The sequence below is a fragment of the Nostoc sp. genome (assembly GCF_036916655.1).
Taxonomy (GTDB): domain Bacteria; phylum Cyanobacteriota; class Cyanobacteriia; order Cyanobacteriales; family Nostocaceae; genus Nostoc.
Genome location: NZ_JBALFY010000079.1, coordinates 1 through 57671, shown reverse-complemented (window position 1 = coordinate 57671; position 57671 = coordinate 1). Strand labels below are relative to the sequence as shown.

Sequence of the window (57671 nt, the reverse complement as noted above, 5' to 3'; positions counted from 1 at the left end):
ATGGGACATGGTATGCAATGCCCCATTAATAAGGGTATGAGCCAGAATAACGCCTTCATACCAGTACCTACGGGGTATCTAGTAAATTAGCTGTTGCTGGTAAGTCGGTACAGGGCATTTCTACTGAGGAGTGGTGGAACAAAGTTTCCAGATAGACACGAGCAGCACGGCGATCGCTATCTCCATTTTGAAGTAAAAACAATGATAGCGCCGCCGTCAGTACTCTGTTTTCATCCCAATCAGGATGGGTTTCTAAGTAGTTTTTTAAGGATTCGTGGAGTGTTTCGGGAATTTCTGTAAAGATGCTAACCGTTGCTTTCATGAGATTTTCCTCCTATGAGGATAATCAAGAGGGACAAGTTGCTTGCGGTAAAGCGGCTTAGGGCTTCACACGCTCTTTCGCTATCCAACAATCTACGCTGATATTCATTGGTAACATATTTTACACATTTGATGCCAACGGTTGAACGGATTACAAAAGCAAGCCGCATCATTGTGCGCCAAGAGGGGGTGGGTTTGTCAATGCTGCGAAATGTTAAAAACGATTGTATAAAAAATAAATGCGAACGAAAGAATAGGACTTTAAGCCAACTTTTCGTTACTTAACTTCATGAAAACTCAGTCCTTAAACTTCTTTGCTACTGATAATTAACAATCCCCAGTCAGACGGTAAGAAGCCTATTAACTCGTATAGCACCTGTGGAAAACTGCTAAAATCCCTGTGGAAACCCTGTGGAATGAGTGAGGAAAATAGTAGCCAATGATAAGAATTACAAAAATGTCATCAACCTATGACATTTAAACTCATGAAATTAGCTTCTCAATCTCAGTTATCATCGTGGTTGCCATCGATACATCCTCAGGTCTGGATTTTCGCAATTGGGAGATTTTTCTCAGAAGTTGGTACTGGCTTCACCCTGTTTTATGCCCCCATCTTTTTTGTCAATCAACTCGGTTTATCTGCAACCAGTGTTGGGGTAGCCTTGGGTAGCGCCTCGATTTCCGGCATCGTCGGGCGGATTGGAGGTGGTTCTTTGGCTGATTCTGGACGATGGGGACGCCGCCGTACTTTGTTGCTAGCCACGGCGATTTCAGCAATTGGTTCTCTAGTTTTAGCGGCCACCAATAATTTCACTACTTTGATAATTGGTAGCTTGATTAGCGGTTTAGGGATAGGTTTCTATTGGCCGGCGGCTGAAGCTGTGGTTGCTGACGCCAGCCAAATTGACAATCGCCGCGAAACTTTTGCGATCGCTCGACTAGCTGATAATCTGGGGTTAGCGATCGGAATTGTGCTTGCTGGGTTTTTAATTGCAATTATTGGGAGTTATCGATGGCTATTTGTGATTGATGCCATCTCGTTTATGGTATTTTTTGGAGTTGTCTATGTGGGAGTTAGTGAAACCGAACAACAGCAGATAGAGAATTCTGAAAAGACAGAACTTTTTGCTGCTTGGATGGCAGTATTAAAAGATAGGCGTTTCCTAGTCTACATAGCAGTTAATATATTTTTCACAATTTATATTTCTCAAATCCACAGCACCCTACCGCTTTACTTCAAAAACTTTGTCTTTGTCGAAAGTACCGCCAAAGGATTTGCTGAAACTACTATTAGCGGATTATTTGCTTGGCATTTAGTATTCGCTATTATTTGTCAGTTACCTGTCACCAGCATCTTAAAAAGCTGCTCTCACACACTGGCGCTGACTGTTTCGGCTATTTTCTGGGCAATTGGTTTTGGACTAATTTGGGTAAGCGGCACTGCCCCATCTCATCAACTAGTTTGGGTAACATTAGCATTGGGAGTATTTGCAGTGGCGATTGTTTCTTATACCCCATCTGCTGCTTCTTTAGTGACTGAGTTAGCCCCAGAAAATCAGCGCGGCGTTTATTTTTCCATCAACGCTTTGTGTTGGGCAGTTGGCTCTTTTATTGGTCATCCCTTGGGTGGATGGGCATTAGATAAACCACAAATTATTACCAATAGTTACTGGCTAGGGTTCATTTTGAGTGTAGCGATCGCCGTAGCAATTTTACAGTACCTCAATCGAATTTTGGCTGAGTAACATACTTCTCAAAGTGTAGACGTTCAATGACTTCCTCTCCGTGGCGCTATCGGTAAAGCTTTAGCTGTTATCGCTGCTCTCGAAAATTGGTAGAGTTGATAAGACTACCCAACGGCTTTTTTTGTATCGTCGGCAATGCCTATCTACAGAAAACGCTACGCAAACAATTAGGATTTATGAGATATTTAGGTCATCTGGTGCTGAGTATGTGTAGTTGCATCGTATTAGTGATGACGACTACAATGCCCTGTTTTGCCGCTGAGAAAATTGTTTTTCGCTATGGTGTGTTTGAAGAATCACTACCTATTGCTGATTTACGTAAGTATGCACAAAGGCAAGAAGTTTCTTCTGATTTGCAATTTTTTCTCAAATTTTTCAGTCGGGAAGAACAAAAAGAGTTTCATCAGGCGCTACAAGTAAAAGCATCTCTTGATATTGTGGCTTTGGATAAGCTGTTAAATACTAAACTAGCTAAAGAAATTCTATCTGCGGTTTCCCAAGGTATCGCCCGTAGTGACCAAGCCGGGGTACAAGCACTAGATGCGGCTGCAATCATCGGGGCGAATTCTCAAGAGGGTTTGGGTATCATCAGCTTTCTGGAAGCATATCCTAGTCAAAGACTAGTTATTAATGTTCCAGCAGTCTTAGAAATAGCAAGTAAGTTAAATCTATCTCCTATTGAAATACCACCTAAAGATAACTTAAGTTCTACACCTTTATGGCAACTTGAAGTTCAATATCAGCAATTTGCTACTCAAGGAAAGCAATTCCAGGCTTGCTTGTTTGGGGATTCTGTAACTGCCGAAATGGGTAATACTCTGGGGAAAGGTACTTTTAATTTCGCCTTAAATGGGATAAGCGGGATTTCACTTGTTGAACAACTAAAACTTCTCATCCCAACTAAAATTAAATGCGAAAAAGCTGTGATTGCTATTGGGGGAAATGATGCCTGGTATGGATTAAGTGATTCCTTATTTGCGAACAAACTCCAAGATTCAATTTCCTTAGTGCGAAGCCTTGGGAGTAATCAAATATTCTTAATTCCCGCTTTTTACTCAACAGTTGCCGCTAGTAAAGATCCAAGTATTTCAGCAACAAACCTTCGGGTAGAGCAAATCAATACTGTGATGAATCAAGTTGCAATTAAAAATAATATACCATTGGAAATACAACAGGTTCAATCATTAAATGAGAATAATGCTTTGAAAGATGATTTCAGTTCAGAAGATGGTGCTCATTTAAATAATGAGGGAATAAATATTTATCGGCAGGCTTTATTAAAGATTCTAGGTATATAACGAGATTTGATTAACATGAAACAACCAAAAATCAATCTCATTAAGAACTAAAAAGATAATCACCATAAATAAATTGAGCGCAAAAAATACCAAGTCCGTTTACAGAGCAACTAAATTTGTTTATGGGGATCAATAATTTTGAATTCGGAGCGTATCTCTTTGGGGATCTTGCTACGCGCAGCGTCTTCAAGAGTTGCGAAGTGACTTGTTTTTTCGCTCTACTGGCGACGCTCTTGTAACTTGCGATACACCGATTTTAAATCAACTTGATGGTGAGCTAAGGCAACCAAAGTATGATATAGCAAATCTGCAACTTCACCTGCGATCGCATCTGCTTCATCATCCTTAAAAGCCATTACTACCTCGGCGGTTTCCTCACCGATCTTTTTCAAAATTTTGTTATCACCACCTGCGAATAGTTTACAGGTGTAAGAACTTTCAGTAGGATTGTCACGGCGATCGCAGATTACTTGAAACAATTGTGACAATGTATCCCCTGGTGGTGCGGCAATTTCTCCTTCTATTTGGTGAAAGCAACTGCGCTCTCCAGTATGGCAGGCAACATCTCCTAATTGCTCCACACCGATAAGCAGCGCATCACTATCACAGTCATAACGGATACTCTGAACTTTTTGGATATGTCCCGAAGTTGCCCCCTTGTGCCATAATTCTTGTCGAGAACGACTCCAAAACCAAGTTTCTTCAGTTTCTAAAGTCTTTTGTAACGATTCCTGATTCATCCATGCCATCATCAGGACAGTACCATCCAGATAATCTTGGACAATTGCAGGCACTAGACCCCGCTCATCATAGCGAATTTGCTCAACCGGGATAGTGTAATGCAGCGATCGCGAATCGTTAGAAGACATACCAGCTAGTTTGCTCTAATGAGAATAACTTATGGATTCACGATACCATTCAGAATAGGGCAAGTAGTATATTTTTTGGAATTGAACTATGTTATCTAGCTGTGACATACTCCTAAACTGATGCAAAGATACAGTTTACGGAAGATCCTGGTATGCCTTAAATCATCAAGTTTGAATATGTAAAGTCAAGTCTTCATTGGACTTGCATAACATATTGTTATTTTTTTGGTTCAGCTAATTCTATACGATAGAAATTCTAAGCAGTGTTTGACCCTATTCTAAGATAGAGCTTTTTATTGCCCACTGTTAGGAGATGAACCTTGGTAAATACCACAATTAAAACAACAAAATCACAAGAAGTCTTTGCCGCTGCTCAAAACCTCATGCCCGGAGGAGTTAGTTCTCCAGTTCGTGCCTTTAAATCTGTGGGCGGACAACCCATCGTTTTTGATCGTGTTAAAGGCGCATATATTTGGGATGTAGATGGCAATCAATACATAGACTATGTAGGCACATGGGGCCCAGCTATTTGTGGTCATGCTCATCCAGAAGTCATTGCAGCGCTGCATGAAGCCTTAGAAAAAGGTACCAGTTTCGGCGCTCCCTCAGTCCTAGAAAATGTTTTGGCAGAAATGGTCATCGATGCCGTTCCTAGTATCGAAATGGTCAGATTTGTCAACTCTGGAACTGAAGCCTGTATGGGAGTTTTGCGACTGATGCGGGCTTTCACCAACCGCGAGAAAATCATCAAGTTTGAAGGTTGCTACCACGGACACGCCGATGCATTTCTAGTAAAGGCGGGTTCTGGTGTTGCTACACTTGGTTTGCCAGACTCACCAGGAGTACCTAAATTAGCAACTAGCACCACTCTAACCGCACCTTTCAACGACCTAGAAGCCGTCAGAGTTTTGTTTGAAGAAAATCGCGACGAAATTGCCGGTGTCATTCTTGAGCCAGTCGTCGGCAATGCTGGATTTATTGCTCCTGATGCTGGCTTCCTAGAAGGGTTACGGGAACTAACTCACGAATATGGAGCATTATTGGTATTTGATGAAGTAATGACAGGCTTCCGCATTGCTTACGGTGGCGCTCAAGAAAAATTTGGCGTCACTCCCGATTTAACAACCTTAGGCAAGGTAATTGGTGGTGGTTTGCCAGTAGGAGCCTATGGTGGTCGTCGAGATATTATGTCAATGGTTGCTCCCGCCGGACCCGTATATCAAGCTGGGACACTTTCAGGTAATCCCCTGGCGATGACTGCTGGCATTAAGACTTTAGAATTGCTGCAAAAGCCAGGTACTTACGAGTATCTTGACCGGATTACTAAAAAACTAGGAGATGGTTTGCTGCAAATTGCTAAAGAAAATGGTCATGCAGTTTGCGGTGGTCAAATCAGCGCCATGTTCGGCTTATTCTTTACTTCTGGCCCAGTTCATAACTACGAAGATGCGAAAAAGTCTGACACAGCCAAATTTGGACGCTTTCATCGCGGTATGTTAGAGCATGGTGTTTATTTAGCACCTTCTCAATTTGAAGCTGGGTTTACCTCTTTTGCTCACACCGAGGAGGATATCGATCGGACTTTAGCAGTTGCATGGGATGTAATATCGAGCTTGTAACCCGTTAAAGGATTTCCAAATAAAAAAGTATCCTGTAACATTTTGTAGGGCAGGCATCTTGCCCATTGGTGTCTACTTTTGCCCGGCGAATGGAATTCCCTGCGGCACACTGCGTGAACGCGGCTACACAGGCAAAGTCCGCCTCCTCGGACTAAAGTCAAATTAAGAGTTTGAAACCCACGGAGGTGAGTTTTGGTTGTGTAGACGCGGTTTCTAACCGCCCGTTTCGCGTTAATTTGATACCAATGCATCTTGCCCGCCCCACAAAATAGATGATTTATTTACAGAATTTTCCACAGCTAATGGTATAAACTCATCTTGGACGGTTAAGGATCAAAGAAATTTTTTAACAGGTCTGCCCTGTGCCTTTATCACTAAGGAAGGTCACATCTTCGTCATAATTTTGCAATGGCTTCGCCAATAGGATATGCAATATTTAACCTACATCAAATATATTCATGTTAAGAAGGCAGGATTAATTGCCTTTTACAGTTCTCGAAATTCCCCTCATCCCTATAGTCTACAAAAATTAACGCTTAAGTTGGCTCTCACCTTCATAGCGAGGATTTTACATTATAGATATTAGATTATCCGTCGGGTAAGGCATTTTTTCAGAGTCAGCGTTGGAGCTAACTTTCAAAAAATACCAATCATACTGTAGCTTGCGTAGCAAAGCTTATCAGAGTATAAAAAAATTGCCAGAATTCTTGTGAAAAAAAGATGGTTCTAGCCTTTAAGGAGCTATGAAGTGGAGGAAAAAAAGTCATTTTTTGGTCTACAAAAAATATTAGTTACGTTGCTGGTCTTAAGTACTGGTTTGGGTGTTGGGGCGATGATGCTTATCAAGTCAAGCTCTTCTGAGGCTCAAAGTACAGACAATATAAATGTCAGCAATCTACCAGCCAAGGTTGGAACTCAGCAGATGATTGAAGACCTAAAAGCGACGATGCTGAGAATTTGGCAGCAACAAGCACAAATAAAGAGTCTCTCATATCCTGTGCCATTACGCTTTCAAGGGGAAATAATTGAGGCGGCAAAACTTACTCCTGACCAGAAAGTAATTGCTCTCACTTTTGATGATGGGCCATGGCCTGAGAGTACCGCGCAAGTACTAGATATTCTTAAACAAAATCAAATCAAAGGGACATTTTTCCTCATTGGGCAAAACGTGAAGAATTATCCAAGCTTAGTCAAGCGGGAGATTGCTGAAGGTCACGTAATTGGCAATCATACTTGGCATCATTGGTATCAATTCTTGAATCCCCAAGCAGCTGCTTATGAAATTGACCACACAGCAGACTTGATTTATAAAGTTACAGGGATTAAAACAAATTTGTTTCGACCGCCAGGGGGAATCATGCACAATGGGGTGGCTGCTTACGCTAGAAATAGCAAATATGCCATCGTTCTCTGGTCGTCTGACTCTGTAGACTACTCGCGTCCGGCTGTACCAAAATTAATTAATAATGTGTTCAGGCAGGCCAAACCAGGTGGGATTGTGCTAATGCATGATGGTGGTGGTAATCGTTCTAAAACAGTACAAGCTTTACCAGAAATTATTGCTAACTTTCGCAAACAGGGCTATAGCTTTGTTACTATCCCTGAACTTTTAGAAATGCAAGATAAAGATATAAAGCGGATTGCAAACAAAAAGTAATTGTTATTGAAACAGAATTCAGGAGTCGTAAGGGTACAGCATTGCTCATTGGTGTCAACTTACAGCAGTTTTCGATCAAACTCACCACAAAAATGAATTCTAAAACAAAGCCCAGCATTGGTTTTAGTATTTTTATATGTAGCGCGTTTGATTGCAATTTGCTGTAAGCTAAAACCCTCTTCAAATCTCGTTTCTAGCCTCTGGCTGGAAATACTGCTTTTGGCGGTAGCTATGCAGCAGGGGAGTTACAAAATCCCCCTAAATTTCTTGAATCTGAAAAAGTGATTGATTTTTTGTGATATCAAGTCTTTTTCATTGCACTTTATTCACCTTTTATCCCAACTCAAGGCATTGATTTATCAAGTTTTTCTGTTTATTCAGCAACCCCTATTTACCTGAAAATAGCTGTAACTCACCATTCTGACAAAAAACCGTCCAAAATTGACATCTGAACGGAGTTTTTATCTATTAATAATTTATACCAACCTAATTATCTTTTCGGTTGTACTGATACCGTCAAACTACAAGTCAGGAGGTAAAATCACCTGATCAATTGCGTGGATTACACCGTTAGTACCTGTGATATCTGCTTGTGTCACTTTCGCATCATTGACAGTCACACCAGTTGCAGGATCAACCTTAACGTTGATTGTGCCACCTTCAAGACTTTTAACTTCACCAGACTTTAAATCAGTAGACAATACCTTACCAGACACTACATGGTAAGTTAGGATTTTGATCAATACTTCTTTATTGTCTGGTTTTAACAATTCTTGTAAAGCATCTGGTGGCAATTTAGCAAAAGCTGCGTCAGTGGGTGCAAAAATAGTTAAGTTATCTTTGCCTTGCAAGGCTCCGGTCAATCCTGCTGCTTTCAAAGCCTTAGTTAAGGTGGTAAAGGAAGCGTTGGACTCTGCTAAGGCTAACAAGTTCTTGCCTTGATTGTCGCTTGCCCCTGGCCCTGGTGGAGTTGTAGAAGGTGTCTTAGTGGATGGTGGGGTAGGTTTAGTTTCCGGGATAGGACGTGGGGTGCGAGGTGTAGGTTCACTAGGTGTAGCGCCACTACCACGGTTATAGGGAGGCTCGTTGAAAATACTTGGTTTGGGATTTAGAGTTCCACCACTATTTTGTGTATTCTGTGCTACAGGTTTGCGTTTGATATTGTTCTTTTCTGTTTCGGAAGCGGCCTCAGCAGGTGTGTATTGAGCATCTGCTTGAAGGCGTTGACCCTTATTATAGGGGGCTTCGTTGAAAATACTGGGGTTAGGATTTAGTGCCTCTTTCGCGTCAGATGGTAAAGTAATGAGGACGCTGAAACTAGTAAATCCCGCTATGCCTGCCAAAGTAGTCAGCAATTTGCTGTAATTTGTCTTCATAAATTTTGTTTGTCTTTTTGTCCACACATTACATAAAGATTTATAACATTTTGCTATGCACAAAATCTAACCGAAGCGAGAAGTTAAAATTTTTTTCGAGAAGATTTTTTGTGCTAGTGAGGTAAAATCTCTAACTTTGACTGACGCTGACAAGTATGAAATATACATAGCACATATTCTAGATAAAAAATTGAAAAAATTTTTTATCTCACATCAAAAAGAGTTAAAAACCCCGCAGATGTAGTATCAGAAACTCTAAGAATGTGTGAAAAGTCGCAAAATATACTAAACACCACACTTCCATTCTTTTTTTGGAAAGGTGGACAGGCTGTGAAACCCTTACTCTCTTATATATGTAGCGGTTCTCACTCAAATGCGGTACAAAAATATGTCGCAAGGTGTAGGGGCAATTCATGTAGATGCGTTGGCGTTGGTGTTGGCGTTGGCGAAGCCTCTCGTAGAGAAGCCTCTCGTAGAGAAGCCTCCCCAAGAATTGCGGCTTCCCGCAGGGTATTGTCCTTACGGGTGTACCTCACGTGAACGAGAACCGCTATATCGAATTCAATGATTTAGTATTTTATTTTTAGTAAAAGAGAAAACAATATTTTAAAATCAATAACTTTACCAAAAATTAGGCATCAATTAAACCCGAATGTCAATTAAATAGAGAACTAAGGGACTAATGCCAATAAAAATTACTTAAACTAAAGATACAATTGTAAAGTTAAGAAGTTGACCAGTTATAAGGTATCCAAAAGATGCTGGAATTATACCAATGGGAACTCTCTCAATACTCAGAGAAAGTACGCCTCATTCTAGATTTTAAAGGACTAGATTACCGCAAAATAGAGGTGACTCCGGGGATTGGACAGGTAGAACTGTTCCGGCTGACTGGTCAAAGACAAGTCCCGGTATTAAAGGATCGTAATAAATATATTGCGGATTCTACGGAGATAGCTAAGTATTTAGACTTAGAGTATCCCGATCGCCCACTCATACCGCAAGATCCTAAAAAACGGGGTTTAACTTTATTAATAGAAGAATGGGCGGATGAGTCCATCGGCATTAAGGGTCGCAAAGCACTATTTGCTGCTATAAGTCAAGATCAAAATTTCCGTAAGTCTTTATTACCCACTTCAACACCAGATATATTTAAAAGTCTGGTTGGAGGAGTACCTAGTGATTTCCTGACACTGTTTGGTTTTGGCGTTGGTTACAGTCCAGATGTGGTACAGTCAGCGATCGCATCTTTAAAACAAGATTTGGAAGCTTTGACGTTATTATTGGCAGATAGTCCCTATTTAACAGGAGATGAGCCGACTCTAGCTGACTTAGCGGTGGCTGGCTTATCGATATTGCTCAAGTTCCCCCCTGGACCCTATCTGGATTTACCTGCTTCTATCAGAGGCAAAGGATTGCCAATCTTTGCCGAAAATATAGATTATGAACCATTCTTCACCTGGCGCGATCGCCTTTACGCCCAATTCCGCAAACCGTTAATCAGTAGCACTTCCGCAACAGGGGGTGCGCCAACTTCAATTCAGATTGATTAGGGATTGGTGACTAATGACCAATGACCAATGACAAATGACTAATAACATGAATTCGGCACAGCCATTAGGTTCGGTCATTCAAGGTTCTTTAACTGAAGGTTTAGAAGTACGATTGCATCCTGACATTTCTGTAGAAGATATGCGGGTGGGTAAATTTCTTGTTGTGCAAGGGATGCGATCGCGTTTTTTTTGTATGCTCACAGATGTAGCATTGGGAGCTGCTAATGCCCGAATTATTGCTAATCCCCCCAGTTGGGAAGACACTTTTTTACGAGATGTTTTAGCCGGAAGTGGTACTTACGGTACTATCAACCTCGCGCCGATGTTGATGTTCACTCCCGAATCTGAAGAATCTTTCTCTCCAACAAATGGTAAATCGGCAAATCCCTTTATCCCGTCGATGACGGGTTTAGCTTCATTTGTGCCACAAACCAGCACAACGATGGAATTGTTACCTGTTAAAACTATTCCTAGCCACTTTAGTCAGGTTTACGACGCCAGTGTTGACGATTTTCGCCGGGTATTTGGTTGGGAAGATGACCCCCAAAGGCGAAATTTTTCCATCGGCAAACCTCTGGATATGGATGTGCCTGTTTGCATCGATTTAAACCGCTTTGTGGAACGGAGTAATGGGGTTTTTGGGAAATCTGGTACTGGTAAATCTTTTCTCACACGGCTACTTTTAGCTGGTGTTATCCGTAAAAATGCGGCAGTAAATTTGATTTTTGATATGCACTCGGAGTATGGCTGGGAAGCCGTTGCAGAAGGTAAGAATGTCAATACAGTTAAAGGCTTAAAGCAACTTTTTCCGAGTAAAGTTGAAGTTTATACCCTCGACCCGGAATCGACAAAGCGTCGGGGTGTACGTGATGCTCAAGAACTTTATTTGAGTTACGAGCAAATTGAAGTTGAAGATATTAAGTTATGTAGCCGAGATTTAGGACTCTCTGACGCAGCCTTAGATAACGCCAATATTTTATACAGCGAGTTTGGCAAGTCTTGGATTGTCCAGCTGTTAAATATGACCAACGAAGAAATCGAGATGTTCTGCGACGAGAAGCGCGGACACAAAGGCTCGATTATGGCATTGCAGCGCAAACTCTTGCGGATGGATAGCTTGAAGTATATGCGAGCAGTTTGCCCCCAGAATTACATTAGTAAAATTGTGCAATGTCTGGAATCTGGGAAGAATGTTGTGATAGAATTTGGTTCCCAGTCTAATATGCTCTCTTATATGTTGGTGACGAATATGATCACCAGGCGGATTCACGAGCATTACGTCAAGAAAGCAGATAAATTTCTGCAAAGCAAAAATCCTAGCGATCGCCCCACGCCATTGATGATTACCATTGAAGAGGCGCATCGTTTTCTAGACCCGGCGATCGTCCAAAGTACCATCTTTGGGACTATTGCCCGCGAACTGCGTAAGTATTTTGTCACACTTTTGGTAGTCGATCAACGTCCATCAGGCATAGATAATGAAGTTATGTCCCAGATTGGGACTCGCATTACCGCTTTGCTGAATGATGAAAAAGACATTGAGGCAATTTTTACAGGTGTATCTGGTGGTAGCGGACTGCGATCGGTATTGGCAAAGCTAGACTCAAAACAACAAGCCTTAATTTTGGGTCACGCCGTTCCTATGCCAGTAGTAGTACGTACTCGACCTTACGACGCAACCTTTTACGAAGAAATTGGTGAGCCAGCCTGGGAAGAAAAACCTGATGCAGAAGTATTCGCCGCCGCTGAACTAGCCAAAGCTGACCTGGGATTTTAGATAGTCATTAGTCATTGGTCTTGGTTAAATGATGAGTCCTAACCAATGCCCAATGCCCCATTCCCCATTCCCCATTCGTAACATCCCTCCATTGTCACAACAAATTCAGTTCGGTTATCCGGCTAGTTTTTGGCAACAGAAGAGGAGTTTTTGGCGTCACTATAGATATAGTAAGTAATTTCAAGGAAATTTAAAATTTTTTCTCTAACTACCGCTTTTGAATTATAATTCAAGGCTTTATCTTAAGATAGTTTACTATCTCCGTGATTTGTCGTAATATAAAGCTAAGTAGAACTCATACCGACTTCGGATTTACCGATTGGTGTTAGTAACAGCCCAAAACAAAAATTCTCAAAAACAACTAGCGTGCTTATAAAAAATTAAAAATTTAGGGAAGTAGGGGAACCTATCATTGGGAGCTTACCGTCATGACAACGGCTGTATCAACTGATTAATTGCTTTTGGTAGCTCCCGATATTTCGTGATAGATGTACTACTTTTTCCAACCAACTTAGTAAGAAAATATACATTATATTTACGAGTAGAGGACATCGCACCAATGCCTACTGTCAATACACAAACGGAAAATGTCAACACCAAATTCACGGCTGATATGGTGCGAACCTATCTGCGAGAAATTGGTCGTGTACCACTGCTAACCCGCGAACAAGAAATTGTCTTTGGGAAGCAGGTACAGCAAATGATGACGCTGATCGACGCTAAAGAAGCTTTGGCGAAGAAACTGCAACGCGAACCGAATATGTCAGAGTGGGCTGAACATGTTCAACAATCGGAAACCGAAGTACAGCAAACGGTCGCGCAAGGTAAGCGGGCAAAGCAAAAAATGATCGAAGCGAATTTACGCTTGGTTGTTGCTATTGCTAAAAAGTATCAAAAGCGGAATATGGAGTTTCTGGATTTAATTCAGGAAGGAACACTAGGGTTAGAGCGGGGTGTAGAGAAATTCGACCCAATGAGGGGTTATAAGTTCTCGACTTATGCTTACTGGTGGATTCGCCAAGCAATTACCCGCGCGATCGCTCAACAAGGTCGGACTATCCGCTTACCGATCCATATTACCGAGAAACTGAACAAAATCAAAAAAGTGCAACGCGAGTTAGCTCAAACCTTGGGGCGATCGCCGACTCCAGCCGAAATTGCCAAAGCACTAGAACTAGAACCTGCTCAGATTCGTGAGTATCTGAATATGGCTCGTCAACCAGTGTCTTTGGACGTGCGAGTTGGTGAAAACCAAGATACTGAGTTGCAAGAAATGCTCGAAGATGATGGCCCATCACCAGAGTATTACACCAACCAGGAATTCTTGCGCCAAGACTTGAACAACTTGCTAGCGGAACTAACCCCGCAACAGCGAGAAGTTGTAGCTTTACGCTTTGGTTTAGAAGATGGTAATGAAATGTCATTGGCGAAAGTCGGTGAGAGATTGAGTCTCAGCCGCGAACGCGTTCGTCAGTTAGAGCATCAAGCTTTGGCTCATCTGCGTCGCCGTCGTGCCAATGTCAAAGAATACGTTGCTAGCTAAAACGAAAGACGTAGCAATGCTACGTCTCTACAAGGTGATGCGCCTCCTGAAAATTCAGGGGGCGATTTTTTTTGCTGAAAACTTAGCGGCGAAAGCGGAGGCCAATAAAAATTAGCACGGCAAAAAATACACCAATGCCTACACTCCACCCAAAAACTTCAGCCCGAAAGCGGAGATGTTGTTGATAATCGTTAGGCTGGGCGAGAATGACGGCGGAGGCTATTTGGCTGGTGGCGAGTCCAACACCTGCGATCGCTATAGTGGTATTGAGAGTGCGATCGCTTTTAGTTTGCTCTAGGTCAATTATACCTTGGATAGTGTTATTGAGATTTTGCAGCAAGGTTAATCCAGGGCTGAGAATCGCATAATCTACTTCTACTTGTCGCTGATATTTTTTGCCATAAAATTCACTTTCACTAAACTCTTGGAGAAATTTTAAGTCGCTACTTGTGTATTTCTTCTGGATATCTGCTAAATGAGATTTATAATTTTCTAAGTTTAATTGAATAGTCTGGCTTTGATTTTCTAGATAATTTAAAGCGATCGTGTAGTCTGATAAGTTGATTAAATTATTTGTCAGACTTTCTTGGAGTTTACTTAATTTTAGACTATTGCTTTGTAGTAGCTTTGGTAACTCGCTTGTCTGCCGAATCGATGGTTGAATTTCGATATATTCTTTTTTGAGAATCTGTTTTTGATAGCGACTTTGATAATATGACCAAACTACTTTATGACGGTATTGCCATAAACGTAATAAATCATAATATACATCTTGTACTTGTTTCCTCATCTCATCTGGTGAAATATTTTCGGGAAACAACCAAATTAAGATGTGATAACTTGATTTTCTAAATTCATCCCAAAAGTCTTTACCATCTACACCCAAATTTTGTGGACAATACCACAATTCAAAAATCGTTCCTGCTTGTAACTTGCCTTTACCAATAAAATCTCGTTGCCATTTGTAATCGCTGACAATTTTGGTGTAACATTCTTTAGCTATCTCTTCAACTTCTGCTTCTGTTTTAGTGTTGGTTAGCTGTCCCCAAAGTAACCAAGTTTGTCCAATTGTGCCTGTTTGCTGAGATAAGCGATTAGTAATTTCTTCTTTGAGTTTTCTAAAAGGTGCGCCGTCAATATCTTGGGAAGCATAATTAGCTTTACTATTAGCATCTAATTCACCAGAATAGTCAACTTGTAGCGCGTAAGTATCACCAATTTGCAGCGGATAATAATAGCCATCTAGAGGTGACGGAAAATCTCTAGTTTGGGCTTTTCCGAGCAATTCAATTACATCTCCACTATTATTTTTATGCTTCAGGAATTGTTGGTGCTTTTCCTGAAAGCTCGTTTTGTCTAAATCGCCATATATTTTTCGACAAAAATCTTGGCAGTTCTCGTTGATTTTTGTCTCATCTTCTCCTAAACCATCTTTTAAATCGTAGAGGAATAAATCAATACTGGGATAAATAATCTTCTCAGTCATTTACTGTTCTGCCATGAATAAAGTCCCGAACCTTTTGCAGAAGATTTGGTTTTACAGCTATCTTTGCAGCAGCTACCGAATTATTGTTACTAAAAGCATTAAATGCTGCATTCGTCAATTCCGCAGTTGGTTCAGTTGGTAAAGGCAGAGGTGGTAAACCTTTAGTACGTTCGCCAGTTTTTTCAATTCTCGCAAGTTCTGTTTGATAAACTTTATTTAAGGGTGGATAACTTTCGGCGATCGCATCTAATTTTCCGATATTATCAGGATCGGCTATTGGGGCTTTGCTGATGTCATTTAGCTGTGTTTGGATATTGTCTGGCAAAGGTTCATCCAATTGTGTGAGAGCCGTGAGGAAGGCTGTTAGAGTAATTATGTTGTTAGGCTTCATAAAGATTTTTTAGAGTCATCTATTAATGTCTCACGCCAAGGCGCAAATAAATAAGAAATTTTATCTACCAGTAATTATAAAAGCTGCCCAATAGTAGGGATGGTGAAAATGCTGCTGTTTCTTCTCTGATAACTCCATTTGACTAATTTGATAAAGTTTTCTTCTGACAAAAGGACGGAGAGTTGTTTCATTTGATGGTAACTTAGCCAAGATTACGCGATAAATTCTTTCGAGTTGACTAAATGTTAAACTACGTAACCATTTTGTTGCTTTATTGAGGGCAACTTCTGGCGATTTACCTTTCTTTATTTGCCGATAAAAGTAAATCATCAAAAAACTACTAGCATCGTCAGTCACAGTCCACAATGTACTAACAACATCGGTAACACCCTGATAGAGAAAGGCACTGACTAAACCAACATATTCAGCAGTTATAGTTTGGTTGCTAGTAATGGCAGTTTCACAAGATGAAAGGCTAACTAGTTGATATCCTCTGAGGTTTTCAATATGAAAAATCTCCTCTAAAGTCAGAAACTCTTTACCGCTAAGAGCCAAAGCAGATTGTTGAGGATTGTGGAAATTATAGGTACTATGTCCTGTAAAGTGAAAAATACTGTAACGATCTTTTAGGGCTGCTTTAAGTGTGGTATTTGTCGCGGCTTCTCCAGAAATTCGCTTTGGCGTAGGGTTTTGGAATAGCTGGGTAATAGCAGCAGATTCGATTTCTGCATGGGGCAAAATAGAAAAACCTTCACTGTCGGGATGTTCTACACTCAATAGGGGCAATTCACCAATTGCTCTGAGATTTGTTTGCTTCAAGCTTTGTAAGGTAATACCTATTTGGGCGCTAGGTAAATAGGTGATGGTGAAGTTATCTGTAAATATTGCATGGAGTGGTAAGCGGTGCAAATCACGATGAGGAATGAGAATTAAGTTTGTGATGCCGTTTAATTCTTCTTGAATAGCAGAAATATAAAGGATATTTTTCAATTCCTCAAGTTTATCTGGCATTAACTGTCGCCAAGGTTGGTTTTTGGGGCTTTGTTCGTCTTTTGCTTTGTCTCGATAATCGGCGTATTGTTGATTCCAATTTTTCACCCAACCTTCAAAATCTTGTAAGCGTTGCGCCTGAGTTAGAAACTCGGTTTCTCTTGGGACGATTGGTGATGAGGCATTGTGTTTTAGGATGAAGGTGTGTAGGGCGTAAGAACTGAGATGCCAATAAACAATAGCAGTTGAGGGATTAAGCAGTTGTTGCATTTCTGAATAACTCAGAGATAAACTCTCATCACTCCATCGATCCAAAAGCCAACGCAAGCAAGTATTTTTGCCTTCTTCTGCTAATTCAATCGCTTGCTGCAAATCTCCAGATTGCACTGCTAAATCAACAGTTAATTGCTGAATCCAGGCAAATTTTAGAGATAGTTGTTTTTTACTTTGATCAGAGCGATTTGGTTCATTTGATAAGCGCCGTAACAAATCAGTACCCTGTCGCTGGAGTTCTATGGCTTCGGCTGTTTCGTCCAAATCTAACTGCACCCGAATTAAGTCTCGCAAAACCTCTAGATGTAACTCAGGAAAATTGATTGCTGTGAGAGTTTGTATTGCTATTTTGTAACTGTTGATGGCTTTGCGCCAATAATAGCGAGCGTGAGAGTTTCCTCGCCCTTGGAAGTAATGAGTATTACCTATCGCCTGATACAACAAACCCCAACCTTCTGGCTGGGTGTCTTGGAGGCAATGCTTCAATCCTTCCTCGTAGCTTGCCAATTGACCTTCATAGCCGCGCTTGTTTAAATCAGGATTGTTAAATTTTAAAGCGAGGTTGGGTGCTGCTGCATTAGGTAAAGTAAATGTGAAAAATAAATCTGTCTTCTCTCTGATTGCGTTCCCCGCCACAATTCCCCGGTTAATCCAAGCTTGGTGAAAGTCGGGTTTGATTTTGAGTGCTTTGTCGTAGGATGCGATCGCTTCTTCAAATCGCCCTAAATTACCTAGCGCCATACCCCGGTTATTCCAAGCTTCGTGGTAGTCGAGTTTGATTTTGAGGGCTTTATCTAAGGATGCGATCGCTTCTTCATATTTCCCTAAATTATTCAGCGCCACACCCCGGTTGTTCCAAACTGAATAGTCGTCGGGTTTTAATTCTAAAGCTTTGTGGAAATATGCGATCGCTTCTTTATATCGCTGCAAGTGATCGCATAGGACAATACCCTTGTAATTCCAAGCATTAGAAAAATCAGGTTTCAATTTTAAGGCTCTGTCATAAGATGCGATCGCTTCTTCAAATTGCACTAATTTAACCAACATCACACCTCGAATGCACCAAGCTTCGTGGAAGTCGGGTTTGATTTTTATGGCTCTGTCATAAGATGCGATTGCTTCTTCAAATCGCTCTAATTTATCCAGCGTAATACCCCGGTTGTACCAAGCTTCGTGATAGTCGGGTTTGATTTTGAGGGCTTTGTCATAGGATGCAATGGCACCTACAAAATCCCATACCCTAAATTGTTCAAAGCCTTGATTAAACCAAACTTCCGCTTCTTCCTCCTTTTTTCCCTCCGCGTCCTCTGTGCCTCTGCGGTTCGTTTCTCCTCCCTTCAACCGCCTCCCAATATCATAAGCAACAACACTAACTTCCCCAATGCTTAACTCACCCAGCTGCACTATCCGCCTTGCTAACTCATCATTTGATGTAGCTGAAGCTAACAATCTTTCGCCAAAGCCCCACAACCACTCCACCAAATGAGCCTCATTGATGCGCTTTGCAGCCAAAAAACCTTTTACTCCTCCTTTACTCAAGCCATCATTGACCTCTGTCAACAACTGGAGAAACAACGATTCATACTCCGCATCTGTTAGCTGTTTCGGTGGTTCTACTTTCTTTTGTTCTCTTAACGGAGGAGTCTGCTTGTTGCCAAATAAGCGCTGAAAAGACCTCTTGAGCCACCGCCAAAGCCGCTTGAGCATTTACCGCAACCATGTATTGCTTTTGTAGTGTATTTTAGCAATTTTACCGAAATCAAAGTGGGGTGCGAAAGTATAGTTTTTTGAATTGGGGGTTGGGAACTGGAAAAATAAGTTAAAAGTAGGGTGAGTTAATTTTTGTAAGCCGATGCGATCGCATTGTTAGTCAAAACAATCGCATTGTTAGGCAAAACAATCACATTGTTAAGCAAAACAATCACATTGTCAGACAAAACAATCGCATTGTCAGACAAAACAATTGCATTGTCAGACGAAACAATTGCATTGTTAGGCAAAACAATTGTATTGTCAGACGAAACAATCATATTGTCAGCCTATAGTGTCGATATAGCATTTCCCGACCTAGTAAGGTATACCCGTAGGGGCACGGCACTGCCCATTGGTGTCAATTTAACGTGAAACCGCACGTCCGCCAGGGATTGTAAATCCCTGTCTTATAACTAAAGTCCTCTGAAGAGGACTAAATAGCGCAAAAATTTTCAGTCTACTTCAGTAGACTTGAGCAATTAGTCAGGGAATTATATTCCCTGGCGGGTGAACTTAAGTTGACACCAATGGGCACTGCCGCGCCCCTACACCTTGCGGTATAATCTTGTACCTCATCTGAATGGGAACCGCTATAAACAAAAATATTTACTGTCATTGCGATTGCTTCGCTTCGCTCGCAATGACATTGTGTAATTAGTTATAGTCTAGCCGCGATTTCTAATTGCCAAGACTACATCCGTTTCAAATCTTGTAAAACTTCGGTGGCTGATTGATAGCGATCGCTAAAATGATAGCAAACCATCTTATCTAAAATTGCCGCTAATCCTTCGCTCACTTGCACCGTTTGCCGCCACATCACATTCCCCGTTTCTGGATCTGGATGAAGTTCTTGCGGTGGTATCCCAGTTATGGCTTGAATAGCAATCATTCCTAAAGCGTAAATGTCACTGCACAAGCGGGGATGACCGGCAAATTGTTCTGGAGGTGCATAACCCCGTGTCCCGATAGCTACTGTGGCTAATTCTGTTTGCTCACTACTTGATGGTTGCATCAATTTCACAGCACCAAAGTCAATCAATACCAGCCGATTATCTTTAGCGCATCTAATAATATTAGTCGGTTTGATATCACGATGAATCACTCGATGCTGATGAACAAATTCTAGAACTTCTAAAACTTCTTTGAGCATCTCCATCACAAATGATTCGTTTTGCACATTCTGCACAGGTGGTAATTCTTCACTGAGGGTATGCCCCTCAATATATTGTTGAATTAAATAGAATTCTTGGTCATCTTCAAAATAAGCAAGTAGTTCGGGAATCTGATGATGTTTACCCAAAGATTCTAAAATTTCAGCTTCACTATTAAACAACCTGCGAGCAACTTGCAAAAATCTTGTATCTTGACGGGCTGGCATTAACTTTTTAACTACACAAATTGGATTACCCGGTCGTTGAGTATCCTGTGCTAAATAAGTGCGGCCAAATCCCCCAGCACCAAGAGTTTGAGAGATTTTGTAGCGTCCACTCAAAAGTAAATCACCCGATTTTGTTTCTCGTGAATCAATTGGGGGAGGAAAGTCAAGATAGGAATCGGGAACTGCTGTTTTGTCTTCTAAGAGGACATTTAATTGGGCGATCGCTTCTTGTTGTTTTTCAACTTGCAGAATAATTACCTGAGTTTGCCGCTGATTTTGGTAGTTAGTATAAGCAATCACGCAGATACTACTAATTACGAAGGCAAGAGCAGAGGGAATTAACGGTATCCATCCGGCTTGCAAAAACAAAGCAACACAGATTACTACTAAGCCCAATAGAGTTATCGTTCCCACTACAAGCAACAGCAGCGGATTTTGCCACCGCCATGCTAAAAAACTACCTAAAAGCGACCAACTCCATACCCAAACAAGTTCCGCCCAGTTTGGCCAATACCAAATTAGCGATCGCCCATCCAACACTGTACTGATGAGTTGACTTGCTATCTGTGCATGAATAAACAGAGCAGGCATTCTGGCTGGTTGGTCTGGTAAAGCGCTGTAAGGTGTATAAAAGCCACCTGGAGGCATATTAGCTGCTGTGCTGCCAATAATTACCAGACGATCTTTAATTAAGCTGGGATTTACTCGACCACTAAGAACATCTTTAAGGGTTACTTGGTTGGCAAGGCTGTTGGGGTGACGGTAATTTAATAATATTTGATAGCCATCTGCATCCAAATGTTGGTAGCCACCAGAATTAGCTCTTAAACGTGGAAACAGAGTTTTACCTAACTGAAAATCTCCTTTCTCAGTGAACTTGTATTTAATACCTTGTTTATCCAGATAATTAATTGCAACTAGCGCACCAAATGCAAATGATGTTGTACATTTTTTGTCTGTAGAGTTAGCAAATAACAAACTGCGGCGGAGAGTTTGGTCATTTTCACTATCAGGAACTACATCGCTAAAACCAACATTATCTATAGGAAAGTTGGGTGGTGGTGGAATTTCATCTCTACCCAAGCTGCTGAACAAACAAGTGCTGACAATGCGATCTTGATTTTGCTCCTTAGCTGCCAAATTATTGTTTTCTGGTTGGAAAAGATATAAACCAACAATTCGCGGTTGATAAGACTCTATTTTATTTAATAGCTGATTGATTGTGCGACTTGATAGAGTCCATTTCTCTCGTTTGAGATCCTCATCAGTGATTTTGACTAGCAAAATCCGGCGATCGGGTGCTTCGGCTGGACGCGATCGCAACATCTGGTCATAAACTCTTAATTCCCAAGGCTGTAACCATTTGAGTTCCCGAACTCCCCAAATAAAGGCGGTAACTCCCACACTGGTAACAAAAATAATTTGCAACCAGCTTTTGCTCTTGGAAGTTTCACGAGAATCTTGAACTTTGACAAGGGGGACACGAAGTTTTTCTAATAGTCCACTAATCACGGCGTTGGGGCGGTAGCCTGAATTGGGTAGATGTTGCAGGCGCAGAAGCTAATTTTCGGAATCTAGGTTAAAAACTAGTTAACCTAAGCTTCTATAAATGTAGCAATTTACTCACTGGTTAGAGAATTTGGTGTATTCCTACTTTTAAAGCAAGCTTACGCGCAGTGTCAACTATAAAATAAAACAAGCGCTAATCATCTGTTTGAGATATTTGAGCATTTTCAACAGAACTAGCAATTGGAAAAGAAATCGGATTAGTAGATGAAGTTAATGAATCGAATTGAGGTTGTTCTAGTGATGCTTCAATGCTTGAATCAGCAAAATATGAGCCGATGATTTTATCATAGTTAGAAGCAACAGCTAAAAAAGCGCCACCCAAAATATAGATAGGTAATGGCAGATTAAATTCTTGCAACCAGTCAAACAGTTCCGCCAAGGCAAACAGCACCAAAAAGCAGGCAAGCCAAACCCTCATATTCTCATCCCTTGGATTGAAACAACTATATTACTAGCTTAAATAGCTTGCATGATAATTGATGTAGTACATAATCAACAACATACACCCTCTATAACCTAGATAGGTGCAGTCACAGTTATAGCATCTGTTATATTGCAATATATCTTAGAAAAATAAAAATATATTTAGCTTAGGAACGTGGATTAAATAAGATGCAAAACCTCATCCTGTCTCTAGCTTCCCTCTCCAATATATCGGAGAGGGATTGAGGGTGAGGTAAGATTTGAGCGAATAGCAAGCGATCGCAAAACAAGCTACCTGATACGTTGAGGTGTGATGGCTTGATATTGTTGAGTCGGAAGGATCGCGTCTCTGATATCTATCTTACGGGGGATGACTTTTTCTTGAAAATAGAAATCAGCAACTTTTTGTTGTTCAGCAATAATCGCAGGTGTGAGTTTTCTCAATCTAAAAGTACGTCGGCGTGCTACCTTTTCTAAAACTGATACATCTAATTTCAGTTCCGGCGCAAAAGCCTTAGCAACATCCGTTGGGTTTTTTTCAGCCCATTCTCCTACCTTATCTGCTTCCTCTAAAAATACTCGCACCAATTCCAGATTTTGAGTGACAAATTGACGCCTACCAAGATAAAAGCCCCCTAGAGTATTAATTCTGGCTGCATTTCTTAAATTACGAATCGGGACAATTTTTTCCACAAGAGCCAAAAAAGGGTCGCTAGCCACCCAAACCTCAACCTTATCTTGAATAAAGGCATCACGGGCTTCAGATGGAGTCAAACCAACAATTTGAACATCGCTAATTTTTAACCCCACCTCTTTCAAAGCTTTTGCTAGTAAATAGTGTGCATTCGATCCCCTCTGAAAAGCAATTTTTTTACCTTTAAGATCGGCTATTTTCTTAATTGGAGAATTAGCTCTCACCACAATTCCTTGATTTTCACCCTTGCTAGGAGTGCGTCCAGCAATATAGATAACTTCGGTTATACCTGCGGCTTGGGAAAATATTGGAGGTGTTTCTCCCACATTACCGATATCCACCTTACCTGCATTCATCGCTTCGATTAATTGCGGCCCAGCGGGGAATGGCCCAACCCAATTTACAGTCACACCCAATGCTTTGAAACGTGGTTCAACAGCTTTTTTAACTTTGACAATATCTCCAGAAGTTTGATATGCCAAATTGATGACTTTAGCAGTAAAACCGGGTTTTGTTTGTGCTTGAGTGTTATTTACCAAGCTACCTACTAAAGGAGTTGATAGAGTAAACAATCCCACTACAGAATATTGGAAAATACGGTTTAAAACTGTGCGGCGTTGTGGTGAAAATGGTATTTTCATGGTTAGGATATTTTAGTAATCTAACTTTTCAATAACTTAGTTAATCCGTTTAGGTATGATAGCTTCAGACACTTGAGAAGTAAGCAAAATGTCTTTAATATTTACCTTCCGAGGAATAATTTTTTCCTCAAAATAGAAATCTGCAACCTTCTGTTGCTCTGCAAGAATTGCAGGTGATAATTTTTTTAGTCGATATGTACGTCGGCGTGCTACGGTTTCTAAAATTGGTGCATCAATTTTCAACTGAGTAGAAAGAACTTTAGCAACTTCACTTGGATTTTTTTCTGCCCATTCTCCTACCTTGTCGGCTTCCTCTAAATACACTCGCACTAATTCTGGATTTTGATTAACAAATGCCCGTCTACCAATATAAAATCCGCTACTAGTGGAAATTCCTGATGCATTTCTCAAAATCCGAATCGGAATAGTTTTTTGTACCAAAGCAAAAAATGGATCAAAAGCTACCCAAACATCAATTTTATTTTGTATAAAAGCATCACGACTTTCAGCTAAAGTCAGATTAACGGCTTGAACATCAGTAATTTTTAACCCCACCTCTTTCAATGCTCTGACTACAAAATAGTGCAAACCTGACCCCCTCTGAAAGGGAATTTTTCTACCTTTCAAATCTGCTATTTTCTTAATAGGAGAATCAGCCCTGACTACAATCGCACTACTTTCACCCTTATTAGGTTTGCCTGTAGCAAGATAGGCTACTTCTGTGACACCTGCGGCTTGGGCGAATATTGGCGGTGATTCTCCCACACTACCAACATCAACTCTACCTGCATTCAACGATTCTATTAATTGCGGCCCGGCCGGAAATGGCCCAACCCAATTAACTTTTATACCCAATGCTTGGAAACGCGGTTCAAGAACTTTTTTGGCTTTTATAAGGTCGCCAAAAGCAAAATAACCCACGTTAATAACTTTGGCACTAAATCCAGGTTTTGATTGGGCTTGAGTAGGTTGCAAAAAACTACCGACAAGTGGAGTTGATAGAGCAAACAATCCCAATACTGAATATTGCACAATGCGTTTTAACACTGTACGCCGTTGCGGAAAAAATGGTATTTTCATGGCTGAAATATTTGGGGAATATTTTAGTTACAACTAATTGTCCATCCAAAACTACATCTGTATGTCCTTACAGATGTAATTAGTGTCAATATTGAATATATAATTCGTAATTGAGGGACTAAAAACCTATTTACAAGAGAATTCAGAATTGGCTTTCAGATTTACTTTATCAGGAGAATTCAGAACTCATGAGTCAGAATGAGCGTATGAATTCTGTACGAGTGGGTGATAGCGTAGCGTTAGCGAGTCCGCGATAGCGCCGGCGGCAAGCGAGTGTTTTCGAGTCGCGTCTGAATATTGGTTAAAACCACATAAGAGGTGGGCGAAAAAAATTAAAATATTCTCGCCTGAAAACTCTATCCCTTTATGGGTAAAGTATTCTGAATTCTGAATTCTGTATTCTGATTCCTGTTTTATAAACGGTCTTTATCTCTAAACCTAACAATTACGAATTAGTAATTAATTAAAGCAACCGCTTAGGGGTGGAAGCTTGATATTGTTCAGGACTAAGTAAAAATTCTCTGACATCAAGTTTGCGGGGAATGAGTTTGGCTTCAAAATACTCATCTGCAACTCGCTGTTGTTCAGCAATTACAGAAGGCGTCAGTTTTGTTAAACGAAAAGTACGCCGACGTGCCACACCTTCTAAAAGGGATACATCCAGTTTCAACTCAGGAGCAAGAATTTTTGCAACTTCACTTGGGTTCTTTTCAGCCCATTCTCCCAATTTGTCTACTTCCTCTAAAAATATTCGCACCACTTCTGGATTTTTGGTAGCAAAATCACGTCTTGCCAGATAAAATCCCCCTTGAGTAGATATTCTTGCTGAATCTCTTAGAGTACGGGCACCAGCATTTTTTTGTACATAAGCCAAATTCGGGTCCCAAACTGCCCAAGCGTCAATTTTTTTCTGAAGAAAAGCGTCGCGGGCTTCGGCTGGAGTCAAACTAATAGATTGAACATCACTAATTTTTAAACCTGCTTCTTTCAAAGCTCTAAGTACTAAATAGTGTGCAGACGATCCCCTCTGGAAGACAATTTTTTTACCTTTAAGATCCGCAACTTTCTTAATAGGAGAATCTTTCTGAACTATAATTGCTTGACTTTGACCTTTGCTAGGTTTGCGTCCAGAAATATAGACCAATTGTGCGCCTGCTGCTTGGGCAAAAATTGGCGGTGACTCTCCGACAGAACCGATATCAACTCTATTTGCATTCATTGCTTCCAACAGTTGCGGCCCAGCTGGAAATGGTACCCAATTTACAGAAATACCAAGAGCCTTCAGACGTGGCTCTACAGCTCCTCTAATCTTGACAATATCTCCAGAGGTTTGATATGCCAAGCTGACTGATTTTGTATTGATTCCAGGTCTTGTTTGTGCTTGAGAATTTTGCACCAAGCTACCCACAAAGGGAGTGGATAAAGCAAATAGTCCCAGTGCTGAATATTGGACAATACGCTTTAAAAGCGTGCGGCGTTGCTGTTGAAATGGTTTGTCCATCGGTTAAGATTTTCCTCCTAAGTATTAGTTTTTCAGTTACCAACCTTACTTTTAATAGTCAGTAAGATGATTGGAAGTTGCTATATCAACCTCCTAGAACACCAATTAAGCATTCAAATATAAATTTTTTAATGTATATTTAATACTAGTAAATTGGCGTTTTAAGTAAGTAGATGCAATTATAAAACTTCATTGCGATCGCATCACTTTGTCAGATCCAATAAGTACTGGGGAATAAAATATTAGTAAGATTTATTCAAAGTTTAAATCCCCATTCAAATATTCCCAATCCCCAGTTCAATCCTTATTTTTCACTGATGAGTGTTTCAGGGGTGATAGCTCCATATTCTTGGGGTGTTAGCAGTGCTTCTTTAATATCAATCTTTTTGGGTAAGATTTTTTCGTTATAGAACAAATCAGCAACACTTTGTTGGCTTTGCATTAGTTGTGGGGTAATTCCTCTCAGCCGATAAGTAGCACGGCTAGAAATTATTTCTTGAATGGGTAAATCAATTTTGAGTACAGGTGCTATAAGTTTGGCTACTTCTTTGCGATTCGCTTCTGCCCATTGACCATTTTTGTCAATTTCTTCTAGAATGATGCGAACTAATTCGGGATTTTCCTTAGTAAACTCACGTGTTCCTATGTAATAACCCCCTGGAGTGCCAATATTTGTAGCATCTCGCAATACACGCGCCCCGTGGAGTTTTTCTACCAAAGCTAAATGAGGATCGCCAGTTACCCAAACTGGAATAGTCCCCTGAATAAATGCCCCACGTGCTTCGACATTGGGCATACTCAGAACTTTAATATCACTATATTTGAGATTCACCTCTTCTAAGGCTTTGATAATAAAATAGTGAGCAGCTGAACCTTTTTGAAAAACTACTTTTTGACCTTTAATTTGAGCTAAAGTTTTAATTGGAGAACCTTTTGGAACTGCGATCGCACTACCTTTACCGGAATTAGGGCCAAGTCTTCTACCAGCCAAGTAAATAATTTTTGCACCCGCAGCTTGGGCAAAGATCGGAGGCGTTTCTCCAACTGAGCCAATATCAATTTTGCCCACATTCATCGCTTCCATGAGTTGTGGCCCTTGAGCAAATTGTGACCACTCTACTTTCAAACCCAAAGGCTCTAAACGTTTTTCTAAAACTCTTGTGACTCTAACTAAATCACCAGAGCTTTGATATCCTATTCGCAGTACCTTTGTTTTAAAAGTTATAGTCTTTTCCCCGGCTGGTTCTGCTTTAGGAACTGTGCCCGTATTTGTGTTAGGTACTGTTGACGTACAACTGACTAAAGTAGTAGATAAAGCTAGAAAGCCAGGCATTACAAATAATGCTAGTCTGCCGACTATTGTTGTCTTAGTTCTGATAAAATTGTTAAACACTTTTACACCTCTTGTTTTGATTGAATGCTGATACAAAAACATCAGCTATTAACTTATATTGCCCAGCTTTAAAAGTTGATAAAAATTATTTACTTATTAGATTTAATGGAATCAGGTGTGAATGCTGCATATTCTTCTGGAGTGAGTACTCCATCTTTGACATTAACCTTCTTTGGTAGAAGTCCTTGTGCGTACCATAAATCAGCTATTTGTTGTTGTTTTTTAACAACTTCATCAGTGATTGGTAGTAGACCATATACTGCTTTACTATGAATTGTTTTGAGGGTAGATACATCAATCCCAACGTCACCTGTCTCCAATTCTGCTAACTTATCAATATTTTTCTGCGACCAATCTTCAGCTTTGATAAACTCCTCCATAAAAATTTTGAGAATTTCAGGATGCTCTTTTGCAAATTTACGTGAGGTCGTATAAAAGCCACCAAGATCCTGGAGTCCTTGTCCATCTATCAATACACGACCAAGATTTTTTTGGACATTTCTGGTAATGAAAGGTTCCCAAATTACCCAAACATCGATTCCGCCTTGACTAAAAGCCACATTTGCATCTGGAGGTGGGAGAAAAAGTGATTTGATATCACTTAGTTTTAATCCATTTTTTTGTAATGCTTTTAGTAAAACATAGTGGGCGATAGAGGCTTTTTGAAAGGAGATTTTTTTGCCCTTAAAATCAGCGACACTTTTAATTGGGGAGTTTTTTGGTACTAAAAAAGAAACTCCTCTACCATTAAATGGGGTCGTTGCAACATACACAAGAGGTGTACCTGCGGCTTGAGCGAATATAGGTGGTGACTCCGCTGTGGCTGCGATATCAAGGGAACCAGCATTTAACGCTTCTAAAGCTTGTGGGCCAGCAGCAAACTCTAGCCACTTGACAGTAAAATTCTTTGCTGCCAAACTTTTTTCTAGAGTTCCTTGCTTTCTCATCACTGCAAGAGAGCCAAGTTTAGAATAAACAATTCGTAGCTCTTGTTTTTGTGGAGTATTAGAAACTGTTTGATTCTGAGATTGTGTACTAATTGAGGATACTTCGTTTTGAGTAGTTTTAATTTCTTGGCTACAACCAAATATAGCCATTGGCATTGTGAACGAGCAAGCAGCTATCAATAGAGATAATTTGCGCTCAATTTTATATTTCGCTTCTACAGATTTAGTATTTAGGCTATACTCATCTACCGTCTTTGTCTTTTGAAATATTGATTGTAGCGGCTTACTGTTAGACAACTTTAGGCTCTGCAAAGGTTTTAAAAATGCCATACTACCGTCTATTTAAATTTAATAATTATTGTTGTTTATCATGACTGCAAACAACTATCAATTTCAGTATAAATTTTACCTAATCTGTTCTTAAAATAAAGTATTCATCAACACTAGTTTTGAACAAAAAGTAATATTTTTATCTATTTATCTTTACAAGCATATAGTCTGACACTTAAAAAATTTTTATGAGGTTTTTACTTATTTATATTAAAGTCACTCTATCAATCCTATTTAATTGCTCAGAATTTCAGCCCACAGATCCCCGACTTCTTTAAGAAGTCGGGGATCTTGTTTGTTGAACATAATACATGCGTCAGTCATCAGAATTCAGTTGGGTATTCTTATTGAAAAAGCGCATGAATAATTGGCGTTTAATGACTCTTGATTACCTTAAGAAAATGCAGATTTTAAAGGCGCATTAGCTTAATTTTTTGAGGTATAAAGCCTAAAAGGGACGACTACCTGCAAGGCTAACCCGCTTCAAGACTCGTCGCTCATTCGGATCAAATGCTTGACGGTAATGCAAGGTAGCTTGATTATCCCAGTAGACAATATCACCTACTGACCATTTGTGTTTGTAGTAGAATTTGGGTTGATTGAGATGTTGCCTTAACTGTTCAATTAGTTGCGATCCTTCTTCTGGCTCTAACCCCACGATTTCCACTTCTGTAGCAGCATCTAAGTAAAGATGTTTTTTACCACTATCTGGATGTGTCCTAACTAAAGGATGGGGAAAGACTGGACTGATTAAAGGAATATTCTTATCTAAACGATACAAAGAGCGGGGTGCATTCCGATCTCGCAAAAATGGGTTGTAGGTAATTAACTGCAAATATGCAATTCGTTCTTTGGTAGCTTCATCTAATCCTTCATAAGCTAAATTGGTGTTTAACCAATAAGTATCTCCACCATGAGTTGGTATTTCCAAGGCATAAAGAAGCGAACCACTAGATGGGGTAGGAGTCCATTTGTGATCGGAATGGAAAGTTAATTCTCCAGTACCGGTATAGCCACCATCGACGTTGGAAATCGGAATCACTACCGGGGTTTCTCCTGGTTTAGAAGCCAATACTGGAGTTTCATCACATGGGACAAAGAGTGCGCCAAAGTATAGAGAAAAGTTTAAAAGTTCTTTATCGGAGAGCTTTTGGTCTTTGAAGATCAAGATGTGGCGATCGCGCAGAGCTTCCTTAAGTTGTAGGATAACTTCAGGTGCGATCGCTTGACTAGCATCCAGATCGGTAACGATAGCTCCCAAAGGGGCATCAATAGACCTAATTTTAACTGCTGTCAAAGTCGAGGTAGACATAAATATTCTCCTGTGTTTTTGTTTCTTGCTGGGGATAACTACTTATTCGCTAGAACCTCTGAAGGAGTAATTTTAGCGTACTCTTCAGGTGTCAAGAACCCCTCTTTAACATTCACCTTCTTGGGGATAAGTCCTAAGCTGTACCATTTATCTGCAACTTCCTGTTGCTTGGTAATAGTTTTATCAGTGATTGGTAGCAACCCATAGTCATATTTCTTATGCATTATTTCTAGAGTTGGTGCATCTAGCTGAGTTACAGGAGCAAGTAATTGTGCCACTTCTTTGGGATGATCTTTAGTCCAGATTTCGGCTTTTTCTAGCTCCTCTAGAAACACTTTGATCACGTCAGGATGAGCCTGATAAAACTGGCGTGAGGTTGAGTAAAAGTTGCCAGTATCCCGCAACTTACCACCATCTGCTAAAACACGAGCGATTTTATTTTGGACATTTCTAGTAGCGAATGGCTCCCAAATATACCAAGCATCCACCTTACTCTGACTGAATGCCGCATTTGCATCTGGCGGTGTGAGAAAAACTGATTGGACATCGCTCAGTTTCAATCCGGCATCTTCTAAGGCTTTAACTAATAAGTAGTGACCGATGGAGGCTTTCTGGAAAGCTACTTTTTTACCTTTCAAATCAGCAACACTTTTAATCGGAGAGTTCACCGGAACTAAAAGTGAAATAGCTTTACCACTGGGGCGTGTAGTAGATAGATAAACAAGAGGCGCTCCTGCTGCTTGCGAAAATACAGGAGGCGATTCGGCTGTAGATGCGATATCTAGTCCATTGGCATTAAGAGCTTCTAGCTGTTGTGGCCCAGCGGCAAACTCAGGCCACTGTACTTTAAAACCCAGAGGCTCTAATCGCTTTTCTAAGGAACCCTGTTTTTCTAGAACTGCTAAAGCGGAAAGTTGTTTGGAACGTACAATCCGCACTACTTGCTTCTCAGTTGACTTTTCTGTAGTAGTACTAGATGAAGCAGTAGACTCAGGGGTAGCTGTTGACTGCTGAGTGTTATTTTTGGCTTCACCACAACTCGATAAGACTGTCGATAGCATTAAGCAGTAGCCCAAAGCAAACAACAAGGAACGACGTGTTGTTCTCTGACTTTTCTTGAATTCAAACTTTCCTTTTAAAGCTGGCATGGGTTGTTTTATTTATTCCTTTATCCGGGGTCAGAACGATTATGATTAATGGCGAGCTAAATAGCCGAAAGAACTATTGTTTATTAATATAGTTGAAAATTAGACTAATTAAATATTTTTTCTATAATTAAAAATATCTATCAATAAATCACGGTATTTATTCATATCAAGCTATTAGGATCATTGCCATAAAACTTATGTCAAGCTGTCAAAATTAAATATAAAAGCTGTACAGCACTGTTGATCGGAAAAAGTGCTGTACAGGCTCCAATAATTATGACTACTCTTTTACAGCTATTTTCAGGTAAATAGATCAAGCAGTAGGGGCACAGCATTGCTCATTGGTGTCAGCTTAAGCTGGAAATAGCTTATCTGTTGGCTGACATACCCGCCCGAAAATAAATTTTCGGGCTAATAGCTGAGGTCTACTGAAATAGACTGGAGATTTTTGGCGATATTTAGTCATCTTCAGATGACTTTAGCTATAAGACGGGAATTTCAATTCCCGGCGGACAAGCGGTTTCGCGTTAAGTTGACACGCATAAGCAATGCTGTGCCCCTACGACAGATGTGGTTTAAATACATGAAAACTGCTGTAATCAATCAACTTTTAGGTTTCCATACTGCATCTTTGACTTGAAAAGTTTTAGGAATCAGCTTTTGACTGTAGAAAAGGTCAACTACCTGCTGTTGTTCAGCTACAAATTCATCAGTTATATCAAACACACCCAAGATAGGCCGTCTCTCTAAAGCCCATTTCCAGACTCCTGGTTCTTCTTTAGTTTGCGCTGCCAATAAGTTAGCAACTTCATTGGGGTTAGCTTTAGCCCATTCTTCTGCTTTTCTTTGTTCTTCCAAGATTATCTTCACTAAGTCAGGGTGATTTTCAGCAAAATTGCGTGTAGCGATATAGTACGCTCTTTGGGGGGCAACATCAGAACCTTTGGCTAGAATTCGTATTTCATTTGCTCTCTCTTTCCGAGCATAAAACGGATCGCTAGTGGGTAACACATCAACCTTGGCACCTTCAAAAGCAACCTGACTTTCTGGAATAGTTAGGTAAGCAGGTTGAATATCATTGAGAGTTAACCCAGCACTTGCTATAGCTTTCAAAAGCAAATATTGCAGGGCTGTTCCTTTTTGGATCGCAACTTTCTTACCCTTGAGTTCCGCAAGAGTTTTGATTGGTGAATCTTTACGGACAATAACTGCTTGAGCGCCTGCGTTGGAACCAGTTGCAGCAACATAAACAATGGGATTATCACCAGCTTGAGCAAAAATTGGTGGTAGATTTCCAACGTTACCAATATCAACACTGTTTGCGGCCATTGCTTCCATCATTGGTGGGCCGCCGCGAAATTGTATCCACTTGATAGAAATGCCATCAGCAGCAAAGCGCTTTTCCAAATAGCCCTGGGCTTTAAGTAGGTTCAGACCTGGTGTACCACTCTGATGACCGATGTTGATCGTCTCTAGTTTTTTTGAGCTTGCAGTAGTTGGCTCAACTTGGGGAGTATTACTTTGAGTACTTGGAGAGCTACAACCTGTAACTAACAGAAAAGTCGTAAACGCCAGCAAAAAATAACGAGCTATACTCGCGGGCAACAATGACTTTCTGTAGCTTCTGAACATGATTCAATGTAATTTCTTGAGGTAAGTGGATATTTTTAGTTTTTATTTTTGTTGAACTGAATTTTATTGGTAATTCAGATTTAAAAAGTCGTCAGAGTATATATGACTACTTTCATGAAACCCACTTTTATCATGTTTACGGGTCATGGGGGATAATTTTTTAATAAAAAAAAATAATTTTTTTATGTCTTAATTTAGAAAATAGAGTGGGTATGACCCACTCTATAACGACTCGAGGAACTGAGAATTTAATAGTTAAGCTGTTCCATATTTAAATTGCATAAGCTGGGCGCTGATGTTGCGTACCCTACAAGAGTTATGTTTAATTCGATTATGCAATTTAGACGTTTTTTAGCTTAAGAGGAAAAATTTAGGAAGTGGAGTGAGAAAGGCCCACTCCAGAGTGGTGCTAGTGGAAGATTGAAATTTGTGAATGAAACTCTGTTTTATAAGAAGAATTCAGAACTCAGGAGTCAGAAAACAAGTATGAATTCTGTACGAATGGATGATAGCGCCGGCGGCAAGCGAGTATTTTCGAGTCGCATCTGAATATTGGTAAAAATCTCGCCCCTGGTGGGCGAAAAAAATTAAAATATTCGCGCCTTAAAACTCTATCCCTTTATGGGTAGAGTATTCAGAATTCTGAATTCTGACTCCTGTTTTATTCGTGTTCAATTTTGCTAGTGCTTCCAAGCGACTAGAATTGTAGCTTCGAGTTCTTCTGTAAAATGTCCAGACGGCTCAACTGCTAGTAGCGCTTCTCTAAGATCCTTTTCAAATGCTGGGGCATTATCACCATAGAAAATCTTCAGAGAAAAGGCTGTAGTGTATAAGTAGCCGAGATAGCTATCGACAGTCCAAGATTTTTCAAATGGCACTTCATAGGTTTCTTGACGAGCAAAAGCCGAATTGCCAATTACGACTTCATGGGGAGGATCGACTGGCTTACGAATACCTTGTCCTCGTTGTCCAGTTCGGCGCTCATCACCTAACCATTTTTTCACTACTCCAACAGCAGCTTGTTTCCAAGGTAGATTGCTTTCCCAAGGGTTATCACCAGTGTTAAGCAGTGCTAATGCACCATCATCAGTTAGCAATTCATAAAGGCGTTCAAGGACTAGTTCGCGTTCCATCCAGTGGAAGGCTCTACCAATTGTGGTTAACTTAAATTTCCCTAAACTAGAGTCGATTAACTCTGCTCCTTGTTCTAACCAAGTAATATTATTTGCTCCGACTGCTGCTGCTTGTCGTTTGGCTTCTGCAATCATTTCTGGATCGGGATCGATCGCCACAACTTCTTCAAATTTGGTTCGTAGGGGAATTGAAATTAATCCTGGGCCAGTACCTAAATCAAGGAGTCGTCCTTGACCATTGAGATTAAATATTTCGGTTAGTTTGTCGAATACAACAGATGGGTATTTGGTTCTATATTGAGCATAGCCCTCTGCGGCTCCCTCAAATAAACTTGGGTCGTAGGTGGGAAGTGTTTTTAGTTGAGTCATATCAATTTTGGATTTTAGATTTTGGATTTTGTAGAGACGCGATGAATCGCGTCTTTGGGGATAAAGGTAGAGAGAGAAATAACCAATGCCTTAAGAATATTGGGTGATGACGGGTAGTTGATCGTTGAGTACCCAATCACCGATCGCACGCAATTTGTAATCCACAGGATCGTGCAGGGTAAAGGTTCGCAAGTCTCGCCAGTAACGATCGAATCCATATTTGGTTGCTGTGGCGCGGGTTCCCGTAACTTCAAAGATGCGGTTGGTAATATCTATACCTACACGGGTCGCTAATGCCTTGGCTGCGGAAACTGCGATCGCAACTTCTCCCCTTTCTTGATGAGTCAGTTCTACATCCTTATCCCAGGCTGCTTGTACTTTCTCGGCTGCTTGATCTGCTAGTGCGATCGCAGCTTGAATTTCAAGCCAAAAGTCTCCGTAGTGATGCAGAATATAAGGGTCTTGAGTAGCACTATCTACGCCTGATGTAATCCACGGTTGAGTAGTAGTTTTAGTGTACTCACGAGCGGCGGCGAAGGCTCCTTTAGTAATTCCTAGATAAACGTTGGTTTTTGTTAGCTGGGCGATAATCCCCAGAAAAGTTGAGAAGGCACTATCAGGAGGATTTGGTGGCCCCAAAATCTCATCTTTCTCTACTAAGACATTGTTAAATGTATAACTACCGCTATCAGTACGACGTTGCCCGATGTTATCCCAATCGTGATTAGAAACTAACCCTTCTCTGTCTTTGGGAATTATGAATATAAAGGGCAATTCTACACCATCTTCTAAAGCGGAGAATACCCGATAATCGGCAACGGAAATACCTGTACCAAAGCTTTTAACACCATTAACCCGAAAATTCTCACCTTCTGGATTAATTTTCAGCCTAGTATCCTTTGTATTAATGGCATTTGCCCAAAATAAGTTATTCTTAGCAGTTTCTCTATAATATTTTTCCTTTTGGGCTGCCGTGCCGGAGACGTGACCCAAAGCTGTCAAATTAAGATGATTACCATACAATTGACCAATTGAACCATCTGCTTTTGATAACTTTCTGACAATTTTTAAGGCATCAATCCAAGTTGCACCAATCCCACCATATTGTTTGGGTACAATCAGTGGCAACAAACCACTTTCACGCAGTTTATTAATTTCCTCTTCGGGAACTCCAGCTTTAGCATCCCGTTCAACTGCGGATTGAGCAAGTTCCTTGGATAGAGAAGTTGCTAAGTCAACGTAATCCTTTGGTTTTGTAATATCTAGCACCATAATCAAATCACCTTTTATAATTCGTAATTCGTAATTCGTAATTCGTAATTAAGGCAAACACAATTACTACAAACAGTTTTTAATTCGTTGCTCTATGAATGTGAGACAAAACATCCTTTTCCAATGCAGAATTTAGGAGAAATGTAGAGTGGGCAAGGCCCACGCTACAAGTGAACAGAGGAAATGGAACATGGAACGCTGTAATTGTCAATAGTCCTTTGTCATTTGTCCTTTGCAAATGACTAATGACTAATGACAATTATTTCTTAGCCGCTAAATATTGGTTTGCGGCTTTCTCAACACCTGTACCCTTGAAGAAGTCTTGATTGAGACTGGTGTACAACTCCAAGGGATGGATTGAGAGGAAGTAGCGGAGGTCTTCTTCGGTAATGATTTCGCGTTCTGCCATTGAGTAGGCGTTGGCAGTAACGGCGGTGATATCAGGTACATCCCAGTGACCGGAATCGGAACCTAAGAAGGCTTTAACGCGATCGCCAAAGGGATTAGCTGCACGGTTAAATGCTTGGCTGACACGGGTATCGTCTGATTCTGTACCGAAGTAGAAATGATTCAAGAAGCGATCGCGCACATCTTCTGGCTTCTCTATTCCTGCTAGTTCAAATTCATCAAGTTCGCCTGGATCTTCTGGAGCCAATAGTTGATGGTGGAATCCTAAACCGTCACCAATTTTATCTAAGCGTCCATCTACAAGTTCGCCACCGTAACGAGTGTACAACTCTACTAGTGCTTCCTTGTCGATAATAGCAGGATTGTTATTTGATAACAAATGTTGTTTGTTGCGGGTTTCCCAATGCCAAATAATATCGGCGTAGAGACTAGCGCCCCAAGCTGAACCACCTTCTAAAAAGGCAAACTTTAATTGCGGGAAGCGGCGGGTAACTCCACCAAAGAACAGCGATTTGCATAATGCTTCGGCTGCAAAGGCAAAGTGATTGATGTGATTGTATTGGGCATTGGTGACAGAACGCTGAGTTGTCCAACCTTGGCTAGATGCGTGAGTTGTGGGTACAACTTTCAGTTCTACGCACTTAGCCCAGAATGGATCGTAATCATACTGGCTATCTAAACCAAAGTTATCAATCCAAACTACTTCGTTAGCCACTTCTTTGCCATACTTCTCAAAGGCAGGAATTGGACGACGGACGTAACCAGGAATTTGAATTGCTTTGAGTCCCAAAACATTCACGGCATATTCCAACTCTTCAATCCCTTCTTCGGGAGTGTGTAGAGGGATTGCCGCAATGGGTGTTAAGCGATCGCTATAAGGGCGAAAAATATCAGCATGGTAGGTGTTAACTGCCCGACAAACAGCCCGCCGCATTTCTTCGTTGCCGATATTTGGGGCCATTGTTGCCAAGTTGGGGTAGACAACGGCAAAGTCTGTACCTGCTTCTTGCAAGCGTTCGTGCAGCAACTTGGGCAAGCTAATGGTAGCCAAATTCAAAGTATCTTTGGTTGGACGACCCCACCAGTTAGGGCGATTGGTACGATAAGCAAAACGTTCTTCCCAACTTTGCTTGTACCACTTAAAGCGAGAAGATCCTGGTAAATTCTCTTTGAAACGTTCTACAAGTTCAGTTCCACCAACTTGTTCTAAATAATCTAAAACTGCTGGTTCAAATTCCTGGGTATGTACATCAGTGTCAATGATTGAATAACCAAGTTTTTCGCGAATTTGAGCAGACCTAGTTTTTTGTGGGCGGTCTAGAGCAATCGTCATGATATGTTTACCCTAAATTATTCAAAAGATTTGTGTATCTTTAGATCCCCCCTAACCCCCCTTAAAAAGGGGGGAATTGAGCCACTTTTTGCCCCCCTTCTTAAGGGGGGTTGGGGGGATCATCAAGATTGAGGGACATAACGAGAAGATGGAATTAACGGCCGGCTTTAGCCAAAAACTCATCTGCGGTTTTCTCAACAGCCGTACCTTTGAAGAAGTCACGATTGAGGCTGGTGTACAACTCCAAGGGATGAATTGATAGGAAATATTGCAAATCTTCTTCGGTGATAATCTTGCGTTCTACCATTGAATATGTATTAGCAGCGATCGCAGTAATATCAGGTACATCCCAATGACCGGAATCGGAACCCAAAAATGCTTTAACGCGATCGCCATAAGGGTTAGCTTTCCGGTTAAAAGCTTGAGCTACACGGGTATCATCTGATTCTGTGCCGAAGTAGAAGTGATTCAAGAAGCGATCGCGGATATCCTCTGGCTTCGTTACTCCTGCAACGGCGAATTCATCCAAATCACCTGGTTCTAGGGGAGATAATAAATCAGCGTGGAAACCTAAACCGCTACCTAGCTGATCCAAGCGACCATGTACTAATTCGCCACCGTAACGGGTATAAAGTTCTAGCAGTTCTTCGCGATCGATATTGGCGGGATTGTTATTTTCCACCAAATGGTCTTTATTACGAGTATCCCAGTGCCAAATTAAATCGGTGTACAAACTAGCACCCCAAGCTGCACCACCTTCTAAGAAAGCAAACTTGAGTGTGGGGAAGCGGTGAGTTACGCCACCAAAAAATAGAGATTTACATAGGGCTTCCGCGGCCGATGCAAAGTGACCAATATGGTTGTATTGGTAATTGCTAATGGAACGCCGATTGATCCAGCCCATACCCGAAGAGTGGGTGGTGGGTACAACTTTCAGTTCTACGCACTTCGCCCAGAAGGGATCGTAATCATATTTACTATCCAAGCCAAAGGTATCAATCCAGATGGCTTCGTTGGCTACTTCTTCGCCATACTTCTCAAAAGCAGGAATCGGGCGGCGGATATGTCCGGGGATTTGAATGGCTTTGAGTCCCAGCACTTTCACCGCATATTCCAATTCTTCGATCGCCTCTTCGGGCGTATGCATGGGGATGGCAGCAATGGGTGTTAAGCGATCGCTATAAGGACGGAAAATATCAGCGTGATAAGTATTAGCTGCCCGACAAACAGCCCGCCGCATTTCTTCATTGCCAATATGTGGAGCCAAAGTTGCTAAGTTAGGGTACACAACGGCAAAGTCTGTACCAGCTTCTTGTAAGCGTTCGTGCAACAACTTGGGCAAACTAACGGTAGCTAAATTTAAAGCATCGTTAGTGGGACGAGTCCAGAAAGGAGGGCGGGCGGTGCGGTTAGCGCGGCGTTCATCCCAAGATTGCTTGAACCATTTAGAGCGAGATGCACCGGGTAAGTGTTCTTGGAAACGCTCTGCGATCGCAGTTCCAGCAACTTGCTCTAAATAGTCCAAGAATGCTGGGGGAAATTCTTGGGTATGCACATCAGTATCGATGATCGGATAACCCAGTTTTTCCCGAATTTGAGCAGACTTAGTTTTCTGTGGACGGTCTAGTGCAATAGTCATAGTGTTCTACCTGATTTTTCAATTGGATTGGGTAGATAGTACTGATTCAGAAGGTTGTCTACTCCCTTCTTAACAGCAGTTCCTTTGAAGAAGTTGGGATTTTTTCTTATATATAATGTGGCGGTATTAGTAAAGATAAAATCTCGAAAATCAGCAAAGCTGATAATTTCCTTCTCCACAAACTTGTAGATATTAGCTGCAACAGCAATAGTCATAAAACCTTTCTCCAGACTGAGAAATATTTTTGATAACCAGCTAAAGTTAAAAAAATTAATGTTACTATTCTTTCGCAGCCCAATCTGTTAATTTAAAGTTCGACTTGGCTAAACCCTGCGAGACTAAAAAATTCTTTGTCCCTTCTAAAAGTTTCACGCCCTCTGCTGGTAATGGTTCTTCTGATATCTGTTTGAGTGGTAACGATACTTTGATGATATCGATGGGATATTTAGTAATTTGGGCGTGATAGTGATAATATTCTTCAGAATTAGCTTTTAAATCCTTGGCTGCTTCTGTGAGAATTGCATTAAATTTCTGGGGAAAATCAGGCTGTTTCGCCAAAAAGCTTTCAGTTGCAACAACTAATGATGTCCCTGACAAACCTTGATGATTCGCCGAAGAATCAATCACCGGAAACCCTTGTGATTTCAGAAAAGGCCCGAGATCGCTTGAGGTTGCATAAGCTGCCACATCACCACGTTCTAAAGCTGCTTTTGCCTCAGTAGTCATCAAGTGAACAACTTTTACATCTTTGGCAATTTTTGCTTCAGCTAATAGTCCCAGGAGGTATCGATGCATATAAGAACCTTTTTGGGTAGCTATTTTTTGACCCTTAAGTTCAGCAAGCGATCGCGGCCCATTCTTTTTCGCCACTAACCAGGCGGTTGTATTAAACTGAGTAATCCTTAATAGTCGAGTTTCTTGACCCCTTGCTCTCAAAACTATGGCTGGCGTATCACCTAAAGAGCCAACATCTAATTGTCCGGCGACTAGCGCCTCATTTAGATCCGGCCCGTTAGGAAATCTTGCAAAAGTAATATTTTTAAATCCTGCTTGTTGCAACTCACGATCTAAAATTCCTTTTTTCTTCGCCCAACCAAGTGGCCCTGTAGGTTCTGAATTACCTACATAACCTATACGCAGTGTAGAAACGCTATTAGATGCAGCTACAGTGCTAGCACTTTTGGTATTAACAGCCTCAACAGATTGAGCGGACTTAGTTTCCCCTTGGCTACATCCTGTAGTTAGTAGTAGCAGGACACAAGCCATCGAGGTTGATAATTTGGCAGTAAATTTATTCTTACTGATAAAATCTGTTCCTACTGGGAACGACAGCATGACTTTTTCTCCGCCGTATTATTATATATACGCAGTGTGCAACTTTCTCTCAGACCTAACCCTCAACCCCTTCCCTACAAGGTAAGGGGAGCAGGGATCAAAGCCTCTCTCTCTGTGAGGGAGAGGAATGGAAGTGGGGTTCTAAGGATAAGTTGCACATCGCGTTACTATTTCATCTGCTTCAAAATTTGGAATGTTTCATCGGCTTTTGCTGTTGAGGTGCGTTTATGTCCCCAACCAACATTTTCACGGTAACTACCTAACAGCCCAATTTCTATTAATTCTGCCTCGTTGACTGAAGTTTTCATATCGCTTTCTGGTGCAACATAAAGGGCATCAACTGGACAATACAATTCGCACATATAACAGGTTTGACAGTCACTCTGTCGGGCAATGGTTGGCGGCGCATCTGGCACTCTGTCAAACACGTTAGTTGGACAAATATTCACGCATATATTACATTCTATGCACCGCGACTCGCTGACCAACTCAATCACACGACTGCTCCTATTTTGGATTTTGGATCTTCGATTCTGGATTGGGAAATATATTCTGTATTCAGTAGCGGCTGAGTCTTCACCCAGACTTGATCCAATCCACCACTAATTAGGTAATGTTGCTGGTTAGCATCTTGTTCTGGATAGTCTAGATGTCTGTGCATCCCACGAGTTTCTTTACGTTCAATGGCACTGCTGTACATCCACCGTGCTGTGGCTACCATTGCCGCAGCTTCTCGCGCCCTGGGAAGCTCTTTCTCTGATGTTACCTGGCTACTGCGGAGTTCTTGCCAAAGATGATTTAATCTACCCAAAGACTCGGTTAAGCCTTGTTCTGTACGGAAATAGTTCTTTTCATAGGGGAATACTTCAGCTTGGACTGCCTGAATAATTTCATCAGTCGCTAAGGTGCGATCGCTCCCACTATGTAATACTACCTCTCCAACTCCCTTAACTTGTCGTTGAGTTCTCTCTTCTCCCAAGCTGCGGCTATATTCAGCAGCCGATTTCCCTGACCAATAACCAGAAGATATTGCCCAAGCCGCATTATGACTACCACCGCCAGTAAATCCGCCACAAATCAGTTCGCGTGTGGCTGCATCTCCAGCCGCATAGAGTCCGCGTACAGAACTGGCACAACTCTCATCAACAATCCGAATTCCCCCCGTTCCGCGCACAGTTCCCTCTAAACGCAGAGTCACAGGGAAACGTTGGGTAAATGGGTCGATGCCTGCACGGTCAAAGGGTAAAAAGAAGTTCGGCTGCGCTAAACGCATAGATGGCCGCATCGATTCTGCCGCTTTGTCTATGATGGCGTAAACTGGCTGTTGCAGTAAGGTTTCAGCAATTACTGACCGTCTATGAGAACTTGCACCCGGAATTACAGTACCGTCTTCGTAGGTAAAAGTTGCCCAATTATAAAACAGGGTTTTGGTGACTGAAGAAAAGGCGGGGGAGATGCCATAAGCATTGGAAAATTCCATACCCGACATCTCGGCTCCTGCTTCTGCCGCCATTAGATAACCATCCCCTGTCAGGACGTTGCATCCTAACGCTTTACTGAGAAACGCACAGCCACCAGTTGCGATAATTGTGGACTGCGATCGCACCGCCCATTTCTCACCAGTCTGACGGTTCACACCTGTTGCACCAGCAACAGCACCATCATCATCTACTAGTAGTTCTAAGGCGGGGCTGTTGTCTAAAATCTTGACTCCAGCGCGTTGAATCTGCCGCCGCATCAGCCGCATATATTCTGGCCCTTGCAGCGATCGCCGATAGGGTTTGCCTTCATCGTCGGTAGGGAAGGGATAACCCCACTCTGCTAACTGATTGACGTTTACATAAGTCTGATTCAGTACCCGATCCATCCAATTGCGATCGGCTAAAAACCCACCTAACGATTCCCGACTCGCCTTTGCTGTTTCCCGTGCTTCTGGATCGGGTGGCACATACCAAACACCATTTCCAGATGCAGCAGCGCATCCAGTTGTGCCACAATATCCTTTATCAACGAGGATTACCCTAGCTCCACTTGATGCAGCACTCCATGCCGCCCAAGTCCCAGATGGGCCACCTCCAATCACAAGCACATCTGCTTCTAAGTTGAGTTCAAAATCGGTTGTTAACGTCTTTATCATTTACCATTTCCCCCCATCGATAAAGTCTTAAGCATCAAGTCTTCACCCCATCGATGCTGCAAAATAAATTTAGAAATCCAGCTAGCAGCCTGAAATTATGGCCACCTAAAGACAAGTTGTTACTAGATTAGCATTATAACTACTTTATCTTGATCAATAAACCGTAGTTTTTTACATAACAAAGCTTTTCACAGTTTTCGACAAAAAGCAAGCATTTTAACAAACAACTTCAAACATCAAGTTATGTAAAATAAATTTTATTATCCCTCTCAAGGGGCTTGCTTTTTATAGTCTTTTGTGCAAATATCCAATGTTAGTACAGAAAGTACTTAATTTCGATAGACTTACCGTTGTTTAATAAATTTTTCCAAACAAACAAGAGCCAGGAATCCTATTCCGGCTCCAAGTATCTACCTACCAATGTTTTTCAGAATTTGAGCTTAGTGAAAGTAGCTAAAAGCTAACAAGCTGTTTAGCGTCTAAAGTTTATAAATTCTGAAACCCTAGCTATTAGTCAGTCAATAAATATATTGATGGCTAAATCTCTTGTAGAGATGGCGATTTATCGCGTCTCTAGTTGGTTACGCCCAACTGGGTTTTTAGTGTTTCAGCGCTAAATCTTTGTAACAAATGAATCGGCTGTAAGGGCGTACAAATGTATGTCCATACTTGGAAACCGAAAAAATTCCAAGAATTACATATCAAGAATTACATATACGGATGTTCGCTCTTCCACAAGGTCTTGTAGCTACCGAAAAAGATTGAGCAGCGGAATTTAGTTGATATTGTGTGAGGAACAAACAACCCATGTCTAAAGTTTTGTGGAATTATTTGCTAGTGATTCCAGCTTTGTTTGGTGGATTCTTAGTCCTGTCTTCAGCAACAAATGCAGCTGAAGTAGAAAAGACAGCACAGCCAACACAGCAAGTAACATCAGAGATTACCCCAACCAGCATTACTCAGAAGACTTCATCTGAATCATCTCCAACACTTGTGAATGCAGAACCATTGGGTAGCGCAGTAAAATTGCCAGTTTTAGGTGTTCGTAGCGATCGCACAGAGCAAGTTACATCTGTTTCACAACTCTCTGACGTTCAACCTACAGATTGGGCCTTTCAAGCGTTGCAGTCTTTAGTTGAACGCTACGGAGTGATTGCAGGATATCCAGATGGCACATTTAAAGGTAATCGGGCACTGACTCGTTATGAATTTGCCGCAGGCTTGAATGCAGCCCTCGATCGCCTCAACGAACTGATTGCTACTAGCACCGGAGATTTAGTACGAAAGGAAGACTTAGCTACTCTGCAAAAACTGCAAGAACAGTTTGCCGCCGAACTTACCACATTACGGGGACGGGTAGATGCCTTAGAAACACGTAATGCTAAGTTAGAAGCAACTCAGTTTTCTACAACTACCAAACTGCAAGGGATTGCACAATTCTTTGTGGGTGATACCTTTGGTCACGGTGTCAATAGTAATAGGGATAACACCAACGTTTTTTTTAGCTACCGCGCTACACTTGCCCTACAAACCAGCTTTACTGGTAAAGACCAGTTGACCACTAGTTTAACAGCAGTTAACGTTCCAGCCCTCTCAGGCGCAGTTTTCCCTGGAGGAACAACACCTCTGACAGGAACTCCACAGACTCGGTTTAATGTTGAAAGGAATACTTTTTACACAGATGGTTCTGTTTATCTTGACAGATTGTTCTATCGCTTCCCAATTGGAGCTAAAACTACTGTTTGGATAGGCCCGAGGGCGCTGCAACCAGTTACTTTTGCTCCAACACTAAATCCTTTGGTTGGTAATGCCCAAACTGGTACTCTCTCCCGGTTTGCACTTTTCAACCCTGTAATTTACCGACCCGGCTTTGACGGTGCCGGTCTAGCTTTTGCCCATAAATTTAATAATCAACTCCAACTCAATGCAGGTTACATAGTAGATGACGGTCTAGCTAATAACCCTGGTGGCAATGCAACCAATAAAGGAGGACTCTTTGGTAACTCCTATGAGGCACTTGGTCAACTAACCTTTACACCCAGTCGCAGTCTAGATATTAGTTTCGCCTACGCCCGCAAATACTTTCCTGCCCCTGTCCCCGTTGGTACTGGTTCAACTGCCGCTTTTGGATCTGGTTATAACATCACTGGTGGTACAGGTACTAGTTTCGCTATTCTTCCTTTTGCCGCCAATCCCACTTCATCCGATAACTTCGGATTGCAGGTCAACTGGAAAGCCAGTAGTGTAGTTAATATAGGTGGTTGGTTTGGTTATACTCTTGCCCATCAAGAAGGTACTAGTAACGATGCAACCATAATTAATGGTGCGCTTACCTTGGCTTTTCCAGACCTATTTAAAAAAGCGAATCTAGGGGGGTTAGTCTTTGGTGTACCCCCTAAAGTCACTAGCAATGATGTCGCAGCTCGCGTCAACAGAGATACTTCCTTCCATTTAGAAGGTTTTTATACTTATCGGGTGAATGACAACATTAGTATTACTCCAACTTTGTTTGTAATTCTCAACCCCCAAGGAGATTCTGCCAACGATCCAATTTGGGTAGGTGCTATACGTAGTACATTTAATTTCTAACTGGTAGATTTTTTCTGTACCTATAAAAACCCAATTTATCAACTAAATCCACTCCCAAATTCTGAGTACTGACTTCTCGCACTCAGACTTTTCTCCATAGAGACTTACCGAAACAGTCCTGTTAGCGGATAGCTAAGGTTTAGCCCGTGCTGAGTAGAAAACAGTTAAGAATATTTGTAGGTTGGGTAGAACGAACGCGAACAGCATCCCGGATGAAAGTGACACCCAACAGACCTTGCAATATGTTGGGCTTCGTTCCGAATGGCGCTAAAAGACACAGCTTTTTGAATAACTGGTTCCCAGCCTGGAGGCTGTGAATCGATTTTGAGAGGCTCTGCCTCCAGTAGCTTAACCAGAGGCAGAGTCTCTGGGAACGAGGTCACACAAGCCTTTCGGCTTTTCTTAGAATTCCCAGGCTATGAATACATTGAGCCTGAAAACTTCCGCGAAACGTTAAAACCTAAAGACTGTACGAACCCAAGCAAATAAACTATCAGGATTGCTGCTATCAGAGTCCGGTGCAGTAATCCAGATTAAGCCAGGCGTCACCTCAATATTATCTCCGATTTTATATTGATAGAATGCCTCAACGTGTAGGGAAGTATCTTTGTCCGCTTGTCCCGCACCTGCTCCCAAATTTACATTTGGGCTGAGCCTGGTGATTTTCGGCTCCATACCAACTAAAACCCCTCCTAAAGCGCCTCGACTAAAAAGATCGGGGAATGCCAGCCCTACTGCCCAATCCATAGCATTACCATCTCCGTATCCCAAATAGCGATGTGCTGCATAACTTACCCACCCATTGATTGCCAACTTGGGACTAACTTGATAGAACGCCTGTAGACCATAAAGGTTGCCTACAGTTCCCGCTCCAGGCACCGTGCTGTTTACTAGGTTACTCCCGACTGCTGGACCAAAATTTGTTCCACTAAAACCGATAGTATTTGCTGGACTATAGGTATTGACGTAAGTTGCGGCCACCCGAAAATTCCGATCAGAAGAGTAGTATATTAACTGTGCTAAAGCTAAATACCTGCCTTTAAATAAGCCATTATTAGCTGTAGGATTATTACCGTTTGGTGCGCTGTACGCTATCCCTAATTGAACCTGTTTCCCTAATCCCTGGAGTATGGCAATTCCAGGGCCGCTGTCTCCATAGTTATAGACCAAAGACCGCCGTGAAAATCGTGAAATCCCATTAGCACCAGTTGCAGAAGACGATTCAAAATATGGGTTAATGGGGCCAGAAAGACCGATCTCACTAGCTCCATCAGACAAGGGATAAATGTTGACTTGGGTACCTGGAAGAGGTTGAAACCGATAGCGAACACCACTAAGAATAATAGTGTTGCGTGCAAAAGTAATACTGGAGTTATCAGCAGTTCTCCCCTCATAAGTTCCTAATAATCCGGCTCTTGTTTGTCCTAATGATTCAATATTTCCACCGCCTATTGTTATACCTAGTGAATCTTTACCGTTAAAACTGGTGTTTAACCGTAAAGAAGTTGAGCCTTGAAGTGTGACATTGCGAGGTGCTGGTCTCTTGGTGAAAACGTTATTGCCCGCAAAAACTGAGCCAACAACAATCTGACCTCGGCCTACAAGTTTAGTTGTGGTTGTAAACTGAGTTGATTCTAACTTCGCAGTTCGCGTTTCCAAACTATCTACGCGTCCCCGAAGTTGAGCGAGTTCTGGAGAAAATTGTTCTTGTAGTTTTTTGATGGTATCTAGGTCTTCGCGTTTGACTAAATCTGTCGTTGAAGTTGCTATTAGTTCATTGAGGCGATCTAATGCTGCATTCAACCCAGCTGCAAACTCATAACGCGTTAAGGAGCGATCGCCTCTAAATGTACCATCTGTATATCCCGCAATTACACCGTAACGCTCAACTAGAGACTGTAATGCTTGAAATGCCCAATCTGTAGGCTTAATATCTGACAGCTGCGAGACAGATGTCACTTGTCCCGCAGAATTATTTGGAGCTTTCTTGTTAGTTGGCGGTGCAGCTTGCAATAATTGCGATACAGGTGTAACTCGATCTCGAAGATCATTTGGAGCTTTTTTGTTAGTTGGTGGTGCAATTAAAGTGTCTACTGTTTGATTGACAACTGCTTCTGGAGCTTTGTTTTTTTCTACTTCAGTAGTAGATACATCAGATTTAGGTACTTCAGCCTGGCTTTTAGCTGGATAAAAAACCAGGATAGCTAGACTATCTAGCAACAAAAGCAGAAACACGATGGATCTATAATTCCAGCGAAAATTAGACATGAATCCTTAACTCCTCAACCTTAAAGATGAATAAACTAGCTCTCAATTTGACAGAAAACCAGGAGAAATCATCGATCTAATTTTTGTTGTCAAGCACTAGATCGTTTATTTAGCAAGGCTTTGCTGGTGAGAAAAGTACAAATCTCTGATGAATGTTGAAACCAATACCAAGCAGTTGAATGTACAGTCCAAAATTCGTATTAACTAATAACTATGACGTTTTCAAGAATACTAAAAACGTCTTGGATGAAACAATCACTGACTTAGCAAAGACTTCTCTCCTTTTAAGGTAAACTCAACCACAGACTATCTAAACTGATACTTTTGAGACATCCTAGATGCCGTTTTTTTGGGTTATGCTGTACAAAATTAATCAATGGTTACTGACATTGACTAAAGCTTGATTTTGATTCAAGTGACTATTTGCCAATTAACACTAAGTTTTTAATGTAATCAGCTATCATTTGACAGCATCAATTGTTAGTTAAATACGATACTTCTATCGATTTACCGTATTTTTGTAGAATTATCTTTGCATAGAGCTTGGTACAATGCAAGACCCAGTACTTTTCTCTAAGGCGAAAATATGTCAAAATTCTTGGCTAAGTTCACTTAAGCAATTGCGATCGCTCCAGAGCAAATAAAAAACTCCACGCCACTGGCAAGATGGAGTTTTAGGGCATTGAGAATGGTCCATTGAGTATGGGGGAATGGCACTAAGTTAAGCTGAATGGTAGACAGCGTATAGATTGCAGAGGGGAATTTCTAAATATCTGTTCGTCTGTCTAAAACTTCTTCTTTCTCCCCTGCTCCTCTGCTCCTGTACACTCCTGCTGCCTCAACGATTGTCCCTTTTCTTAGTGCCATTCTTAACTGGCTCTTTGAAAATTCCAGTGCAGACGGCTTTTCCTTCCCAGGGCACTTCACGCGGCAGCCCGACTATTAACAGAAATAAGCTTCATCTTTAACTCCTTTTGGACTTCAAATCTGTGCCATACCGCCATCAACAAACAACTCAATGCCGTTCACAAAGCTGCTATCGTCTGAAGCGAGAAAGACAACGGCTTTGGCAATTTCATCGGGTTTGCCGACTCGTCCCAGTGGAATGGTGCTGGCTTGGCTATCCACGAATTCTTGCAACTGCTGGTCATTCAGTCCCAAATGATCGTAACCAGGAGTCGGAACTACACCAGGGCTAATGGCATTCACTCGGATCTTGCGTTCTCTGAGGTCGAGTATCCAATTCCGAGCAAACGATCTCACGGCGGCTTTGGTAGCGCTATAAACACTGAAAGCTGGCGTACCTTTTATAGAAGTAATCGAAGCATTCAGGATAATAGAAGCACCCTCTGGCAACAGTGGCAGTGCCTTTTGTACAGTGAACAGCAAACCTTTGACGTTTACGTTGAATGTTTTGTCAAAGTGTTCCTCAGTGATTGCTCCAAGTGGGGCAATTTGTCCACCACCAGCATTAGCGAAGATGATATCGAGGTGTCCTTGCTCTTGCTTAATGGTGGCAAACAGACGATCGAGGTCTGCCAGATTAGAAACATCGCTCTGTACAGCCGTAACATTTTTACCAATAGCTTCCACAGCAGCATCCAGTTCGACTTGGCGACGACCTGTGATGTAGACATAGGCACCTTCAGCAACAAACTGTTTGGCTGTGGCAAGACCAATACCACTGTTGCCACCCGTAACAAGGGCGATTTTTCCTTCTAGTTTTTTCATAGGTTAATTTGATGTGGATTCTGGATTTATATGAACCATTGAAGTGTTATCGGTTCTGTTGCATCACAACTTTGAGAATAGCAGATTTAACCCTTCAGTCATTGTTGGATGAGTTAAAATGCCATCGCGCAAAACGGTATAGGGCATCTGAGCTTGTATTACCATCTGCACTGTCGAAATCATTTCACTCGCTGCATGACACAACAGTGAACACCCAAGAATTCGACCCGTCCCAGTATCTACGATCGCCTTCAACAGTCCATTGGTTTGACCCGAATGGCACTAAGAAAAGCCCAGAGACTTATTGTATCTTCGTTCCCAGCCTCCAGGCTGGAAACCAGTTGGGGCAAGGGGGTATGGGGCATGGAGCATGGGTAAAATTTCCCAATCCCCAGTCATTCTTTCATCCAACGCTTTTGAAACTCGTTTTATCGGCACTGCCTTTCTTTGTCAATACTTATCTAGATTTTGCATAGTAGGATCTTCTAGATTATCTAGTTTGTCAGGATTGCTTGTTGAGTTGGAAGATTTGCGATCAAAACCAGCTACCTCTGCCAAAGTATACAGGGGTCTGGCTTTAACTTCTTCGTAGATGCGCCCTATATATTCACCCAAGATGCCAACACTAACCAACTGGACAGATCCGAGAAAGAAAATTGCCATCAAAATAATCGTAAACCCGGTTAAAGGTGAATGAGGCACAAAAAGACGCCAATACAAGACTAATAGCGCCATTAAGATGGCCGCCGCCGCCGCTACTAACCCTAAGTAGGTTGATAATCGCAGTGGCACTATTGAAAAGGACACTAGACCATTAATAGCAAGGGCCAAGGATTTGCTAAAAGTATATTTAACTTCCCCAGCAAAGCGAGGATCGCGCTCGAACCTAATTGCTGTTTGCTGAAAGCCAACCCAAGAACGTAGACCACGAATATAACGGGTGCGTTCTGGCATAGAATTAAGAATATTTACGATCTGCCGATCCATTAAACAAAAATCACCTGTATCAGTAGGAATCTCTACATCTGCCAACTTCTTAAGAATGCGATAAAAAGAATAGGCAGTCAAACGCTTAAACCATCCTTCCTGAAGGCGTTGAGTGCGTTGAGCGTAGACGACCTGATAGCCCTGTCGCCATTTTTCAACCATGTCGGGGATTAGTTCTGGTGGGTCTTGCAGGTCAGCATCCAGGATGACGATAACTTGACCCCGAACAAAATTAAGACCAGCTGTAACTGCAATTTGATGACCAAAGTTACGAGCAAAGCTCAAGTAGCAAATACGCGGGTCTTTTTGATGGAGGTCTCGCAGTAATTGTAGGGAGCGATCGCGGCTACCATCATCGATCAAAATTAATTCGACGAGACCATCCATCCGATTCATGACTGCACTCAGTCTGCGGTATAGTTCTGGAATAATTTCTTCTTCGTTATAAATTGGAACAATGAATGAATACTTTGGTAGCATCTAAAAATTTTGTTTAATTTTTGAACAGCCAAGCTGACAGACTGCTTGCGATCGCAAGGATTTGGTTCTCAGTATACTTAGTAAAACTCAAGTTAGATTGTGATAATTTATTTATTCTTTGAGTTAATATCATTTGGAGAGTCTGATTCTTTAAGCCTTTCTACAGCTTTTTGAGGAAAAGTCCGACGATGGCGATACCAAGTAGACCCTGCTACCAACGTTCCCGTTAAGCCTAAGGCTAGTACTAGCGGCAAAAAATCGCCTGTATTGACTGCCTTCAGACCAGAACTACCTAGTAGTACAAAAGGCAAGACACTAGGAACAGTACCAAGTGTTGTACCTAAAACATAATCTTTAAAGCTGATCGAAGTCAGTCCTGCGACAAAGTTGACCAAGCCGTAGGGCATAATCGGTACTAGTCGGATGGCAAACATATAAAAAAGCCCTCCCCGACGCACCTCAGCATCCATAGCTTGCCAGCGTCCTGCTAGTCGTTTTGCCACTGTTTGGCGTCCAATAGTTCGAGTAAAAATAAAGGCAATTATTGCCGCAATTACTGCTCCAACACTAGTCCAGACAGTACCCAGCCAAGGGCCAAAAATTGCACCTCCAGTCAAATTGAGTACCGTTGAAGGCAAAACTAACATCGTTGCGACAACGTACAAAGCAATATAAATCACAGGTGCCCAAATACCAGAAGATTTTAGCAATGCTTGGATTTGGGCTGGTTCAATACCGCCAAGAAGATATACTGCTATACCAGTTGCAATTATGCAACTCAGTGTGAGTAGCAAGATACCAGCTTTCAAGTTCCACACTAGAACTTTACTCCTACTTTTTTGTAACTCAACCCAATCTTTCTCAAATTTAAATCCTTGTGGAAACACTTTAGCGTAGCGGGGCGATCGCAATCGCGTCTCGTAGATAGAAGAAGCCTAGTTAAAGTTCCTGTCTCTACATTCTTTTTCACCAGATGTCTATTGTATTAGATAGTTTTAGCTATGAGCGATCGTAACCTTTATTCAGGCACAGACAAAGAAACCACAAGGAGCAAGGCTTCTATCGATGAAACCGAAGGTGAACACTTCAGAATTACAAAAAAATGTGGGTGATTAACACAAAACTTGTATTCTTCACGACAGCCATTGTTGCGAAAAAAGTGTCATGATTATCAGAACTGCTCGTGAAAAAGTCAATTTTGTGGGCAGTTATTCTTTATGAATCGTTAATCTAATACTGGCGTTTTAAATAATTTCCTGTAGAATACTGACTATAAACTACGGCAATTCGGTCGAGCTACCGTAGACTTTATCCTTACCCTGCCTGACACAGATGCAAATTCTTTGGTTTATTCCTACTGGATCTCATGACGGACGCTATTTAGGCACAGATATAGGCTCTCGTGTTGCGACACCTGACTATTTGCAGCAAATTGCCCAAGCTGTAGATAGTTTAGGCTACACAGGCGCATTACTACCCACAGGAAGTTCTTGTGAAGATGCTTGGATAACTGCCGCGGCTTTTATATCTGTCACCAAGCAGATGAAATTCCTGGTGGCAATTCGTCCAGGAATTACTTCCCCTGGTGCTGCTGCAAGAATGGCAGCAACATTTGACCGGATTTCTAAAGGAAGATTGTTAATTAATGTGGTGACAGGTGGAGATCCTGTACAACTGGCTGGGGATGGACTGCATCTTAGTCATGACGATCGCTATGATTTAACTGACGAATTTCTGACAGTTTGGCGGAGTATCGTCAGCGGGGAAACAGTCGATTTTCAGGGAAAATACCTGGATATTAAAGGCGGTAAACTCTTATTCCCACCAGTGCAAAAACCCTATCCACCTTTGTGGTTTGGTGGCTCATCTGCTGCTGCCAAGCGGGTTGCTGCTAAACATATAGATGTTTACCTGACTTGGGGCGAACCTCCGCAGCAAGTGGCTCAAAAGATTGCCGAAGTCCGAAAATTAGCGGCTGAACAAGGTAGAACAGTCCGTTTTGGAATTCGCCTGCATGTAATTGTGCGAGAAACCGAGTCAGCTGCTTGGGATGCGGCCAATGAGCTAATTAAGTATGTGGATGAGGATGCGATCGCCAAAGCTCAAAAAGACCTTGCTAGTTCTGATTCTGAAGGACAGCGGCGCATGAGTCAACTACATAGCGGTAGTCGAAAAACCTTAGAGATTAGCCCCAACCTGTGGACAGGAATTGGATTGGTACGCGGTGGTGCTGGTACGGCCCTAGTTGGAGATCCCGACACCATTGCCGCGAGGATGCTGGAATATCGCAATTTGGGGATAGAAACATTCGTTTTCTCTGGATATCCCCATTTAGAAGAAGCGTATCGTACCGCTGAATTATTATTTCCGCGTCTACCTTTGCAGAACGAACCTCCACCTTTAACATCACCAGTTTTGAGTCCTGTTGGCGAAATCATCGCCAATGAAAAATTTGCGAAACAACTAACGAGTGCTTCATGATGCCAATTTTAGATTTTGGATTTGGAACTTTGGATTAAGTAAAAACGCCAAATTTAAAGTCTAAAATCCGAAATTTGCTGCTTCTAGATTCATCCTTGTGGACAATCTAAAATCTAAAATCCCAAACTCCATGACTATTACCCTTAAACGCACCAAAAGCAATAACAACAATCCAATATTCATAAACGAATTGTGGGAAAATCAACAATTCCAGAAAATAGTTCCTTGGATTGTGCCTATTACCATATTAGTTCTTTGGGAACTTGCTTCCAGAACTGGTCTACTTTCAACTAGGATTTTACCAGCGCCAAGTGGTGTAATCGCTACAGCGATTAAACTAGGATCAACTGGAGAACTGTTCCAAAATATAGGAATTAGTGCTGGGCGGGCGATATCTGGTTTTATCGTTGGTGGCAGTATTGGCTTTGGTTTGGGATTACTCAATGGCTTTTCCCGTGTAGCAGAAAAGTTATTGGATAGTTCCTTGCAAATGCTCCGTACTATCCCCAATTTGGCACTGATTCCCCTAGTGATTCTCTGGTTTGGTATTGGCGATCAAGCTAGATTATTTCTAGTGTCTATGGGGGTATTTTTCCCGTTATATCTCAACACATTTCATGGCATCCGTAGTGTTGACCCTGGATTGATTGAAATGGGAAAGGTCTATGGATTAAAAACACCACAACTTCTGTGGCAAATCATTTTTCCAGGAGCGTTGTCTTCAATTCTTGTTGGTGTCCGTTTTTCCTTGGGGATTATGTGGCTGACACTAATTGTGGCAGAAACGATCGCGGCAGATTCCGGCCTTGGTTATATGGCAATGAATGCCCGTGAGTTTATGCAAACAGATGTTGTGGTTTTGAGTATTGTAATTTATGCACTGCTGGGTAAATTAGCAGATGCCGTTGCCAGAGGATTAGAAACAAAATTCTTGGCTTGGAACCCCAATTATCAAAAGTCATAAATGTAAGTAATTAAATTCCAATTGTTGTAAACAAGGAGGTTTTGCAAGTGAGTTCAAATGTACAGGGTACACAACTAAGCATTTTGGATTTGACGAAAGCTTTTGGCAAGAAAACTGTTTTAAACTCGTTGAATTTAGAAGTTGAAGCAGGTCAGTTTGTCGCTATTGTTGGACGAAGTGGTTGTGGTAAGAGTACCTTATTGCGTCTTGTGTCAGGATTAGATAAAGCAACTTCCGGTGGAATACTACTAGATGGAGAACCACTGCGTAGACTCAGTGGTTCTGTAAGAGTGATGTTTCAAGACCCCCGTTTGTTACCGTGGAAGCGCGTTATCCAAAACGTAGGCTTAGGCTTGCAAGGTGATTGGCGTGAAAAAGCTTTGTGGGCACTTGATAAAGTCGGACTCAAAGATCGGGCCGATGAGTGGCCTTATGTTTTATCTGGTGGACAACGGCAACGGGTATCATTGGCAAGAGCATTAGTTAGTCAACCGCGTTTGTTATTGTTAGATGAACCTTTGGGAGCATTGGATGCTCTAACTCGCTTAGAGATGCAGGGTTTGATTGAAAATTTATGGCAAGAACGGAGATTTACTGCCTTTTTGGTTACTCATGATGTGGAAGAGGCTGTGGCGTTGGCAGACCGCGTGATAGTGATTGATGAAGGACAGATTTCTGTCGATTTACCTGTGAGACTTTCACGCCCGCGAGATAGAAGTAGCGAAGTGTTTATCAATATCAGAGAAGCCGTTTTAGAGCGAGTCATGAGCAATGAAGGTTCTCAGCCAAATAATCAATTGTTGCAGTTGAGTAGTTGAGATTTAGCTTTCGTTAGCTGATTTATCTAATGCTTGAGGTAGCTGCGGTAAATAGGCTACTTCGAGAAATAATTTGCCCAATATAATATTATATGATTTGTAAAATATAATTTTTGATAACTAACTGCCCAGACGCAGAGAAAATAAAAATAGATTTTGATGAATGATTTAAATTATAGTGTTTAAAAAGATTATTAAATGTCATGGTATAATTTCCTTTTTTAGGGACATTATCTTGTAGTTAAAAATAATTATTAGAATTAGTATTAGTAGTAGAAAATAGTACTTTATTTTTTATTAAAACAGAAGCAATTTATAGAAATAGTCCTATAAATAAGAAAGAGGTTATCTAGCATGAAACTGATATTACCGCTCGATCTCGTTGCTGACATTGAGCCTCATCTACCACCTGATACAGAGGTTGTCAGGGTAGATGTTGAAGGAAATTTAGACGGCGATGCAAGCGATGCTGAAGTTTATTTCAGTTGGTTTTTATCTAGAAGTCCGACGCTGCATAAAATACTAGAAGCAGCACCTTCACTGCGTTGGCATCACGCACCAAATGCAGGGGTGAATCACATCCTGACACCAACTTATTTGAAGAGAGATATTATTCTCACAAATGGGGCGGGAGTGCATGGAATTCCGATCGCAGAATTTGTGATCGCCTATATATTAGCTCATGCCAAACACCTGCCAGAGTTATACGCTTTACAGGCAGAACGTCACTGGAAAAGAGGCTTTGCTATCGAAGAGTTGACAGATGCAACCTTGCTAATTCTTGGCGCTGGTGGTATCGGTCAAGAAATCGCCGCCCGTGCTAAACCCTTCGGCTTAAAAATTATTGGCAGTCGCCGCCATCCCCAAGAGTTACTCAATTTTGATAAAGTAGTGGGTGCTGATGAATGGCGATCGCTCCTACCAAGTGTTGATTATCTAGTTATTGCAACACCCCTAACTCCCGAAACCAAAGAATTTATTGATGAATCTGTATTGCGATCGCTACCAAATCATGCTTACCTAATTAATATTGCTCGTGGTGGCGTAGTTGATGAATCGGCATTAATCAAAGCGCTCACCGAAGGTTGGATTGCAGGTGCAGCATTAGACACAGTTAACTCTGAACCGTTACCATCAGAAAGTCCTTTGTGGTCACTTCCTAACATCTTTATCACACCCCATACTTCCGGGCATTCCCCAAAAAGTAAACAGCGTTCAATCGCACTATTTATTGATAATCTCAAGCGTTACCAAGCTGGTCAACCGTTACGAAATGTAGTAGACAAAGAAGCAGGATACTAAATAATTAAAAATTAAAAATGAAGAGATGTTGGCGATTGGGTTGCACAATCCAAAATTAAAAATCCAAAATGGAATTAGGGAGTAGCAAATGATGAAACTAATCTTACCAGATCATCTAATTGCAGATATTGAACCACACCTACCATCTAATGTAGATGTTGTGGAGGTTGATAGTGAAGGCAATCTTGATGGTGATGCAAGTGATGCCGAAGTTTATGTCAACGGATTTTACCTAAAAACTTCTACCCTTGATAAAGTACTGACAGCAGCACCCGCGCTACGTTGGCAACAGTCACCGAGTGCTGGCGTGAATCATATCCTTACACCAACTTTTTTGCAAAAGGATATTATTCTCACTAATGGCGCAGGGGTTCACGCAATTCCAATTGCAGAATTTGTATTGGCATTCATGCTGTATCACGCCAAGAATCTGCGAAAATTGCAAACTTTGCAGGATGAACACACTTGGGTAAGGGGAGTATTTCTCGAAGAATTGGCAGACACGACTTTATTAATTCTCGGCACTGGGAATATTGGTCAAGCGATCGCATCTCGTGCTAAAGCCTTTGGAGTCACAGTTTGGGGTAGTCGCCGCCATCCCGAACCCCTACCGAATTTTGACAAGGTTGTGGGTACTGATGAGTGGCGATCGCTCCTCCCGACAGCAGACTATGTAGTTCTTGCTACACCATTAACTCCAGAAACTAAAGGTTTGATTGATGAAGCTGCATTGCGCTCTATGCGTCAGTCTGCTTATCTAATTAATATTGCTCGTGGTGCGATCGTAGATGAAGCTGCATTAATCACCGCATTACGTGAAGGATGGATTGCTGGCGCTGGATTAGACACAGTTGCAACCGAACCTCTGCCATCGGAAAGTCCCTTATGGTCGCTACCGAACGCCTTTATTACACCCCATTGTTCAGCCTTATCGCCACGTCTCAGAGGACGCATAGCACAACTGTTTATCGACAATCTCAAACGCTACCAAACCGGTCAGCCTTTGCGGAATGTTGTAGATAAGCAAGCTGGATACTAAGGGAATTCCAATTAAAAAAATCTCAATTTAGTAGGGTGTGTTACGCCGTAGGCTAACGCACCGCAATAAATCAAATAAAGAAATGTAAAACGACAGATTATTTGACCGCACTGACAGATTATAAGTCAAATTTTTCATGATTGTAAGCTTCGCTCTAGAGGAATCTAATATGAAGCTGTAGAAATTGCTTGAACAAGCAATGTAGAAGAATTTGGATTGGTGACAAAGAATCTGTCGTTTTGGTCAAATAATTCGTCTCTATACATATTTATAGCGGTTCTTAATTGCATAGAATACAGACCATTTGTAGGGGCACAGCATTGCTGTGCCCTATTGTGTATTGCTTCCATTCGAGAACCGCTATATTTATCAATTTGGTTTTTTCCCACCGACTTACTTACATTTATCCCTCTTCTGTCACTCTCCGGGAGGGCGATCGCTAGAAGCCTGATGAGGCAATCAATACAAGCTATACTATTAGAAAAAAATTGGTCTTGTATTTGTTATTAGAAAAGAATCGCGCGATCGCTTGCTATACAAAAGTTCTAGAATCCAGAAATGGCAAATGTTTTCGGAGAGTGACAAAAGAGGGTTATAGCAATCCTAAATGAGTTGTGAAAAATTACACATAACGATAAGCTGGATCTAGTTAATATAGATAAAATACACAACTCCCTATATGAAAGAA

The 57671-nt window shown here is 41.4% G+C and carries 43 protein-coding genes and 1 pseudogene; 15 read left to right on the top strand and 29 right to left on the bottom strand.

The window, feature by feature from the left end:
• Positions 1-130 precede the first annotated feature (130 nt).
• Positions 131-322: pseudogene (locus V7L31_RS22185) on the bottom strand (DUF2811 domain-containing protein); the annotation flags it as partial.
• Between the two features lie 484 nt (positions 323-806).
• On the opposite strand from V7L31_RS22185, the gene V7L31_RS22180 reads away from it, so the two are divergent.
• Both V7L31_RS22180 and V7L31_RS22175 read left to right on the top strand, forming a co-directional pair.
• A complete protein-coding gene (locus V7L31_RS22180; protein WP_334698264.1) occupies positions 807-2066 on the top strand; it encodes an MFS transporter in 1260 nt (419 codons plus the stop codon).
• 230 nt (positions 2067-2296) lie between these two features.
• Positions 2297-3364 carry an alpha/beta hydrolase gene (locus V7L31_RS22175; protein ID WP_334698263.1) on the top strand — a complete coding sequence of 356 codons (1068 nt, stop codon included), beginning with the start codon at positions 2297-2299 and terminating at the stop codon, positions 3362-3364.
• 218 nt (positions 3365-3582) lie between these two features.
• On the opposite strand, the gene hisIE is transcribed toward V7L31_RS22175, so the two are convergent.
• Positions 3583-4233: a bifunctional phosphoribosyl-AMP cyclohydrolase/phosphoribosyl-ATP diphosphatase HisIE gene (gene hisIE, locus V7L31_RS22170; protein ID WP_334698262.1), complete on the bottom strand. Its 651-nt coding sequence runs from the start codon at positions 4231-4233 to the stop codon at positions 3583-3585.
• A 320-nt stretch (positions 4234-4553) separates the two neighbouring features.
• On the opposite strand from hisIE, the gene hemL reads away from it, so the two are divergent.
• Together hemL and V7L31_RS22160 are read left to right on the top strand one after the other, a co-directional pair.
• Positions 4554-5852, top strand: coding sequence for a glutamate-1-semialdehyde 2,1-aminomutase (gene hemL / locus V7L31_RS22165; RefSeq protein WP_334698261.1), 1299 nt, complete (start codon positions 4554-4556; stop codon positions 5850-5852).
• A 748-nt stretch (positions 5853-6600) separates the two neighbouring features.
• Entirely contained in the window at positions 6601-7509 is a 909-nt protein-coding gene (locus V7L31_RS22160) for a polysaccharide deacetylase family protein (RefSeq protein WP_334698260.1), read from the top strand.
• A 521-nt stretch (positions 7510-8030) separates the two neighbouring features.
• Here V7L31_RS22160 and V7L31_RS22155 read toward each other — a convergent pair.
• Positions 8031-8885 (bottom strand): fasciclin domain-containing protein, encoded by an 855-nt coding sequence (locus V7L31_RS22155; RefSeq protein WP_334698259.1) that lies wholly within the window; start codon positions 8883-8885, stop codon positions 8031-8033.
• Positions 8886-9273: 388 nt separating this feature from the next.
• Here V7L31_RS22155 and V7L31_RS22150 point away from each other — a divergent pair, with 388 nt between their 5' ends.
• The 4 genes from V7L31_RS22150 (at position 9274) to V7L31_RS22135 (ending at position 13758) form a co-directional block, all read left to right on the top strand.
• Positions 9274-9453 (top strand): hypothetical protein, encoded by a 180-nt coding sequence (locus tag V7L31_RS22150; protein ID WP_334698258.1) that lies wholly within the window; start codon positions 9274-9276, stop codon positions 9451-9453.
• Positions 9454-9643: 190 nt separating this feature from the next.
• Positions 9644-10438, top strand: coding sequence for a glutathione S-transferase family protein (locus V7L31_RS22145; RefSeq protein WP_334698257.1), 795 nt, complete (start codon positions 9644-9646; stop codon positions 10436-10438).
• 46 nt (positions 10439-10484) lie between these two features.
• Positions 10485-12215, top strand: a complete 1731-nt coding sequence (locus V7L31_RS22140) for a helicase HerA domain-containing protein (protein ID WP_442938206.1) — start codon at positions 10485-10487, stop codon at positions 12213-12215.
• A 559-nt stretch (positions 12216-12774) separates the two neighbouring features.
• Complete coding sequence (locus V7L31_RS22135; protein ID WP_334698255.1) at positions 12775-13758, top strand: RNA polymerase sigma factor, RpoD/SigA family; 984 nt, start codon at positions 12775-12777, stop codon at positions 13756-13758.
• A gap of 82 nt (positions 13759-13840) precedes the next feature.
• Here the strand turns inward: V7L31_RS22135 and V7L31_RS22130 are convergent, their stop codons facing one another.
• From V7L31_RS22130 to V7L31_RS22025, 22 genes are all read right to left on the bottom strand, one after another.
• On the bottom strand, positions 13841-15244 hold the full coding sequence (locus tag V7L31_RS22130) for a hypothetical protein (protein ID WP_334698254.1): 1404 nt from the start codon (positions 15242-15244) through the stop codon (positions 13841-13843).
• Positions 15237-15635, bottom strand: coding sequence for a hypothetical protein (locus V7L31_RS22125; RefSeq protein WP_334698253.1), 399 nt, complete (start codon positions 15633-15635; stop codon positions 15237-15239). The genes V7L31_RS22130 and V7L31_RS22125 overlap by 8 nt, the downstream gene beginning before the upstream one ends.
• Before the next feature lie 60 nt (positions 15636-15695).
• Positions 15696-18605: a CHAT domain-containing protein gene (locus V7L31_RS22120; RefSeq protein ID WP_334698252.1), complete on the bottom strand. Its 2910-nt coding sequence runs from the start codon at positions 18603-18605 to the stop codon at positions 15696-15698.
• Between the two features lie 128 nt (positions 18606-18733).
• Complete coding sequence (locus V7L31_RS22115) at positions 18734-18928, bottom strand: hypothetical protein (RefSeq protein WP_334698251.1); 195 nt, start codon at positions 18926-18928, stop codon at positions 18734-18736.
• Positions 18929-19341: 413 nt separating this feature from the next.
• Positions 19342-21540, bottom strand: a complete 2199-nt coding sequence (locus V7L31_RS22110; RefSeq protein WP_334698250.1) for a CHASE2 domain-containing protein — start codon at positions 21538-21540, stop codon at positions 19342-19344.
• A gap of 190 nt (positions 21541-21730) precedes the next feature.
• Positions 21731-22015 carry a hypothetical protein gene (locus V7L31_RS22105; protein WP_334698249.1) on the bottom strand — a complete coding sequence of 95 codons (285 nt, stop codon included), beginning with the start codon at positions 22013-22015 and terminating at the stop codon, positions 21731-21733.
• A 296-nt stretch (positions 22016-22311) separates the two neighbouring features.
• Entirely contained in the window at positions 22312-23355 is a 1044-nt protein-coding gene (locus tag V7L31_RS22100; RefSeq protein WP_334698248.1) for an aliphatic sulfonate ABC transporter substrate-binding protein, read from the bottom strand.
• A gap of 36 nt (positions 23356-23391) precedes the next feature.
• A complete protein-coding gene (locus tag V7L31_RS22095) occupies positions 23392-24435 on the bottom strand; it encodes an aliphatic sulfonate ABC transporter substrate-binding protein (RefSeq protein WP_334698247.1) in 1044 nt (347 codons plus the stop codon).
• 463 nt (positions 24436-24898) lie between these two features.
• Positions 24899-25936 carry a sulfonate ABC transporter substrate-binding protein gene (locus tag V7L31_RS22090; protein WP_334698246.1) on the bottom strand — a complete coding sequence of 346 codons (1038 nt, stop codon included), beginning with the start codon at positions 25934-25936 and terminating at the stop codon, positions 24899-24901.
• A gap of 304 nt (positions 25937-26240) precedes the next feature.
• A complete protein-coding gene (locus V7L31_RS22085; RefSeq protein ID WP_334698245.1) occupies positions 26241-27329 on the bottom strand; it encodes a sulfonate ABC transporter substrate-binding protein in 1089 nt (362 codons plus the stop codon).
• 89 nt (positions 27330-27418) lie between these two features.
• Positions 27419-28573 (bottom strand): aliphatic sulfonate ABC transporter substrate-binding protein, encoded by a 1155-nt coding sequence (locus V7L31_RS22080; protein ID WP_334698244.1) that lies wholly within the window; start codon positions 28571-28573, stop codon positions 27419-27421.
• Positions 28574-29054: 481 nt separating this feature from the next.
• A complete protein-coding gene (locus V7L31_RS22075; RefSeq protein ID WP_334698243.1) occupies positions 29055-29918 on the bottom strand; it encodes a TauD/TfdA dioxygenase family protein in 864 nt (287 codons plus the stop codon).
• A gap of 38 nt (positions 29919-29956) precedes the next feature.
• Positions 29957-31066, bottom strand: coding sequence for an aliphatic sulfonate ABC transporter substrate-binding protein (locus V7L31_RS22070; protein WP_334698242.1), 1110 nt, complete (start codon positions 31064-31066; stop codon positions 29957-29959).
• A 603-nt stretch (positions 31067-31669) separates the two neighbouring features.
• Positions 31670-32698, bottom strand: a complete 1029-nt coding sequence (locus V7L31_RS22065) for an aliphatic sulfonate ABC transporter substrate-binding protein (RefSeq protein WP_334698241.1) — start codon at positions 32696-32698, stop codon at positions 31670-31672.
• 680 nt (positions 32699-33378) lie between these two features.
• Positions 33379-34200, bottom strand: a complete 822-nt coding sequence (locus V7L31_RS22060) for a class I SAM-dependent methyltransferase (RefSeq protein WP_334698240.1) — start codon at positions 34198-34200, stop codon at positions 33379-33381.
• 90 nt (positions 34201-34290) lie between these two features.
• Positions 34291-35472, bottom strand: a complete 1182-nt coding sequence (locus tag V7L31_RS22055; protein ID WP_334698239.1) for an acyl-CoA dehydrogenase family protein — start codon at positions 35470-35472, stop codon at positions 34291-34293.
• A 259-nt stretch (positions 35473-35731) separates the two neighbouring features.
• The gene (locus V7L31_RS22050; RefSeq protein WP_334698238.1) at positions 35732-37213 is read right to left on the bottom strand and encodes an amidohydrolase family protein; all 1482 of its coding nucleotides are present in this window, start codon (positions 37211-37213) and stop codon (positions 35732-35734) included.
• A gap of 154 nt (positions 37214-37367) precedes the next feature.
• The gene (locus tag V7L31_RS22045) at positions 37368-38852 is read right to left on the bottom strand and encodes an amidohydrolase family protein (RefSeq protein ID WP_334698237.1); all 1485 of its coding nucleotides are present in this window, start codon (positions 38850-38852) and stop codon (positions 37368-37370) included.
• Positions 38849-39067 carry a hypothetical protein gene (locus V7L31_RS22040; RefSeq protein WP_334698236.1) on the bottom strand — a complete coding sequence of 73 codons (219 nt, stop codon included), beginning with the start codon at positions 39065-39067 and terminating at the stop codon, positions 38849-38851. Before V7L31_RS22040 ends, V7L31_RS22045 begins: the two co-directional genes overlap by 4 nt.
• A 64-nt stretch (positions 39068-39131) precedes the next feature.
• Entirely contained in the window at positions 39132-40187 is a 1056-nt protein-coding gene (locus V7L31_RS22035) for an ABC transporter substrate-binding protein (RefSeq protein ID WP_334698235.1), read from the bottom strand.
• 167 nt (positions 40188-40354) lie between these two features.
• The gene (locus tag V7L31_RS22030; protein WP_334698234.1) at positions 40355-40684 is read right to left on the bottom strand and encodes a 4Fe-4S binding protein; all 330 of its coding nucleotides are present in this window, start codon (positions 40682-40684) and stop codon (positions 40355-40357) included.
• Positions 40681-42324: an FAD-binding protein gene (locus V7L31_RS22025; protein ID WP_334698233.1), complete on the bottom strand. Its 1644-nt coding sequence runs from the start codon at positions 42322-42324 to the stop codon at positions 40681-40683. Before V7L31_RS22025 ends, V7L31_RS22030 begins: the two co-directional genes overlap by 4 nt.
• Before the next feature lie 807 nt (positions 42325-43131).
• On the opposite strand from V7L31_RS22025, the gene V7L31_RS22020 reads away from it, so the two are divergent.
• Positions 43132-44913 (top strand): iron uptake porin, encoded by a 1782-nt coding sequence (locus V7L31_RS22020; RefSeq protein WP_334698232.1) that lies wholly within the window; start codon positions 43132-43134, stop codon positions 44911-44913.
• Positions 44914-45366: 453 nt separating this feature from the next.
• Here V7L31_RS22020 and V7L31_RS22015 read toward each other — a convergent pair whose 3' ends face one another.
• Together V7L31_RS22015 and V7L31_RS22010 are read right to left on the bottom strand one after the other, a co-directional pair.
• Complete coding sequence (locus V7L31_RS22015) at positions 45367-47181, bottom strand: iron uptake porin (RefSeq protein ID WP_334698231.1); 1815 nt, start codon at positions 47179-47181, stop codon at positions 45367-45369.
• Positions 47182-48162: 981 nt separating this feature from the next.
• Positions 48163-48912 (bottom strand): glucose 1-dehydrogenase, encoded by a 750-nt coding sequence (locus V7L31_RS22010; protein ID WP_334698230.1) that lies wholly within the window; start codon positions 48910-48912, stop codon positions 48163-48165.
• 11 nt (positions 48913-48923) lie between these two features.
• Between V7L31_RS22010 and V7L31_RS32680 the strand changes: the two genes are divergently transcribed.
• Positions 48924-49388, top strand: a complete 465-nt coding sequence (locus tag V7L31_RS32680) for a hypothetical protein (RefSeq protein WP_442944466.1) — start codon at positions 48924-48926, stop codon at positions 49386-49388.
• Here V7L31_RS32680 and V7L31_RS22000 read toward each other — a convergent pair.
• On the bottom strand, positions 49363-50379 hold the full coding sequence (locus tag V7L31_RS22000; RefSeq protein WP_334698228.1) for a glycosyltransferase family 2 protein: 1017 nt from the start codon (positions 50377-50379) through the stop codon (positions 49363-49365). The two genes, V7L31_RS32680 and V7L31_RS22000, sit on opposite strands and share 26 nt — an antisense overlap.
• A 107-nt stretch (positions 50380-50486) precedes the next feature.
• Positions 50487-51197: a TVP38/TMEM64 family protein gene (locus V7L31_RS21995; protein WP_334698227.1), complete on the bottom strand. Its 711-nt coding sequence runs from the start codon at positions 51195-51197 to the stop codon at positions 50487-50489.
• A gap of 514 nt (positions 51198-51711) precedes the next feature.
• Here V7L31_RS21995 and ssuD point away from each other — a divergent pair.
• The 5 genes from ssuD (at position 51712) to V7L31_RS21970 (ending at position 56983) form a co-directional block, all read left to right on the top strand.
• Complete coding sequence (gene ssuD, locus V7L31_RS21990; protein ID WP_334698226.1) at positions 51712-52860, top strand: FMNH2-dependent alkanesulfonate monooxygenase; 1149 nt, start codon at positions 51712-51714, stop codon at positions 52858-52860.
• 130 nt (positions 52861-52990) lie between these two features.
• The gene (ssuC, locus tag V7L31_RS21985; protein WP_334698225.1) at positions 52991-53824 is read left to right on the top strand and encodes an aliphatic sulfonate ABC transporter permease SsuC; all 834 of its coding nucleotides are present in this window, start codon (positions 52991-52993) and stop codon (positions 53822-53824) included.
• Positions 53825-53871: 47 nt separating this feature from the next.
• Positions 53872-54642, top strand: coding sequence for an ATP-binding cassette domain-containing protein (locus V7L31_RS21980; RefSeq protein ID WP_334698224.1), 771 nt, complete (start codon positions 53872-53874; stop codon positions 54640-54642).
• A 354-nt stretch (positions 54643-54996) separates the two neighbouring features.
• Positions 54997-55944, top strand: a complete 948-nt coding sequence (locus V7L31_RS21975) for a D-2-hydroxyacid dehydrogenase (protein ID WP_334698223.1) — start codon at positions 54997-54999, stop codon at positions 55942-55944.
• Between the two features lie 91 nt (positions 55945-56035).
• On the top strand, positions 56036-56983 hold the full coding sequence (locus tag V7L31_RS21970; protein WP_442944471.1) for a D-2-hydroxyacid dehydrogenase: 948 nt from the start codon (positions 56036-56038) through the stop codon (positions 56981-56983).
• The last annotated feature ends 688 nt before the right edge of the window (positions 56984-57671 follow it).

Coding starts and splice junctions, on each gene's coding strand:
- V7L31_RS22140 (WP_442938206.1), top strand. CDS start 10,485: ATGAATTCGGCACAGCCATTAGGTTCGGTCATTCAAGGTTCTTTAACT.
- V7L31_RS22090 (WP_334698246.1), bottom strand. CDS start 25,936: ATGGACAAACCATTTCAACAGCAACGCCGCACGCTTTTAAAGCGTATT.
- V7L31_RS21975 (WP_334698223.1), top strand. CDS start 54,997: ATGAAACTGATATTACCGCTCGATCTCGTTGCTGACATTGAGCCTCAT.
- V7L31_RS22050 (WP_334698238.1), bottom strand. CDS start 37,213: ATGACGATTGCTCTAGACCGCCCACAAAAAACTAGGTCTGCTCAAATT.
- V7L31_RS22055 (WP_334698239.1), bottom strand. CDS start 35,472: ATGGTGCTAGATATTACAAAACCAAAGGATTACGTTGACTTAGCAACT.
- V7L31_RS22065 (WP_334698241.1), bottom strand. CDS start 32,698: ATGTTCAGAAGCTACAGAAAGTCATTGTTGCCCGCGAGTATAGCTCGT.
- V7L31_RS22125 (WP_334698253.1), bottom strand. CDS start 15,635: ATGAAGCCTAACAACATAATTACTCTAACAGCCTTCCTCACGGCTCTC.
- V7L31_RS22015 (WP_334698231.1), bottom strand. CDS start 47,181: ATGTCTAATTTTCGCTGGAATTATAGATCCATCGTGTTTCTGCTTTTG.
- ssuD (WP_334698226.1), top strand. CDS start 51,712: ATGCAAATTCTTTGGTTTATTCCTACTGGATCTCATGACGGACGCTAT.
- V7L31_RS22175 (WP_334698263.1), top strand. CDS start 2,297: ATGACGACTACAATGCCCTGTTTTGCCGCTGAGAAAATTGTTTTTCGC.
- V7L31_RS32680 (WP_442944466.1), top strand. CDS start 48,924: ATGTGGATTCTGGATTTATATGAACCATTGAAGTGTTATCGGTTCTGT.
- V7L31_RS22095 (WP_334698247.1), bottom strand. CDS start 24,435: ATGAAAATACCATTTTTTCCGCAACGGCGTACAGTGTTAAAACGCATT.
- hisIE (WP_334698262.1), bottom strand. CDS start 4,233: ATGTCTTCTAACGATTCGCGATCGCTGCATTACACTATCCCGGTTGAG.
- V7L31_RS22070 (WP_334698242.1), bottom strand. CDS start 31,066: ATGCCAGCTTTAAAAGGAAAGTTTGAATTCAAGAAAAGTCAGAGAACA.
- V7L31_RS22145 (WP_334698257.1), top strand. CDS start 9,644: ATGCTGGAATTATACCAATGGGAACTCTCTCAATACTCAGAGAAAGTA.
- V7L31_RS22075 (WP_334698243.1), bottom strand. CDS start 29,918: ATGTCTACCTCGACTTTGACAGCAGTTAAAATTAGGTCTATTGATGCC.
- V7L31_RS22150 (WP_334698258.1), top strand. CDS start 9,274: ATGTCGCAAGGTGTAGGGGCAATTCATGTAGATGCGTTGGCGTTGGTG.
- V7L31_RS22100 (WP_334698248.1), bottom strand. CDS start 23,355: ATGAAAATACCATTTTCACCACAACGCCGCACAGTTTTAAACCGTATT.
- V7L31_RS22025 (WP_334698233.1), bottom strand. CDS start 42,324: ATGATAAAGACGTTAACAACCGATTTTGAACTCAACTTAGAAGCAGAT.
- V7L31_RS22045 (WP_334698237.1), bottom strand. CDS start 38,852: ATGACTATTGCACTAGACCGTCCACAGAAAACTAAGTCTGCTCAAATT.
- V7L31_RS22180 (WP_334698264.1), top strand. CDS start 807: ATGAAATTAGCTTCTCAATCTCAGTTATCATCGTGGTTGCCATCGATA.
- V7L31_RS22130 (WP_334698254.1), bottom strand. CDS start 15,244: ATGACTGAGAAGATTATTTATCCCAGTATTGATTTATTCCTCTACGAT.
- V7L31_RS22020 (WP_334698232.1), top strand. CDS start 43,132: ATGTCTAAAGTTTTGTGGAATTATTTGCTAGTGATTCCAGCTTTGTTT.
- V7L31_RS22120 (WP_334698252.1), bottom strand. CDS start 18,605: ATGCTCAAGCGGCTTTGGCGGTGGCTCAAGAGGTCTTTTCAGCGCTTA.
- V7L31_RS22000 (WP_334698228.1), bottom strand. CDS start 50,379: ATGCTACCAAAGTATTCATTCATTGTTCCAATTTATAACGAAGAAGAA.
- V7L31_RS22105 (WP_334698249.1), bottom strand. CDS start 22,015: ATGAGGGTTTGGCTTGCCTGCTTTTTGGTGCTGTTTGCCTTGGCGGAA.
- ssuC (WP_334698225.1), top strand. CDS start 52,991: ATGACTATTACCCTTAAACGCACCAAAAGCAATAACAACAATCCAATA.
- V7L31_RS22040 (WP_334698236.1), bottom strand. CDS start 39,067: ATGACTATTGCTGTTGCAGCTAATATCTACAAGTTTGTGGAGAAGGAA.
- V7L31_RS22010 (WP_334698230.1), bottom strand. CDS start 48,912: ATGAAAAAACTAGAAGGAAAAATCGCCCTTGTTACGGGTGGCAACAGT.
- V7L31_RS22155 (WP_334698259.1), bottom strand. CDS start 8,885: ATGAAGACAAATTACAGCAAATTGCTGACTACTTTGGCAGGCATAGCG.
- V7L31_RS22035 (WP_334698235.1), bottom strand. CDS start 40,187: ATGCTGTCGTTCCCAGTAGGAACAGATTTTATCAGTAAGAATAAATTT.
- V7L31_RS22135 (WP_334698255.1), top strand. CDS start 12,775: ATGCCTACTGTCAATACACAAACGGAAAATGTCAACACCAAATTCACG.
- V7L31_RS22060 (WP_334698240.1), bottom strand. CDS start 34,200: ATGACTCAACTAAAAACACTTCCCACCTACGACCCAAGTTTATTTGAG.
- V7L31_RS21970 (WP_442944471.1), top strand. CDS start 56,036: ATGAAACTAATCTTACCAGATCATCTAATTGCAGATATTGAACCACAC.
- V7L31_RS22115 (WP_334698251.1), bottom strand. CDS start 18,928: ATGATTGTTTCGTCTGACAATACAATTGTTTTGCCTAACAATGCAATT.